Source organism: Gluconacetobacter sp., from assembly GCF_047721585.1.
GTDB classification, from domain to species: Bacteria; Pseudomonadota; Alphaproteobacteria; order Acetobacterales; family Acetobacteraceae; genus Gluconacetobacter; species Gluconacetobacter dulcium.
On sequence record NZ_JBDNXE010000003.1, the window covers coordinates 1 to 57,671 of the forward strand.

Below are 57,671 nucleotides of genomic sequence, written 5' to 3' on the forward strand. Positions count from 1 at the left end.
CGGCTGGGGTGGCATGGGCGGTACCGTCTATACCAGCACCTGCCAGACGACGTTCGAGATTATCGCCGGCCGCGTATCGGGCTGGACGATGCGCGGAGATGGATGCTGATCGCCGCCCGCTGAGGCGGCATGACGACGGGGTGGCGCTGGTTCGCCCCGCGAGGGGGTGGGAATGCGTGTGCCGCGCAGTGTGACGGTCTGCCTGATGGCGTGCTCGGTCGTGGCGTGTGCGCCGGCTTCGCGCCAGGACGCCTTTCTGGTGCGCGGCGACAGCCGGGCGGCGGCCATCCCCACCATTTCGGTCGAACATAGTTACACGCCGGCGCTGGATCAGGGGCGGCCGGACAGTCGGGTGGCCTATGGCGCGCCCGATACGCCGATCTATCGCGACCGGCCCCTGAACGAGAGCCTGCGCGGCAGTATCGAATTGGCTGATTATACGCGGGCGTTGGACCTCGCCGGGATGATGGCGCCATTGCGCGAGGCCGGGCCGTTTACCGTGTTTGCCGTGCCTAACCTGCCGATGGAGCAGTTCGCGCATGGGACCGCGCCCTCGGGCGGGATACCGGCCCCGGCGGTGCTGCGGCAGGCGCTCGCCTACAGCATCGTGCGCGGTGCTTATCCGGCGGCGCGTCTGCGCCAGTTGGTCGCCGAGGCGCCCGGCAACCGGGTCAGCCTGCCGACGGTTGCCGGCGGGACGGTGCTGGTTGGGCGGGATGCGGCGGGGCGGCTGGTGTTGTCGGACGGGGTCGGGCGGGTGGCGCCGATCTGGATTGACGGTGTGCCGCAATCCAACGGCGTGCTGTATCTGACCAGTTCGCTGCTGGCGCCTGCCTGAGCGCCAGCGGCTTCTGTTTCTGGCCTCGACCGGCTTTCAGGCGGCGTTTATCGCCGCGTTCATGGCACGCACGCCGGCTGCGGGGCCTTCGGGATGCGACCACACGGCGCTGATCACCGCCAGGAAATCGGCGCCGGCCCGTACCAGGGGCGCACAGTTATCGGCCGTGATGCCGCCGATGGCCACGACCGGCAGTTCCATCATCGTGCTCCACCATGTCAGCAGTTCCACGGAGGCGCGGATGTCGGTTTCCTTCGAGACCGAGGGGAAGAACGCGCCGAACGCCACGTAATCCGCCCCGGCTTCGCCCGCGCGCATCGCTAGGTCGCGGCTGTCGTAGCAGGACACGCCCAGTTGCAATCGGTCGCCCAGCAGGGTGCGGGCGGCGGCGGCATCCATGTCCTCACCGCCGACATGCGCGCCGTCGCAGCCGCTGCGGCAGGCCAGGTCGGGCCGGTCGTTCAGGATGAACGCGACGTCGCGTTCCTGCGCCACCGGGCGCAGGATGTCGATCGCGCGCAGGATCGTATCGTCGGGTACGTCCTTCAGGCGCAACTGCACGGCGGCGACCGGGCCGGCATCGAGCGCGCGCGCCAGATCCGGCGCGAACGCGACCGGGTCGAGGGTCGGGGGAGTGACGAGATAAAGCTGGCAATCATACATCGTGCGCCGATCATACGGTGCCGTGCGGTGTGATGACAGGGGGGCAGGCGCGTATTGGCGGGTGATCTATGCCGGAGAGATAGGCCCGCAGGCGTTCCGGTGACGGGGCGGGCCCCACCACATGGTGAGGCGGACGGTGCGGAAGGCAGCGCGCGCCCAGTGATTGGGCGAGCAGGTGGATCGTGTCCGCCTGGCGCCCGGTGCCGTGCAGCACGATGTGGCGCAGGCCCAGCCCCAGTGCTTCCGCGGCGCGGCCGGCGGCGGTGCCGCAATCGAGGAAGGCGGGAAAAGTGACGCCAGTTTCGGCCAGTAATGCGCGCCACCAGGCGGGCCCCATGAAACAGCCTGCATCGGCCGGCGACAGGAGGGTGCAGCCCGTTATGTCGGGCGTTTCTTGTGCGGGCAGCACGGCCAGAACGGCGCGGATCTCCACCGCCGAGGCGACGACGAAGACGCGCGGTGGGGGCGGGGGATGGATCATTGCTTGACGTTGAACCGCGTGCGGGCGATCAGTTCAAGAGTGAGTGTCTGTCCGGAAAAGTGGATCGGCATGCGCGTCATGCGGGTTATGCATGACGGAACGCTGCCGATATGCGGAGCCGGGCGGGGATTGAGACGTCGAGTGACGGGAATGACGACCTTGGGGCATGTTGAAGGATCGGACAGCCCGGCTGCCTGGGGAGCGAGTGATCCCGCAGACCGGCTGGAGCAGGCATTGAACCGTATCGCCTTTGCCCTGGATCGCCGGCATGAGGCGGTGGCTGCGGCGCCTGATCTCCAGACGCTGGCGGCGAATATCGATGCGTTGATCGCGCGGGTTCGCGACGTGCTGGGCCCCGACGAGGATATCGACGCGATGGGGGAGGGCTGAGCCATGGCGCAGGTTACGGTCCGAATCAACGGCTATGCCTATGTCGTCGGCTGCAAGGACGGCCAGGAGCGGCATCTTCAGGCCATGGCGCTGGAGGTCGAGCGTCGGATCGAGCATATCCGCGCCATCGGCGGCCAGAGCGGCGAGGCCCGGATCCTGGCGCTCGCGGCCCTGCTGATGGCTGACGAGATCCATGATCTGTCGGTCGAGAAGATGCCGGCGGATACCGCGCGCCAGCTTGCCGAGGGCCGGCAGGCGCGGGTGGAGAACGATCGGCGGCGCGAGCAGCTTGCCCTGCTGGTCGAACGCGCCGAGAGCATTGCGGCGACGCTCGAACATCCCTAGATAGGATGAGCGGGGCTGCCGGGTTCGTCAGGCAACTCAACCCCTGGGCCGATAAGCACTTCCTTAGGGAGCTGGCTCTGGCGTGATCCTGGTCATGTTATCTGGCGCCCACCTGCGTGAGCAGGTCCGGGAGGGCTGAAAGACCAACGGCCATGGTGGCTCCGCACATTCCTGTCTCCGATCTTCCCCCCTCTGATCCGCCCGCGCTGGTGGCGGCGAAAGCCGAGCTGCGCCGGTATTTGCGTGGTGTTCGCATGGCAGGCCCGGAGGCCGGCGCCGCGTTGTGCCGCCGGATGCGGGAACATGTCCGCGCCGTGCTGACGCCGGGGAGGTGTGTCGCCGCCGTCTGGCCGTTGCCTGGCGAGGTGGATCTGCGCGGCCTGTGCGCCAGCCTGCATGGGGATGGTTACGGTGTGCTGCTGCCCCGGACGCCGCCGCGCGGACAGCCCCTGAGCTTCCATCGCTGGAGCCCGGAGGCGACGATGTGCTCCGGTCGTTTTGGTACGCTGCACCCTGATGGTGAGGTTGCGCGGCCGGATCTGGTGTTCGTTCCGCTGCTGGGTTTTGACAGGCGGGGGTTCCGGCTGGGATATGGGGGCGGGTATTACGACCGCACGCTGGCGGAACTGCCCGGCGTGCCGGCGGTGGGCTTCGGCCTGTCGGCGCAGGAAGTGCCGGCGGTGCCGGTGGGGCCGTATGATGTTCCGTTGCCGGTGATCGTGACGGAACGGGATGTGATTCGGGTGTGAGGGGTTTCCGTTCTTTTTTGGAAAAAAGAACCAAAAAACTTTTGATCTGTTTGGGAGCCTTTTGCGTGCGGCTTGCGATTTCCCAAAACGGATAAAAGTCTTTTTGCTTCTTTTTCTTCAGAAAAAGAAGGAGAGACGGCACAAAGAGGAAGAAGGAAAGACGGGTGCGGATCTTGTTTCTGGGCGACATTGTCGGCCGTACGGGGCGCGAAGCGGTAACAGAGGTGGTGCCCAATCTGCGGCGGGACCTGCGCCTGGACCTGGTGGTGGTAAACGGTGAGAATGCCAGCCATGGGTTCGGTCTTTCACTGGCCATTGCCCGCGATCTGTTCGCGGCCGGCGTCGATGTGGTGACGCTGGGGAACCATGCGTGGGATCGCAAGGATCTCGTTGGCCAGATCGATGCGGAGCCGCGCATTATTCGCCCGGCCAATTATCCGCCCGGTACGCCGGGGCAGGGCAGCGTGGTGGTTGAACTGGTGGATGGACGCAAGGCGTTGGTGATCAACGTCATGGGGCGTCAGTTCATGGAGGCGCTAGACGATCCGTTTCGCGCTGTGACCGACATCATGGCGCGGCACCGCCTGGGGGTGACGGTGCATGCGGTGGTGGTGGATATCCACGCCGAGGCATCGAGCGAGAAATGGGCGATGGGGCATGTGCTGGATGGCCGGGCCTCGCTGGTGGTGGGCACCCATACCCATACGCCGACGGCCGACCATCGCATTCTGCCCGCCGGCACGGCCTATCAGACCGATGCGGGCATGTGCGGCGATTATGACAGCGTGATCGGCATGGGCAAGGATGCGGCGATCGCGCGCTTTCTGCGGCGGATGCCCGGCGAGCGGTTGCAACCGGCTGAAGGGGTGGCGACGGTGGCGGGCATGATGGTGGAAACCGATGATGCTACCGGGTTGGCTCGTCGGATGGCGCCGCTGCGGATTGGCGGGTTGCTGGCGTCGACGATGCCGGATTTCTGAGTTGGGGGTGGAAATGGGCACGGATGGTCGGTGCCCATTTTCCGTGGTGTGATGATCGGGCTACTTGATCGCTTGGGGACGCGAAAGCGACGGGCGGCTTTTGGACGATTGCAATAGGATGGCTGCCGTCAGGGCACGCGCTTGAGCATGTGGATTGCCACGCCGCCGTTTCGCGCCTCTTCGCGTTCGATTTCGTAACCTAGCGATGCATATAGGCGAAGATTTTCTTTGAACAGAGAGTTCGTATATAGGCGGACAACACCTACACCGGCTTGGACTGCTAGTTGCTCGGCATACGCAACCATTTTTCTTCCGTAGCCACGTTTCTGGAAGCGGGGTTCAACGGCGACATTTTCGATCAGAATGTCGTTCTCGCGCTGAATTGTTTCGAGGAGCGCTGCCAAATCTGGACCAGCGAACAGGAGGTCTACTCGGTGGTCACGAATGAACGCGGCGTGGTCTACGTTCATCGGGAGCGGCTTTCGCCCAATCACTGGTACCCACTTGGCGTAAGCTGCGCTAGTAAGTGCCGTAACTGCTTCGGTATCGCTGATCGTCGCCACGCGAATCGTCTCGGTCATACCTTCTATATGGCAAGTTTTAAGAGGAAGTGAAAGCGCTCGAAACGGCAAAAAGGGGGGAGGCGGGCTGTCGGCTTTAGATTTTACACTCGCGTGAAATACCATAAACCATCAAACAAGACGCAATATCTTGCCTCTCATTTTTAACGAATATAAGAATGGTAAATACAAAATGTTCGTGGTATTGACGAATAAATAATATTATCAATAGCCGACCTTAAAACATAAAAAGAATAATTTATTTCCCATAAAAAGTATAGATTCGATAGCGATGTTTCTATGTATTTAATTGATGCCGGATTATTAATTATCGAATCAATTGTTATATCTGTTACCCATCCAGAACATCCGTAATTAACATTTAACTCCAGAACAAGATCAGAAAAACATGGATAGTAAGAAAAAGGTATAAGTGTTGCTACGCTTGCAGTGGGCAGCATGTAATAAATGCGGTTATGGTTTCTTTGTGTCTCCCAATATGCAGATAGTAGAATTTGTTCTGCTATTGTGGTTGTAGTCCGCCCAAACATAATCTGTGCCATATAAACCTCGAGAATATAAAATTTTAATATTATTAATTAATTTTATGCACTAGTCAAATACGAACCCGACCTACTTGTTAGAGTATCCAATACGAAGGCGGCTTGAGCGGGGGGGGGCGCGCATGATTCCCGTGTACTGCGCCAGAGGGATAAACACGCATACTTGACAGTTCAGGCCATCCGGATGGCTACGGGCACACCGTCCTGGACCTTGATGTCAACAGACAGCACTTCTGTTTGTTGTGATATTTCTTTGGCTGCATCATTCAGCCCTTTGATTATATTTGCACTTTCGACTGTGATTTTTTCAAAAAGGACGTTCTCATGAGCAAGGACGGAGGCCTTGATTTCATATGATGATATACCTTGGATTTTATCCCGAAACGCCTTGTCTATTGATAAACCAACCTCGCCCATAGGGGATAGAACGGCCAATGCATTGGTAATATCCTGTAGGCGCACCTTTTTTCCCGTATCGCGGCCAGGAAATGCACACAGGAGTTGATAGCCGCAAGCCCGTGCCCGAATACACAGGAGGATTTCATCGCACATCCTCCCAATGCTGGTCTGAGCTTCCTTGATCGCAGTTGCATACTTGCTTGATCCCCAGCCTTCTTTCTTGATGACGCTGAAGGCCTCAACCTGAGCACTGATGTCGCTGGTCAGGTGCTCCTGCACCCTGACAAGATCAACTTCATGGCGTTCGATTTCCTGCAAGACTTCGTTGGCCAGTTCCCCTGTCAAAACAGAAGGGGCAACCTGCTGAAAGTAACGGATGGACGCAGTGATTATGGAGCGACGTTCATTCTGCTGGAATTTCGAGACATCTTTGATCGAAGCTTTGATTTCGTCGAGGCTTTTTTCAATAGCTTCCAGTTTTTTCTGCTCCGCCATGGCGGCAGCCAATGTCAGTAACGCGGCGGGAGTAGCTAGACTGACCAGGGACGCTGGATCGAGGCGGACCATACCCTGGTGACCCTTGGCAGTACCTACATAGTGGCCCAGCTTTTCGCTGTATGAAAGCGTCATTTCTGCGCGATAGTAGTTCCCATTTTTTAATATTTGTTCGGTCGAAATAAATGGTTGGGCGCCCTTCAGTATCGGCGTCAGAACATTCAGCAAGTTGCGACTGTATTCCATGTCCCGCCACCCAGTTGTGTCGGCATCGGGAATCGTCGCAAGAGATAGAACCCGGTCGCCATTCTCGGTCTGGATGATAACAGAGTCCGATGCGCTATCGATGCTAGCAGAACTATTACTGATTTCTGTTCCGGTGATTGAGGCGGGTTGGATCCGTCCTTCCTCAATCAGTTTACGGCGCAGATATATTATCTGCAGCATAATTGCCGCAAATGGCGGCCAGGCATCCGAACTCAATATGCCCCGCACGGCAGCCGACACGGCCGTGGCTGCCTCATTGACCAAAGCCTGCTGGTCGATGGTAGATGGACGGAGAGATAGATATTGCTTTGAAAACAAATTCAACAGGGTCGCTTCGTCTTCGCCCGTTAATGTTGAGGGAAACCCGACCTGTTTACACAGGCCACCAATGATCGCGGAGTAAGAGGGACGCTTTCCATCGTTGCGGCCAAGGGCCACCAGGCCAAGCCTGTAAATCTCGTCGCCAATCCGGTCTGCATAATTCGTGTGGTCAGGGAAGTAACGTTCGAATACACGACTGATTTTAAGAACGCTCTGCTGTGATTGCCCGAGGACATCTACAATGGGATCAAGCTCCTCATTTGTGCAATTCTCAAGAACATCATAAAGATCACTACACAGATTAACGTCTTGTAATTGCGTCATGTATGGTCCTCGTTTTGCTGTCCGTAAGCAGGCGTTTCCCTTTCCTAACTGATTGTCGGGTCCGGGCCTAGTATCCGTGAAGCAATGCCTGTTAGGACGTGTAGGAAATGCCGACCGCAAAAGCGTCTGCTTTCAGCCATTCCATGACACTCAAAAAGCGTCCGACTTGAGGCGAAAGACGACATGTCCCCTGTGCACTCTCTCTCAGCCTTGCCGGAGATACAAGCGCCTGGCCCCGACGTGAAACTCCCTTCCTTTCACGCTAGGCATGACGATGCCTCGGCAACGTGTTTAGTCCCGGGGTTTAAGGGCGCAGCACTCTTTCCTTACGTATTCACAACACTCCGATTGTCGGAAACGGTGCTGCATTCTCCAGCATGATCCGCCGTTCATGCGCGGTGACAGTCCGGTTCCCGTCGTCGACAAGGACGTCATCACGCTCGACAATGATCTCGTCGCTGAGGACGATGCCAGCTTTAATGATCGTTACACCGCGCCATGAGGTATGACCCGGCCGTAGATGAAACTCCTTCTGATGACCATCTTTCAGAAGGGTAATGGTTGTCGGATCGTTCTCGGAGTAGAAACCCTCTGCCGATCCGGCTCTTGATAAGGTGATTGCGCCTGTGGTGACGTCATAGCCGGTCACAATGACGTCCTGCGAGCCGCCCGCCCCGCCGAATTCCCAGGTAGACAGATGGCTCTCGTGCCAATAACTTCCGCTTTTCAGAGCGCCAAGCGGTTTGCCCCATACAGCTTGGTTGAACAATAACCCACTGGCATCGCGATCGGACTCGCATGCGACCTTGGCCGCATTAAAGATGCAGAAGCGATCGCCACTCGGTGTCATCGAGATATGGTGCCGGGCGATCGGGCGCCCATCGTACCGCGCCTGCATATCGAACTCGATGCCGTGGGTGGTCGCCTTGGTCACCCGGTAATCGGCAGTGCCGCCATTGCGCCAAACGAACTCTTGATAACCAGGGGCCGTTACGGAACGCTGGATCGAGAAAGCGTTGCTGAATACGTCTCCCGATTTCAGGCTCGGTTCGAATGAAGGGTTCGGGGTCGCAAGAGCGCCGCTACACCAGAGGACGGCGCTGCATAAGCAGGCGAGGCTTCCTGATGAAAGTTGCAACAGCCGATAATGCGCATGCGTCGGCAAAAGGCACCTCTCCATGCGCTTTTGCCTCGTGGGGTTGACGCCTTGCGCGCCTTTGGCGAGATCCCGCTTCATCATGGATGACTGCACACACCGCCGATTGGCCGGTGCGTCGCAACGAATGCGCCGATCGAAACCTTATAGGGCCGCAGGAGTCCGTTGGCATAATTGGCCTGTTCCACGCGGAAAGCCACGCTGTTGGCTGGTTTTGTGCGGGGTGTCGTGACACTCGAGCGGGCAGTGGAGAAATACAATGTCTGCCCATCCGGCGATAGACCGGTCGCGACCTCGTTGCCGGTACTGTTGATCGGGGCATCAAAATGCAACGGCGTACACCAGCCGGTTGTGGTGCGGAACGCGATAAACAGATCCTTCGCTCCCAGCGTGCCCGCACGGTTGCTGGCGAAGACGATGAAGCTCTCATCCGGCGCGATGGTCGGATCCATGTCATGGGTCGTTTTATCCGCGCCAGGGATGACGATGGGCGACGGGGTCGCAAACCCCTGACCTGCTGGCGCGGCGCGATAGATCGCCGTGCCGGTTGTACCCATCTTCATGAAATACAGGACGCCGGTTCTGGTGAAACTCGGGTAAAGGTCATTGTCGGTCGCCGAAGTCGGTTCGGGCAGGGCCGGCGTGGTCAGGCCGGTCCTGGAATCGTAGCGATACAAGCGATAGACCACCCCGCTGGCGGGGCGGATCGAGGCGAACACGATCGACGTGCCGTCAGGGGACACGGCCGGGTCGGTGTCCTTGTCCACGCCGGAGAACGGCGCGACTTGAGGGGCGGACCATAGGCCGTGCCGTTGCGTCGCCGCGAAAATGGTCAAGCCATCCCAGGTCGGCTGGCTTTTGGAAAAGTAGACGGTGTTGCCGTCCGGCGTGAATGCGGCGTTCAGGGTAAAGCCCGGGTCGCTGGAGAACGGCTGAAAGACGCCGAACCCGGCGGGCGAAACCGGAGGAATCTCCTTGGCGAGCGCAGCCTGCGTCATGCCTGCGAGAAGAGTCAGTCCGATGCTCCATCGTGTGGACAAAGAAGGGCGTGCCATTGACGTTGCCAGTCTCCTTGGAGGGCGTTGACGCGATGTCGCCGCCGCCGTAACGTTTCAGGAGGCAACGGTAACCACGAACTGTCCGCTCTCAAATATGAATTATAATAAAATTGCAGAAAGTAATGTGCGGTAACTCCTGAATGGCAATTGCCGCAATATGCCTGATGTAGATGGGAGACTCTCGTTGAGGCGGTATTTTATGGTTCCTGCACATCGAATCTTTCTGGCAATTACCTGCGCGACCGTGCCGGTTTTCCTCTGTGCCGCTGCGCCGCCGCCCGATGGGACACCCGTCACTTCAGCGCATGAAGCACCAGGCTGCGCCGGCCTTTCGCCCCACGCGTGCATTGGCATGGCGCTCGAGGCCATGGGCGGCGCAAGTCGCCTTACCGGCATGCGAACGGCGCGATACGATATCATCGGTCATCGTGTGGAAGCGGAACAATCTTATCGCCAAGCGCCATTCCAGATCGAATATGGTCGAGAAACCCGGATCGTCGACTATCAGCATGGCGCTGTCGATCGCGTGCATGAGTCCATTTTTCCCTCGACCGCACCGGACGAAAATATCAACAAGACCCATGTCGTGGCGTCGGCAGTCGGCGCGGTCATGAAAACGCCAGGCGGCGACAGACCGGCCGCTAAACAAATCCGTGAACAAGATGACGATATCCTGCATGATGAGCCCCTGACGGTACTGCAGGCGGCAGAAAGGGCGCCTGATCTGCATTACGCCGTGCCCGAATGGCTGCACGCGGCACCGCATACGGTCGTGACGTTCACGGATCACGGGCGGCCGATTCGTCTCGTCCTGAATGCCGGAAATCATCTGCCTGACGCGATCGAGCGAACCCGGACATTCGAGGATTTCTGGAACGTCTGGGGTGACGTCAATCAGCGCATCTATCTCGACAGTTGGCAGGATGTCGGCGGCCTTCTTTTCCCCGCGAGCCGGGTCGATCAGCGCAACGGCCTGGAAACGGCTCATGAGCAATATCTGGACGTGCGCTTCGATCCGGCTCTGACAAACGATGCTTTCTCCGTCGATTCAGCGGCGGCCGCCAAAAGCCTGCTGTCGCCGGGATGGGACCGGCCGTTTCCACCACAGGCGCAAACGATCGTTCCCGGAGTCTGGCTGTTCCAGGGGGCATGGAATGTCAGCGTGATCGAACAGGATGATGGCCTGATTCTGCTCGAAGCACCGATTTCCGCGTCTTATACGGCACAGGCGCTGGATGCTGCCGCGCACCTCGTGCCGGGCAAGCCCATCAAGGCAGTGATCTCGACGACGGACTCCTGGCCGCATGTCGCGGGACTGCGGGAAGCGGTGGCGCGGGGAATCCCGGTCTATCAACTCGATCTGAACCGACCGCTGCTGGACCGATTGATCGCTGCTCCTCATACCCTGCGACCCGACGACCTTGCCCGTCATCCCCGGCCGCCGCAATGGCACATGGTGAATCAGGTGCTTGCGATCCCCAGCCGTCACAATCCGATCATGCTGATCCCGATCTGCGGACCGTCGACCGAGCGACAATACATGGTTTACTGGCCCGATGCGAAACTCCTTTACGCGAGCGACACGCTGGTACTGAACCCCGACAATTCGTTGTATAATCCCGAACTGATGCATGAAGTGGCAAACGCGGTTGCGCGAGCGCATATCTCTCCGCAGACTGTTTACGCGATGCATCAGGCACCCATACCGTGGGGTAGAGCGATAGGAATGGTGCCGTAAGATTGGGCGTCCGCTGTCGGGAAGGCATGTGCTTGCATCTGTCGTCTGGAAATGGGCGGAAGCCGATATTTCTCCAGACGATATAGCGTCCCTTATTGAATAGGGTGGTAGCGGCCGTATAGGCGGGCGTTGAGCAGGATCAGGGTCAGGACGACGAGGGCGGCAGTGCCGACCGTTAGCATCATCGCGGGGGCGAGGCCGGTGCCGAACCAGGAGGCGAGGCCGGTTTGCAGGAGGGCGTTGCTGGCGGCGATGAGGTTGCCGCACTGGTAGGCAAGACCAGGGAAGGTGGCGCGGACCGAGGCGGGGGAGAGTTCGCTGAGATAGGCAGGGACGACGCCCCAGGCGCCCTGGATGCAGAACTGGACGCAGACGGCCCCGAAGGCGAGCCAGTAGGGGGAGTGGGACAAGGCCCACAAGGGCAGGCAGGGCAGGGTGAGGAGGGCGGCCAGGGCAATGCTGTATTGGCGGCTGATCTTCTGCGACAGCACGCCGAAGAACAGGCCGCCGGCGATGGCGGCGATGTTGTAAAGCACCACGATCAGCGTGATGGACGGGTGGGACAGGTGGCGTTCCAGGCCGAGGAAAACCTTGGGATAGAGATCCTGCGAACCATGGCTCATGAAATTGAAGGCGGCCATCAGGGTGATCGCGAAGACGCACAGGGCCGCATTGTTGCGGATGATGAACCACATGCCTGGGGCTTTGGTGGTGCTGGTGCCCGCGATTGCTCCTGCGCTCTGGTCGTGCTGGCGGCTCAGCCATTCGGGGCTTTCGGGGACGCGCAGCCAGATATAGACCGCCGCCAGCAAGGCGCTGCCGCCGAGGATGAACAGGCCGCGCCAGCCGATGAAGGGCAGCAGCAGGAAGACCAGCGATGCCAGCAGGTAGCCGCCGGGGTAGCCGGCCTGAAGGAGGCCCGAGGCGGTGCCGCGCCATGAGGGGGGAATGCTCTCCATGATCAGCGATGTGCCCACGCCCCATTCTCCGCCCAGCGCGATGCCGAAAAGGGTGCGCAGCAGCAGGAAGATGGCGAGGTTGGGGGCGAAGGCGGACAGGATCTCGATCGCGGAATAAACGACGATGGTGGTGATCATGACCGGCTTGCGCCCGTACCGATCCGCCGCGTGGCCGCACAGGAAGGCGCCGATCGGGCGTGTGAGGAGCGTGAGCGTGGGCGCAAGCAGGAGGCTTTGCAGGGAGACGTGGAAACTGCGGGCGACATCGTCGAGCGTGAACAGCACGATGAAGAAATCGCAGGCATCCAGCAGCCAGGCCAGCAGCGAGGCCAGGACGACATGCCGGGCCGTCGCCACGTCGTAGGTCCGGGATTGCTCCGTTATCGTCGCTGGTGTCGCCCGTGTCGTTGGTGCGGCGGTCATGTCATTCATGCCTGTTTCCATCCCTTGCGCGCTTGTCTGTTCCGGATCGTTATGCCCGCCCGTCCGTAGTGAGCACCGGTGGGGCGAAGATGCGCTTAATTTTAATTTTATCTGCACCGATGATCATATTTTGGCGATTGCCGTCGGCGTGGCGGGGTCAAAGATTGGCGATCAGCTTGATGCCGACCAGTGTTGCGTTGGGAATGACCGAGGTTTCGCCCGGACGCATCATGTATTCGAATTCGGGATAGAGGATCAGGCCCGGCAGCACGGGCATGCTGTAATAGGCCTCCAGCACCGCCGAATGGGTCTGCGGGCCCGTGATGTACGGGCCGAGCGGCAGGCCCGCCGCCTGCCGCAGTCGCTGGCCGTACGCCAGGCGGGGGCTCATCTGGTAATAGGAATACATCACGCCGAGCCGGTCGAAGGGGCGGCCGGGCAGGAGCCCGAGCAGCGAGGTGCCGAAATAGAATTCGTCGGCGAAGGTGGAGATGCTCGGCGTGTTGTGGATGTAGCCCGCCATCAGGTAGCCGCCGGACATCTGGCTCGTGCCGTGCGTGCGGTAGATCATCTGGTCCGCTTCGATATAGAATGTGTCGCGCGGCTTTTCGGCGTGCGGGTGGATCGCGTCCCGATACGCTGCCGGTACTGTGCCGATCATGTCCGGGTAGGGCGAGGTATCGTGTCCGTAGCCGAATTTGTAGTGGCCGACGAGTTTGCGCGGGCCGAAGAACGGCTCCCAGGTTAGTTCCACCGGGGTCTGGATGCCGGTCGTGGTTTCGCTGGCCCAGGCCCAGCCGGTATTGTCCTGGGGTTTTGGCCCGATCTTGTAGATGCCGGTGCGCAAGGTCAGGTCGCGCAGCGGGCGGAAGCGCAGCGTGCCGCCCCAGGATGTCTTGGGATAGACGCTCCAGCCCGGTGGTTCGCGGATCGCCATCGGGGCGGAGCATTGCATCATGAACGTACACAGCAGCGCCGAGGTGCCGTAGGTGTGGGTCAGCGCGATGCGGCCGATATTGATGTTGAGCCGGTCGCCAAGAAACGATTTCTCGGCGTACAGATCGGCCAGGCGTGCGGCGGCGGGGCCGTGGATGCTCCAGAGTTCGGTGAGCAGTACGTTGCGCTCGCCGACATGGTCCCAGCCGACCTGGCGGCCTTCGCGATTCATGACCAGTCCGTGGACGTACCATCCGGTCAGCCCCAGCAGCCGGCCCAGGTCGAACAGCATCGTCACGCGCAGGTCGTGGACATAATCCATGCCCCGCGACAGGCCGCCGTCGATGTTGGCCATGCCTTCAGCCTTGTAGATCATGTCGAAGGTGAAGCCGCGCCGGCTCAGCCATTGGCGCCAGGGGCGGGCCTGTGGAATCAGATTGCCCGATGACCGGTCGATTGCGAAATAATCGGCGCTTGGGTCGCCGGCGCGCAGGGCATCGGCATGTGGCGGCAGGAGGCCGGAGAGACTTTCTCCGTCGAAGAGAGGATTCAGCTTGTCCTCGGCGAGTGGGCGCTTCTGTTTCACCGTTGCGGTTGGCGCCGCCGGCTTGCCGGTGGCCGCGAGGCTGGTGTGTGCGGTGATGCAGGCCATGGCGATGAACAGCGCCAGGGCGATGATCGTCCAGTCATCGATCGGGACCCATGTGTCATACGGCCTGTTTCGGAAGGCGCGGGAAACCGGATGTCCCGCGCGCCGTTTTTCTGCCGGGCGAGGGGGCATGTGACATGAGAAAGCCACCGCGAGAAGCATGGTATCGTTAGCCGATTCTTTGTTATTATTTCTGGGATACGTTGAAGCATTGCCTCTGGCGTCATTCTCAGCATTCTCGTGCGGAGAGAACAATATGTTCCGCTATGAATATATATTATAGTTTATTTGTATATATTTCTGGAAATTCAGAAAATATTTGATGAGCCATTGGTTTAGAAGGCCGGGCCTGGCATGGTCCATCTGTTCGTGACGGGGGGCTTCACCAAGAGGTGACTTCAGTCTCTGGTGTTGTAACGAAAATTGGCGGTTTGCTCAGGCATGTTCGCCAGATCGGTCAGTGCGTGATCGAGCGTGTCGGCGACCAGCCGGGCGGCGGCGGAGAGATGCCGGCCGCGATCATGGACCAGTGACAGGGCCAGGGGAGGAACGGACGCATGGGCCAGCGGTGTGAAGCACAGCAGGCCGTGGGCGACTTCCTCCATCACATCCAGCGCGCTCAGTAGGCTGATGCCGGTGCCGGCGGCGACCAGCGATTTGATCAGTTGGACATTGTTGCTGGTCGTCGCCATGCGTGCGGTGACCGCGCAATCGGCTTCGAGGCGGGTGAAGATCGCCGCTATGGCGAGGGGGGCGGCCGGTACGATCGTCGGTTCGTCGGCGCAGGCGGAAAAGCGTACGGAGGCCAGGTGCGACAGCCCGTGTCCGGGCGGTGAGACGAACCCCAGCGGAAACGGCGCCGTGTTCCTGACATGCAGGCTGCGGATACCTGTGGGATCGAGCATCAGGGCCAGGTCGGCGCTACCGTCATCCAGCAGGCTCGCGATTTCCGCATTGTCGTGAATGCGGAGATTCAGGACGATGGCGGGGTGGGTCTGCCGCAGCCGGGCAATGAGGCCGGTCAGGAAGGAGCGCGTCAGCGCCTCCGGCGCCGCCAGGGTGACCTGGCCACGACGCAAGCCTTTGAGATCGTCGATCTGCCGGGCGACATCCGCGAAATCGCGGTGCCAGCGGCGGGCGTGGGCGTGCAGGATCTCGCCCGCCGCCGTCAGGCGCATGCCGGTGGGCAGACGTTCGAACAGGGGCGCGCCGAGTGCCTTCTCGCCTTGCAGGAGTTGCCGGTCGATCGCCGAGGCGGCGATGCGCAATTCCTCGGACGCGCGGCGGATCGAGCCGTGCCGGGCGACCGCCAGAAAATAGAGCAGAAAGCGCGAGAAAGCCGGCATGGCAAGGGTGCTCTGATTTTGCGAACGGGGAAGATGAAATTCTGATATATACGCGAACGAACCGGCCATGAAACCATGGGGACCGACCCGCATGTCAGGAGGCCCCCATGTCCGCCGTTTCCCAGAGCCCTGCCCCGGCCCCGGCCGGGAGAGCGTTGCCGCGTAACTGCACCTTCCTGCCCGAAGATTGGCGGCTGCTGGCACGCAACTGGTATCCGGTGGCGCTGGGGCGGGAACTGGGGAACGGGCCGCTGGGGGTGACGCTGCTGGATGCGCCGCTGGTTTTGTATCGGGCGGGCGAGGCCATCGTGGTGGCGGATAATCTGTGCCCGCATCGCGGGGTGCCGCTGAGCATGGGCAAGGGCGACGGCCGGACCATCGCCTGTGCCTATCATGGCTTCGTTTTCGGCGCCGAGGGACGGTGCAGGCATGTTCCGGCCAATCCGGACAATAATATCCCGCCCCGGCTGCATCTGCGGACCTATCCGGCGGTCGAGCGCTACGGGTTGATCTGGACCTGTCTGGACCCCGAAGGCGAGCCCGCCATTCCGCCGATGCCGCATTGGGACGAGGCGGCTTTCCAGCGGATCACCTGCCCCTGGATCGACATCGCGGGGTTTGCCGGACGGCAGGTGGAGGGGTTTATCGACGTGGCGCATTTCGCCTTCGTTCACACCGAAACCTTCGCCGATCCGAATAATGCGGTGGTGCCGCCTTATATGCCGACCCCGACGCCGACCGGTTTTGAGGCCGAGTATCGGAGCAGTGTCGGCAATTATCCGATCGGGGTGTCGGATCGGGGGCGGCCGGGGTTTGAGTGGCTGCGCCATTTCCGCGTGCATGTGCCCTTTACCGCCACGCTGGAGATTCATTTCCCCGATGAGGGGCGGCTGGTGATCATGAATGCGGCTTCGCCGGTTTCGGCGCGGAAGACGCGGATGTTCGCGCCGATCTGCCGCAATTTCGAACGGGATCTGCCGGTCGAGGATGTGTATGCGTTCAATCGCCGGGTCTTTGAGGAGGATCGTGCCATCGTTGAGGCCCAGAAGCCGGAGAACCTGCCGCGGGACCCCGCGCTGGAGGCACATGTGATGGCCGATCGCAGTTCCATCGCCTATCGGCGGGCGTTGCGGGCGCGGGGGTTCAGCCGTTTCTTTTCGGCATGAGGGCGGCGGGGCTTGTCGGCGCCTGAGTCTTCGGCAAGGAGAACAGGCGGTTCCGTAACGTGAAGGAAGGGCGTCTTGTTCCTCCGGCAGTTGACCTATCTCGTGGCGCTCGATCGGTTTCGCCATTTCTCGCGCGCGGCGGAACATTGCGGCGTGTCGCAGCCCGCGCTTTCGGCGGCGATCCGGCAGTTGGAGCATGAACTGGGTGTGACCATCGTCCGCCGCCGGCAGCGGGTGCTGGGGCTGACGCCGGAGGGCGAGCGGGTGCTGGCCTGGGCGCGGCAGAGCCTCGCCGCGCTGGACGGGTTGCGGCAGGACGCCGGGTTTGCCCATGAAGAGGCCGGCGGCAGTCTGGCCATCGGCATCATGCCGCCAGCCCAGCAACTGGCGCCGCTGCTGATGGAAAGCCTGCGGGCCGCGATACCGGCGCTGCATCTGGAACTGACCGTCGCCGCGCATGGCGACATCCTGCGGGGCCTGTCCGAACAGCGGTTTGGACTGGGGATCGTCTATCTCGACCAGTTGCCGGCCGGGGGGCCGTTCGAGGCGCATGAGCTTTACGTGGAGCAGCATGTGCTGGTGGGCGGACCGGGCATTGTGATGCCGGGGCGTGTGCGCTGTTCGTGGGGTGATGCGGCCGGGTTGCCGCTGTGCCTGCTGGATCGGTCGATGCGCAGCCGGCAGATCGTCGATCGCGGCTTCGCGGAGGCGGGTGTCGTGCCCGATGTGCGCTTCGAGACGAATGCGCTGGACCTTCTGCATGCGGAACTTCGGGCGGGGCGCCTGGCCTCGATCCTGCCGGTGGCGGCTTTGCCGCCGCGCACGGATGGTACCCCGCTTCAGATCCGGCGGCTCGATCCGTCGTTGACGCCGGCGGTCGGGCTGGTGCGGGTGCGGCAGCCGATGACCAGCGCATTGATGGCGCGGTGCTGGCATGTCGCGTCCGGTCTGGTGCTGACGGATGTGCTGACGATGGAGGAAAGGCGTTCTTTTTTGAAAAAAAGAACCAAAAAACTTTGATTCGTTTGGGAGTTTTTTTGCTGGGGCGCGCGATGGCCCTGAACGGAGAGAAGTCTTTTTGCTTCTTTTTCTTCAGAAAAAGAAGAGAGAACTTGGCTTCATAAGCGCGCTTTATGATTTGATCATGAAAATCACTTGGACGCCGCCTGTGCCCACGCTCACTGTCCGCCGCCGAAAGCGGGGGAGTGAAGACGGCTGTGAGCGCGGAGCGGTGGAACTGGCTGTTCGCGCCTGCGCGGGCCGATCTGGGGTTCGCGGTCCGGACCGCGTGCGCCGCCATCCTGTCGTTGCTGATTGCGATGTGGATGGAACTGGGCAGCCCGCAATGGGCGCCGCTGACCGTCTGGACCGTGGCGACGGCCTCGCGCGGGGAGTCGTTTTCCAAGGCACGCTGGCGTCTGGCCGGGACGGTCGTGGGGTGCGGCGTGGGGGTGGCGCTGATTGCCGCCTTTCCGCAGGAGGCGGGGCTGTTCTTTCTCTGCCTCGCCCTGTGGACCGGGGTGTGCTGCGGGCTGGCCACGGCTTTTGACGGCTACCGGAGCTACGGCTTTCTGGTCGCCAGCTTTACGGCCGCCATCGTGGCCACGGATGGGATCGCCTCGCCTGGCGATGCGTTCTTCATCGCGATGGCGCGGGGGACGTATATCGCGCTCGGTATTCTCTGCGAGGCGGCGCTGGCCATGCTGTTTTCGCCCGGCATGCGCGAGCGGGCGCGGGGGGCATTGCTGGCGCGGTTGCGCGGCATGTCCGCCATGGTCCGGCAGAGGCTGGAGAACTGGCATGCGGCCGAGCCCGGCCCGGCGACCGAAAGCGCCCTGCTGGCAGATATCATGACGGCATCGGCGCGGATCGAATTCGATGTGCTGGAGATGGGGCCGGCGGCCGGGCGGGTGGCCGACCATGCCCGTGCGGCGGTGGCCGACCTGCTGGCGGCCATGGCGCGGGTCCGCGCGGGGGCGCCCTGGGCCTCCGTGCTGCGGAGGCTGGATGGCGGGGAGCGGCATATCGAGGCCATCGCCGCGCCGCGCCGCGGGGACCGCTTTCGGTTTCGCAGCCGTTCGGTACGGCAGGCGACGCAGGGGCTGAGGAATGGCGCGCGGGTGGCGGCGGGCGTGCTGGCGGCGTCGGTGATCTGGTATGTGACGGCGTGGCCATCGGGGATCGGGTTCATTGCGTATGTCGTGCTGGTCTATGGGCTGCTGGCGACGCGGGAGGTGCCGGTACTGGCTTCGGCGGCCTTCGCCCGGGGGGCGGTGTGGTGTGCGGTCGTCGCCGCTGTCTATGTGCTGCTGATCGTGCCGATGGTGACGGCGCCGGAAATGCTGGCCTTCTGCCTGCTAGTGCCGATGGTGGTCGGTGGGCTGGCCGCCCGGACGCCGCGACTGGCGAACCATGCCTTTTCCTTCAACATGTTTCTGCCGGTCCTGATCGGGCCGTCCAACGCCGGCCGGTATGACGAAAGCGCCTTCCTGAACGGGACGATGGCTTTTCTGGCGGCGGTGTTTTTTGCCGGCGCGATCTTCCGCCTCGTGCTGCCCTTTCGGCCCGACGAGCATCTGCGGCGCACCATCGGCTGGGCGGAACGGCGGTTGCCCGGCCTGGCGACGGGGCGGAGCGTGCCTTCGGCGCACGCCTGGCTGATGACGAACGCCGAGAGCATGGTGCGCGCCGTCCGCACCGGGCGGGGTGTGGGTCAGGAACTGCTTTTCGCCTATTTCGCCGCGCATATGGCCGTCATGGTGCAGGGCCTGTGTGTGATCGAGATTCGCGAGGCCATGGCGGGCGGCGCGCTTCCGGTGCCTGCTGCCCGGCGGCTGGCGGCGTTTCTGCGCGTCTGGACCCGCAACCCGGCGCGGGCGGCGGCCCTTGTGCCCGCGCTGCTGCGCCGGGCCGAAATGCGGGCTCCGGCCGGGGAAGACCTGGCGGCCGCGCTCAGGGCCATCATGCTGCATGACCGAAGCGGGGGCGTCAGCGGCCGGTGAGGGCGCCCTTCGGACGTTTTGCGGGCGCGCCTCGATGCGGGGGCGCGTGCCGAACGGTCGTCCGTAACCGGGGGGTCGGGTCCTGATTGCGAGTGCGTGGCATCATGACCGGCGGTGGTTGGGATATGCGCGAATTCAGTATCAGTGGAGCTGGATAAGGACTTGAAGAATATTTCTTCGGTGATATTAGGCAGAAAAATCGCGCTTTTTTTCATTGAAGAAAGACATGTTTCGGTGAGTTCTTTATTCGCCTGCATCCTTCTTGAGCATGACCTTCGGATCGTGCTGGTCGCAGCGTTTCTCTGCGGCGTGGGGGCGTGGGTGACGGCGCGCCTGTTCCGCCGCGCCATGCAGACGAACGGGTCGCAGCGGATCGGGTGGTACGTGTTGACCGCCCTGGCGACCGGTGTGGCCATCTGGTGCACGCACTTCATCGCGATGATGGGCTTCCGGTCGGGGGCGGTCGTGACGTTCGATCCGTTTCTGACCCTGCTGTCGCTGTTCATCTGCATCGTCGGGAGTGTCCTGGGGTTCATCGCCGCCGGCAGCAAGGCCATCAGATGGCCCTCCGTGGTGGGCGGCGGCCTGCTGGGGTTTTCGATCGCGGCCATGCATTACGTCGGCATGATGGCCTTTCATGTCCAAGGGCAGGTCCATTGGGATCTGCTCTATGTGGTCGAGTCGGGCATACTTGGTCCCGTTCTGGCCATGGCGGCCCTGTATATGGCGCTGAAGGGCACGGCGCGGGGCACCAATGCCATGGCCGCTCTGTTCGCCGCCGCCATCCTGTCGGTGCATTTTCTGGGCATGACGGCCCTTCATGTCGTTTCGGGCGGCGAGAGCGTGGTGTCCGTTCATTCCGAAGCCCTGAGAACCATGACCATGGCGGTGATCGGCATGAGCCTGATCATCCTGGTGATGGGTATGGTCAGCTACCTGATCGACGACAGCACGCGGGCCGAGACCGTCGAACGATTGCGGCGCATGGCGTTGAACGATGCGCTGACCGGTTTGCCGAACCGGGCGCATTTCAATGATCGGCTGGATTTTGAAATCGCGCTGGCGGCGCAGCGCGGGGGCCGGCTGGCCCTGATCGGCATTGATTTGGATCGTTTCAAGGACATCAACGATCTGCGTGGGCATTCGGTTGGCGATGAGGTGCTGCGCGTGCTTGGCCAGCGCATGAAGGCCATGCAGCAGGTGGAGCAGGGCCGGTTTATCGCCCGGACCGGCGGAGACGAATTCACGGCGCTGTACCGTATCGGCATTTCCGGCGATGTCACCGGGTTTGTCTCCCGGATTGAACAGGCCCTTTCGGACCCGATCGCGTTTGAAAATCTTGAAATCACGCCCGGGGGCAGCCTGGGGGTTGCGATCTTTCCCGATGATGCCGTCGACAGGGAAAATCTGGTCAATTGCGCGGATCTGGCGATGTATCGCGCCAAATCGAACCCGTTGCAGCGGATTTGTTTCTACGAAGCCGGCATGGACGAACGGATTCGCGAACGTCGTGCGCTGGCCGCGGATCTGCGCGATGCGATCAGCCATAACCAGCTTACGCTGCATTATCAGGTCCAGACGATCGTCTCCACCGGCCGCATTCGCGGCTACGAGGCCCTGCTGCGCTGGAATCATCCCAGATTGGGCCAGATTCCCCCCAGTGAGTTTATTCCGCTGGCCGAGGAGAGCGGGCTGATCCTGTCGATCGGGGAATGGGTGCTGTACACGGCGTGCCGCGAAGCCGTGACGTGGGAGCCGCCTTATACGATCGCCGTCAATCTCTCCGCCGTGCAGTTCATCAACGCCGATCTGCCGGAGATTGTCCGGAAAGTTCTGGCCGAGACGGGGCTGGCCCCCGAACGGCTGGAACTGGAACTGACGGAATCGACTATTTTCGCCGATCGCGAGCGGTCGCTGGATCTGCTGCGCCAGATCCGGGCGTTGAAGGTGAGCATTGCGCTGGATGATTTCGGCACCGGCTATTCGTCGCTGGATACCCTGCGATCGTTCACCTTCGACCGGATCAAGATCGACCGGTCCTTCTTCAGCGCCTCGGAGGCGACGACCCAGACGACGGCCATCATCCGGGCCGTCCTGGCGTTGGGAAAGAGCTTCGGCATTCCGGTGATGGCGGAGGGCATCGAAACCTACGACCAGCTTTCGATGCTGAATGTCGAAGGCTGCGAGGAAGCGCAGGGATTTCTCCTCGGACATCCCGTCACGGTGGATGACATCATCCGCAAAGGGCAGATCGCGCGGCTGAATGGTGGCCCGGATGGCGCAGGTGCGGTGGATATGAGGCGGGCGGAGAGCGGGGCATGAAGACTCTCAACTGGCCTTTCGGCCGCGAAGGCTGGTTTGGCACCGGCGAGGCCGAAAGCTCTGAACTGGCGGTGGCCCGGTACTATCGCTGCGCCCAGACCCTGCCGATCATGCATGTCATCCTGATTGCCAATGCGTGGCTGCTTGGCGCCTTGTTCGTTCGACAGGCACCCGGCTGGCTTTCGCTCTTGTGCCCCGCATTGTGCACCGTGTTCTGCGTCGTGAGGATGCGGGCCTGGCTACGGGCCAGAAAGGCCGATCCGACGCTCGACCAGGTTCTGGCGGCGCTGGCCAATACCAGCCGTCTTTCGGTCGGGTTGATCATCCTCCAGGCAGGATGGGTGTTCGCCCTGCATTCCTACGGTGACGCGGCGACACGGTCCTTTCTCTTCTTCTTTGTCGCCACCACCACGCTGGCCGTCATATACTGCCTTGCGCATCTGCGGGTCGCGGCGATCCGGCTCGCGATCATCGCCAATGTGACGCTGTTCATTCTCTGTCTGGTCAGCGGGACGGCGATCCATCTGGCGGCAACCATGAGCCTGCTTGTCGATTCGATCGGTGGCCTTGTCGTGCTGACCAGCACCTATCGCGATTTTTCAAAGACCGTGAATGCGCGGGCGGAGGAGCAGCGGCGGGCGAAGGAACAGGAACTGCTGCTGCGGATGATCGACAACATGCCCGTGGCGGTGATGACGGTCGAGCCGCAGACCTATATCATCAACTATGCCAACCAGATGTCCAAGGTGCTGATCCGCAGCATCGAACATCTGCTGCCGATCCGCGCCGATGACCTGATCGGCACCTCCATCGACGTGTTCCACCGTTCGCCGGCCCATCAGCGCGGGATTCTCGCCGACCCGAACAACCTGCCGCACAATGCGCGCATCCGTCTGGGCGACGAGGTTCTGGACCTCAAGATTTCCGCCATCACCGCCATGGACGGTCATTATATGGCGCCCATGCTGACCTGGGCGCTGGTGACCAAGGAAGTGGAGGCGGAAAATCGCATCCGCCATCTGGCGCATTACGATGCGCTGACCGAATTGCCCAACCGGGTCACGTTCCGCAGGGAACTCGAGGATCGTCTGGCCACGCCCGGCAATCGGGTGGGCTTGCTCTACATCGACCTGGATGGCTTCAAGCTGGTCAACGACACGCGCGGGCACCAGATCGGCGATGCCCTGCTTCAGCAGGTGGCGGCCAGGCTGAAAATGGTCTGCAATGGTCCTGCCGTCACGCTGACCCGTCTCGGGGGGGACGAGTTTGCCGTGCTGCTGCCCCATGATTCCCGCCAGCAGGCGCTTTTGCTGGCCGACCTGATTGTTACGGCGCTCGGCGCGCCCTTCGATCTGGATTACGATCGGACGATCCGGATCGGGGCCTCGGTCGGCATTGCGCTGGCGCCGGAACATGGCGGGGAACCCGATATCCTGCTGTCGCGCGCCGACATGGCGCTGTATGCCGCCAAGGAAGCCGGGAGGGGGACCGCCAGGCTGTTTTCGCCCGATCTTGAGAAGCAGGTGCAGGAGCGCGTGCGCCTGGAAGAGGAACTGCGATCGGCCCTGGCGAGCGGGGATGGGGTGTTCGTGTTCTACCAACCGATCGTCGATCTTCCGTCCGGGCGTGTGACGTCGCGCGAGGCCCTGGCGCGCTGGCATCATCCTGAGCAGGGCTGGGTTTCTCCCGGCCGGTTCGTGCCGGTGGCCGAGCAGTGCGGTCTGATCGACCAACTGGGCGCGTTCATCCTGGACCGGGCCTGCCGGAGTGCCGCGCAATGGGCGGACGAGGCGCATGTGGCCGTCAACGTGTCTGCCATGCAGTTGGGCAAGGGAACGCTGGTCGATCTCGTCTCGGCGACTCTTGCCGCTTCGGGCCTGCCGGCGGAACGGCTGGAGATCGAGGTGACCGAGACGGCGCTGCTGGGCGACGAGCATCGCGGCATCCAGGAGTTGCTGTCGCTGCGTGAAATGGGGGTGCGGATTTCGCTGGACGATTTCGGGACCGGCTATTCGTCGCTGGCCCATTTGCGGACATTCGCGTTCGACAAGATCAAGATCGATGGCTCCTTCGTGAGGGATGCGCTGGAACGCCCGGAATGCGCCGCCGTGGTACGGGCCATTGCCGATCTGGGCCAGCGCCTGGGGGTGCGGATCGTCGCCGAAGGGGTCGAGACCGAGGACCAGCTTGCGCTGGTGCGCGCGGAAGGATGCCGGGAAGTGCAGGGCTATCTTTACGGACGGCCGGCTCCGGGAGAGGCGGATGCGTTGTTGATCGCCGGGCTCGACAGTCGGCGGTGAACGGTGAGAAACGCTATTCCTGCGGGGTGGCGTGACGCGCCCACGGTGGCAGCGCGAAGGCCTCGACGAAATAATCCAGCAAGGCGTTGACGCGCGCCGGGCGCAGCGGGCTGGGAGGCGTGACCAGATAGAGCGCGATCGGCGGGGCCTGCCAGTCCGGCAGGATGATTTCCAGGCGTCCGGCCTGGAGGCTGTCCCAGATCATGAATTCGGGAAACAGACCGAATCCCAGTCCGGCCTCGAGCGCCGGCAGGAACCCTTCCGCATTGTTCGCGCGCAGGCGCGAGGCCTGAGAGAGCACGTAATCCTTGCCGGAAGGCGCATGGTGCAGTCGCATCGTCCCCGGTGCCGAGGTGTTGGTGTAGACGAAGCTCTTGTACGCTTCCAGATCGCGCGGATGGGTGGGGCGGCCGGTTACATCCAGCCAGGCCGGGGTGGCGACCAGCAGGAGCCTGACCGTGCAGAGCCGGCGGGCCCGCAGCGATGAATCCGCCAGCGAGGAGATCCGCAGCGCGATGTCGTAGCCCTCGGCCACCAGATCGACGATCGAATCGCTGAAATCGAGCGTAAGGTCGATATCGGGGTAGCGGTGCAGGAAGGCGGGCAGGATCGGTGAGATATGCTTGACGCCGAACGTCATGGGGGCGGCGATGCGGATCAGGCCCGAGGGTTTCAGCGTGCCGTCCCTGGCCCCCGCCTCGGCGGCCTCGGCTTCGGCGATGATCCGGCTGGCATGGCCCAGGGCGTGGCGGCCCATCTCGGTGAGGGATAATTGCCGCGAATTGCGGTTGAACAGGCTGGCGCCCAGGGCCTGCTCCAGCCGGGAGACGGCCTTCGAGACGGTTGGCTTGGAGAGCTGGATATCCTCGGCCGTGCGTGCGAACGAGCCCCATTCGGCCACTTTCGCGAAAATCGCCCAGGCTTCGAAATCGGGCAATCGCATGCGGAGCAGCCTCTTTTGAAACGGTCAGGTCGGACTCTTTCCATATATTTTCCGGGAGGGACCGTCCAGATGCGGGGCTGACGGCGCTGGGGCGTGGAAATTCCGGAAACGAAGGGTTTCGCTTCCTGCCGTATCGCCGGGCGTCGGCGGAGGCGTAGGGTCCGTCCGGACATTCAACGCATTGGAGGCGATCACGATGATCGACGTTCGGCCGTTCGCGGAGCTGGGTCATGCCGACCATGGCTGGCTCGATGCGAAACATCATTTTTCCTTCGCGGATTATTACGATCCGCGCCGGATGCACTGGGGTGCGTTGCGCGTATGGAACGATGATGCCATCGCGCCGGGAACCGGGTTCGGCACCCATCCGCACCGCGACATGGAAATCATCACCTATGTGCGCCAAGGGGCCATTACGCATCGGGATAATCTGGGCAATTCGGGGCGCACCGAGGCGGGCGACGTGCAGGTGATGTCGGCCGGGACCGGCATCATGCACAGCGAGTATAACCGCGAGCCCGGCACGACGCGCATCTTCCAGATCTGGATCATGCCCGATCGTACGGGGCATGCGCCATCGTGGGGCACGCGGAGCTTTCCCCGGGGCGAGCGTGGCGGCGGATTCGTGGCGCTGGCCTCGGGTTACGATGCCGACGCGGGTGGCGATGCCTTGCCGATCCATGCCGATGCGCGGGTACTGGGCGCGACCCTGAAGAAGGGGGAAAGCGCGGAATATCGGTTGGGCGTGGAACGGATGGGTTATCTCGTCCCCGCCAAGGGCAGCGTGGAGATCGAGGGAAAGACCGTGGGCACACGGGACGGCGCGGCGATATCGGAGACCGACACGCTGGTCGTGCGCGCGCTCGACGATGCCGAGATCGTGCTGGTGGATGTTGCGGCCTGAGCCTGTTCCGCCCCCGCCCTGAACGGCGGGGGCGGGCGGTGCGGCTTGATTTTTGCGGCGTGGCGTCGCTTGATGCCGTCATGACGATCAGACTGGATGAGAGCTGGAAGACGGCTCTGGCCCCCGAATTCGACGCGCCCTACATGCAGGCGCTGAAGGCATTCCTTCAGGCGGAGAAGGCACGGGGCAAGGTGATCTTCCCCAAGGGAGCGGAATATTTCCGGGCGCTGGACCTGACCCCGCTGAACGACGTCAAGGTCGTGATTCTGGGCCAGGACCCGTATCATGGGGATGGGCAGGCCCATGGGTTGTGCTTCAGCGTGCGGCCCGGCGTGCGCATTCCACCGTCTCTGGTCAATATCTACAAGGAACTCCAGAGCGATCTGGGGATTCCGCCGGCCCGTCATGGCTATCTGGAATCCTGGGCGAAGCAGGGCGTGCTGCTGCTGAACTCTGTGCTGACAGTGGAACGCGGCAATGCGGCCTCGCACCAGAAGCAGGGGTGGGAGCAGTTTACCGACGCCGTGATCGCCCGCGTCAATGAGCAGCGCACGCCGGCTGTCTTCATGCTGTGGGGCGCGTATGCCCAGCGAAAGGCGGCCTTTGTCGACCAGTCGCGGCATCTGGTGCTGAAGGCGGCGCATCCGTCACCCCTCTCGGCGCATAATGGCTTCTTCGGCTGTCGTCATTTTTCCAAGGCCAATGAATTTCTGGTCAGCCATGGGGTGACGCCGATCGATTGGCGGCTGCCGGTGGAGCCGCCGAAGGATGTTTGAAGGGGGCGTTCTTTTTTGAAAAAAAGAACCAAAAAACTTTTATTTTTTCTGGAGTTTTTTTAGGGCGTGCGAGGTCCCTGAATGAATGGTCGTCTTTTTTACTCGGCCGCCCGTGCGGGATTGTTCGGATGATGAGGCCAGGTCAGCACACCCTCCACCGGCTGCGGTACCATGGTGATGCAGTCATCGACCGGGCAGACATGGGCGCAGAGATTGCAGCCCACGCATTCCTCGTCGATCACTTCGTAACGGCGTGCGCTGTCGATGTGCAGTTTCGCGATGGCCTGGTGCGATGTGTCCTCGCAGGCGATGTGGCACAGGCCGCATTTGATGCAGGCATCCTGGTCGATTTTCGCGAGGGTCCTGAATTTCAGGTTGAGCTGGTTCCAGTTGACGAAATTCGGAATCGCGCGGCCGGTGACGTCGTCGATGGTGGCGAAGCCTTTCTGGTCCATCCAGTTGGACAGGCCGGTGATCATGTCTTCGACGATGCGGAAGCCGTAATGCATCGCCGCCGTGCAGACTTGCAGCGTGCTGGCGCCCATGACGAGAAATTCTGCCGCGTCGCGCCAGGTTGAAATGCCGCCGATGCCTGAAATCGGCAGGCCGCGCGTCACGGCGTTGCGTGCGATCTCGCCCACCATGCGCAGTGCGATCGGCTTGACGGCCGGGCCGCAATAGCCGCCATGGGTGCCCAGGCCGCCGACCACCGGCATCGGCGCCATGGCGTCGAGATCGACCGCGACGACCGACTGGATGGTGTTGATCAGCGAGACGGCATCGGCACCGCCGCGCAGGGCGGCGCCAGCCGGTTGCATGATGTCGGTGATGTTCGGTGTGAGCTTCACGATGGTCGGCATGCGGGTGTTCTGCTTTACCCAGCGCGTGACCATCTCGACATATTCGGGCACCTGGCCGACGGCCGAGCCCATGTTGCGTTCGGACATGCCATGCGGACAGCCGAAATTGAGTTCGATGCCATCAGCCCCGGTTTCTTCCACCAGCGGCAGGATGCGTTTCCAGCTTTCCTCGACGCAGGGCACCATCAGGCTGACCACGATGGCGCGGTCGGGGTAGTCGCGTTTGACCGACTTGATTTCGGCCAGGTTGACGGCCAGCGGGCGGTCGGTGATCAGCTCGATATTGTTGAGCCCGACCAGCCGGTCGCCATTGTAATTGAAGGCGCCGTACCGGCTGCTGACATTGACCACCGGCGGGTCTTCGCCCAGCGTTTTCCACACCACGCCGCCCCAGCCGGCCGCCAGCGCGCGGCGGACGTTATAGTCCTTGTCGGTCGGCGGGGCGGAAGCCAGCCAGAACGGGTTGGGCGAGCGGATGCCGGCGAAGAGGCTGCGCAGATCGGCCATGGCTCAGGCTCCCGTTGCTTCTGTGAGATCGGCGTGGATGGCCTCGGCGGCGTTGCGGCCGTCGCGGACCGCCACCACCGTCAGGTCGTCGCCGGGCGTGCAGTCGCCGCCGGCATAGACGAGGCGGCGCGTGGTGCGCCCCTGGGCGTCGACCGCGATGCGGCCGTTTTCGATGGCGAGTACGCCGCGATCCAGCGGGTCCGGCAGGAAAAGCTGGCCCACCGCCTTCAGCACCATATCGGCCTCCAGCGTGAATGTGCCCTGGTCGTGGACCGGTCGACCCTCCAGCAGCCGGCCCCGGGTGAAGGTGATCGAGCGGACCGCGCCGTTGGTGCCGTCGAGGCGCTGCGGTGCGGCCCAGGTGCGGATGGCGACGCCGTTGGTCTGCGCCCAGGCCTGCTCGACGCTGGTGGCCGACATGGTTTCGGCCCCGCGCCGATAGACCAGCGTGACCTCCTCGGCGCCCAGGCGGCGGGCCTGCACGGCGGCGTCGATGGCGGTGTTGCCGCCGCCGATCACGACCACGCGCCGCCCGACCGGGACATCGGCCCCGGTGGTGGAAGCGCGCAGGCCGGCGATGAAGTCCACGGCGTTGAGGACGCCGTCCAGATCCTCGCCCGCGATGCCCAGCGCGCGTACCCCGGCCTGGCCGATGGCGAGGAAGACGGCATCATATGCCGCTTCGAGATCGGCCAATGTGACGTCGCGGCCCAGCGTCCGGCCGGTTTCGATGGTGATGCCGCCGATGGCGGTGATGAAGTCGATTTCGTGCTGTGCGAAATCGTCCGGCAGCTTGTAGGCGGCGATGCCGTATTCGTTCAGGCCGCCGGCCCTGGGCCGGGCATCGAGGATGGTGACCGTGTGGCCGTACATGGCCAGGCGATGGGCGCAGGCCAGGCCGGCCGGCCCGGCGCCGACGATGGCGATGCGTCGGCCGGTTTCGGCGGCGCGGGGGAAGGGTTGGGTCCCCGCATGCATCTGCCAGTCGGTGGCATGGCGCTGCAATGCGCCGATGACGACCGGCTTTTCCTCCTGCGCCGTGCGCACGCATGCGCCTTCGCACAGGATTTCGGTCGGGCAGACGCGGGCGCAGGAGGCGCCGAGGATGTTGGACGCCAGGATGGTGCGCGCCGCGCCGGCCAGGTTGCCGGTGGCGATGCCACGGATGAAGCCGGGGATGTCGATGCCGGTGGGGCAGGCCTCCACGCACGGTGCGTCGTAGCAGAAATAGCAGCGATCAGCCTCGATCGACGCCTGGCCGCGTGTCAGCGGCGGGTGGGCGTCGGCGAAATTGATGGCCAGGCATTCGGATGACAGGCGGTTGGCGGCAATGTCCGGGCGCGAATCCACGATAGACGGTCTCCGTCATGAAGCATGACCTGTGACATTATCTATCGCAGAGTTTGTATTTATTTCGCAATGAAAAATTTGACTGTTTGGTCAGAAAATTGTGGTGGGGCGCAGAGTCCCCGCCGGGCAGAGTGTCGCGCCCCCGCAGGCGCCGATCGGCAGGGTCGCTGCGCCGCTGCCCGCAAGGTCCGGCCGCCGGGCTGCCCGAAGCTGTTCGAGCCCCTGATGGAGGATGACCGCGCGCACCACGCGGCTGCCATCCTTCAGGCGCCAGCGCTCGAAGGCCAGGGTCGTGTCCGGCGCCGTGTAATCGGGCTGGTCGGTGAAGGTCCAGTCGAGGCCGAAGATCGCCGCCAGCGTGTCGAGCGTCGTGTCATGGCCGGCGAACAGGATGACCCGCGTGTTTGGCCCGATTGCGCTGTGGTCGGGCAGGGTGACCGGGAGATCGGCCATCAGGTCGATGATGGCGCGGGACAGGACCGCACCGCGCGGGACGGCAAAGGCGGGCTGGCGACGGGTCAGTGCCGCCGCATATCCGTGCGCGGGCAGGACCGTGGCCAGCAGCGCGGCGGCGTTCGGCGTGCCCCAGGCCACCTGCTCCGGCGCCATGCCCTGCGCATAGGCCAGCATCATGTTCTCGGCGATGGTGGCGGCCAGGAGCGGGCCGCCCGTGAGGTGCGGCGTGCCGTGAGGATTGGAAAGGGTCAGAGGCTCCGTCAGGCACGGGCCGGCCGGTCTTGCGCAGCCGTCGGGCGCGACGAGCGCCTGGAGGCGTGTCAGCGCGGCCTGGACCGGTGGCGGCCGGTGGTCGAGGTCACGGGCGACGCCCTGCTCCAGAGCCTTGGTTGCGCGCGTTTCGTCCCGTTTCGCGGCGCCGGTGCCGACGGCATTGAAGATTGGGTCGGCGTGGCCTGCGGGCAGGGCGCGGGACTGGAGGCCGCAACGTGGAGCGAGATGGTCGGCCATGATCGCGCCGCTCTGGCGCGTGCGGTCGTCGGCGGCGTCCGCCCAGATCGCGACCGCTTCGGGGGCGGGACAGCCGGTGGCGGGGATGAGGCCGAACTGGCGGTAACGCTGGCCCAGCGCGTCCGTCATGGCGGCCAGGGCCGCGCGGCCGTGCGCGGTCAGTTGCCCCGGTGGGACCGGCCAGGCCGGCCAGTCGCGGCCGGTCTGGGCTTTCAGCTTCGCCGGTGCCCTGGTGGGGCTGCGGATGCCATGCCGCGCGACCAGCACGATTTTCTCCAGCGTTGCGCCGGCCAGGGGATCGTCGGGCCTTTCGGCTGCGCGGGTATTGCAGCCCAGCGTTGCGGCCAGGAGCAGGGTCGCGCCGACGGCGCGGGCGATGGTTTTCATGGGAGCGTTGCCGACAGGTTGAAGAAGATGCTGCGGCCCGACAGGCGCCAGTACAGCGGCGCGCCGTCGGGATAGCCGGCGCTGGCGGCCGACTGGTTGCCGGCGAAATCGCTGATGGCGTGGCTGTCGAACAGGTTGGCGATCTTCAGGCTGGGGGTCAGGTCGCTCATGAAACCAGTCAGGTGGTGGAAATGCCAGCCCAGGGCCAGGTCGGCGGTGGTGATGCTGCCGATACGATACTGGTTGGTGAACGCGGTGTGACCGTCGCTGTTGGTGGTGCTGTCGAGGCCCCAGTGATTGCCGACGAATTTGCCGATCAGCGAGAAATATGGACCCTTTCCGTCGTCGTACAGCAGGCCGAAGGAGGCCAGTATGTTCGGGGTGGACGCGATGCGCGTATGGGTGTGTTTGTACTGGGCGTCGTTCAGGCTGTAATTGCCGTAGAGCGAGAAGCCGGCGCCCAAGGCGTATTGGCCTTCGATCTCAAGACCCTTGTAGATGGCGCCGCCGCTGTTGACCGAGGTGCTCTGGGTGCCGATGCCGGGGACCTTGATCTGGGCCGAGGCGATGTAGTTGGAGAAATCGATGTAATAGGCATCGGCCGAGAGGGTCCAGCGCGTCTTCTGGAGGACAGTGCCGACCTGGTAGTTCAGCGTGGTTTCGGGGCTGACATTGCCGACATTCTGGGTCTGGAACACGCTCATCGGCGGGGCGAGGAAGCCGCGTGCGATCTGGCCGTAGGCGCTCCAGCCCGGCAGGATGATCTGGTTGATCGCGATCGAAGGTTGCCAGGAGGTGAAGGTCTGGCGGTCGTTGAGCGGCACTTTGGTGGATTTGTTGATCGCGGCGTCATAATCGCGGTGGAAATAGGAATATTTGATGCCGGGTTTGACCGTCATGCCCTTGATGGGATGCCAGTCGAATTCGAGATAGGGTTGAACCGTCGTGTTCAGGTCCGAAATATTGTAGCTGTATGCGGAACCTGTCTTGCCGGGTACCGGGATACCGCCCTGGGTGAGGTCGATGGCGTAGCTGTAGCGCCGGTCGTCCTGCACGTCGGCCCAGGCGCCGAACAGGACGTCGCCGACTGGTGTGGCGGCGCGAAAGCGCATCGTATCGCCATAATCGCGGAAGCCGGCGCGGGCGTATTTGCCGGGGATGTCGTGTTTGTAGGTGGCCAGTTTCTTGCCGGCGGCGGAATAGAATGTGACGCCGTTGGCGGAGGGGGCGTCCTGGCTGGCGTCGGTCGATTCGGTGTAATCATGCACGAAGCCGTCGGTGTACAGCTTGTTTTCGAATGTCAGCCAGGGGGTGAGGCGGGTCTTGAGATTGACGTAGCTGAAATCGGACTGGTAGGTGCTGGGATTGTAGCCGTAGTAGCATTGCAGCGCGCGATCGAAACACAGCCCGTAATCATGGCTATATTTCGCATATTCCGCCAGTGTCGCGCCCTGGGTGGTGTATTGCCATTCCCTGTCGTAGGTCGTCAGCAGGGTGACGGTGGTCTGTTCGCCCAGTACGATCACGTCCTTGAACAGCAGGTTGCTGCGCCGTTCGGCCGATCCGGTCAGGTAGCCGTCGGTTTCCTCATGCTGCATGTCCAGCACCATTGAGCCGAAGCGGGTCTTGCCGCTGTCCAGTTCGATGCCGCCGGCGCGGGTGTTGAAACTGCCGTAGGTACCGTAAGGCGTGACGCCGAAATGCTTTGCCGGTTCGCGGGATTCGAAACCCATCGTGCCGCCGAAGGTGGCGTTGCCACTGGTCGAGGCCGTGCCGGGGCCGCGATCGACCCGCACCTGATCGAGAAAATGCGAGATGAAGAGAGAAGACGTGGTGTGGCCCAGGTCGGTGGCATCGCCGAACGGGATGCCGTCGAACGTCATGTTGTACTGACCGTCCTGAAAGCCGCGCAGGCTGATTTTCTCGGCCTTGCCCATGCCCGGGCCGTTCGGGTTCTGCGACCAGACGCTGGGCTGGAACTTGATGATGTCGTCCACGCTGGCCAGCGGGATGATGTTGTTGGTGATGAAGCGTTTCTGGATCACCGAAGTGGGCTCGGTGATCGTCAGCGGCACGGTTGATGGGGCCAGGCGTTCGGCGCGGCGGATGACAGTGATGTCCTCTGCGTCTTTCCTGTCGGTGTGGGTGGGGTGGCCGGGGTGGGGTGGCGTACCTGCCGGGCCTTCGATCAGCAGGCCGCCGTCATGCTGCGGTACGGCGTGCAGGCCGCTGCCGCGCAGCAGGCGAGAGGCCGCGTCTTCCACGCTGAGCGTGCCGTCCACGGCCGGAGCGGAACGGTTGCCGATGTCGCTGCTGGCAAAAAGGATGTCGCGTCCGCTGATGCGCGCCAGGTCTTCCAGCGATTCCGCCAGGGGCTGGGCGCGCAGGTGCACGGTGACGGGGGCGGCGGTACCGGCCCGTGCCGGCTGGAGACCGGCGAGGGTGGTGGACATGATCAGGAGGGCGGCCAGGGTCTGCGGCGAAGGGTGTGGAGATGGCGAGCGTGACATCGGGGGAATCCTGTCTGTGGCGCCGGTTGCGCCGGCTTACAGGCGTGACGAACTCCCGCGATGAGTCCTCAATGCGTCCGCGCGCGTTTCATCAAAGCTTCACAATGCGCAGGGTGTGGGTGCCTTCGATCCGTACGGGAAGGAGATGCGTCAGGGCGCGGGCGAAGCCTGCCATGTTGCCGGTATGGTAGAGCCCGCTGATGCGCAGCGCACCGACGACGGGTGACGTGATTTCCATTTTCTGTTCGCTGTAGCGGTTCATTTCCATGATCGCCACGCTCAGCGGCGTATCGCGGAAGACGACGCGCCCCGTCCGCCAGGCGATCAGGTCGTCCAGTCTGGGGTGGTCGATGCAGGGGGCTTGGCCGGTGCGCAGGATGAGGCGTGTGCCGCTGCCGATCGTGATCGGGGCCGCGCCGGAAGCCGGGAAGGCCGTCAGCAGGCCGGCCAGGACCGTGGCGGTTACCCCGTCAGCGAGGACGCCGATATCGAACTGACCGGCCGGGGAGGTGAGTGTGCCGGTGGGTGTGGCCAAGCGCAGGGGGGCGCCGCCGCCGGGGAGCGACAGGGCGATCCGGCCGCCGGGTAGCCACGCCTGACCGTGCGCGCCCGCGGGGGGGAGGATGAGCATGCTCTGGGTATCGAGCAGCAGGTCGGCGCCGCCCGGCAGGACGCAGCGGCGCCGTTCGCCTGTTGCGGTACGCAGGACCATGGCTTCGGCCGGTGCGCCGGGCAGGCCGAACAGGCTGGCCGCCAGCCCGATTCCGCCCGCCAGGACGGTGCGGCGCGAGGCTGTGACCGGGCGTGACCGGCCATGCGCCAGCGTGGCCGAGGAGGTCCAGACGCCGGACATCAGGGCGAACACCTCGCGGTGGCGGGGGTGTTCGTCCAGCCATGCGGTGAAACGGCACCGATCGTCTTCGGTGCAGTCTTCGGCCCGCAGGCGGGCGGACCAGCGGGCGGCGGTCTGGACAGTGCTGTCGCTCATGGCGGGTCGACGTCCAGCAGGGCCGTCGTGAGGATGCACAGCGCCCTGCTGATCTGTTTTTCGACCGTGCTGACGCTGACGCCGAGCTGGGCGGCGATGGTACGGTAGGGCAGGTGGTCCAGCCGATGCATCAGGAAGATGCGTGCGGTGCGGGCGTCGAGGCCCGTGAAGGCGGTCGAGAGCCGGGCCAGTTGCTGCCGGCCCAGCACCACGGCGTCGGGCAGGGGCATCGGACAGGCGATGGCCTCCGTCTGGTCGGGAGGGAGGCTGACCAGGCCGTCGCGTTGTTCGCGCCGATATTCGTCGATGGCCAGGTTTCGCGCCGTGCGCAGCACGTAAGCTTCGGTGTTGGCGATGCCCGTGTGGCCGCGTTCCAGGATGTGGAGCAGGGCTGTCTGCAACAGGTCTTCGGAATCGTGCCGCCCGGTCAGGCGGCGAATGCGGGCATGCAGCGACGCCCACCCGGTCTGCCGGATCGCCCAATCCGTCATGTCCCTCGCGCCCTCGCCCCATTTCTGCCGGTAGACGGCCTGTCCGGTATCGGGGCGGACCCTAGAGGCGCGGTCTGGCCCTGTCATCGGCGCGGGGTGGGTAACGGATCGGTCTTCTTGAAAACTTCATGATCGCGGAGCGCATTCCTGCCCTGACTTGTTTTTCGGGTTCCAGCAACATTATGTTAAAAAAGAAGTCCCATGACGAAAAGGATGTCTGACATGCGGATTATGGCCTCGTTGGCGGTTGTCGCGGCCCTTGGTAGCGTGCCCTCGTTGTCGCATGCCGCGTCGCTGCATGCGGCGTGGGAGAAGTTCAAGGCCGGTCGCGCCCTGCACCATCTTTCCAAAGATGGAGAGCGTGCGCTGGCCGACATCCTGACCGCCCAGCAGTTCGTGGCGCAGGGTAAGGTGGACCAGGCCGTGCCGCCGCTTTATGACGCGCAGAAGCGGCTGGAAGCCGCCCGCAAGGCGGAGAAGCGCTTCAATGTGGCCGAGAGTGCGCTCCAGCCCGCGCCGCAGCATCCGGTGTCTCCGACGCATCAGCCGGTGACGACACCGACCGACTGGGTGCCGGTGGGCGGCGAATTCGTGGCCAGCGACATCCTGGCGCCCGAGAAGAAGGCGGCGGTCGCAACGGCCAATGCCCAGCTCAAGGCGGGCGATAGCCAGGCGGCGGCCCAGACGATGCAGGTTGTCGGCGAGGATGTGGATTTCATCGTCGCGCTGGCACCGCTGGACCAGATGGAAGGCGCGGTGAACCGGGCGACCGTGTTCGTCGAAGGGCGCCAGCCCAAGCAGGCGGCCGATGCGCTGAACCAGGCGTTGGACGGGATCGTCTTCGTCTCGCAGGATTTCGTTGAAACGCTGCCGTCGGCTTCGGGGCCGGCCGCCGCGCCGGCTGCGACGGCAGCGGTTCCGACGCCCAAGAAATAACGGGGCCATGGGGCGGGGACGGACGAAGTTCGTTTCCGTCCTTTCCTGAGTGAACGCCTCCTGTTGCTCCTTGCCTCGTCCTGCTCCGCGGGGGTAGGGGAGAAGCGGTAGGTTTGTAACGAACGAGGTGGCCGGGCCGTGCAGGGGCAGGACGCGATCAGGATGGAGCGGTCGGGCTTCGGCCGCTGGATGGTCGCCCTGTTCGTGCTGTGCGGCTATCTCGGCCTGCTGGGCATTCAGGCGCAGGCGCTGCCCGGCGAGATGCCGCGTGCCACGCTGGAACGGCTGGCGGGCATCCATCTGGCCGCGCCGTCCCTGTCCGCTGTCTGTGACGACATGCCCGGGATGGCGATGGCCGGCATGCCGTGCCCGCGCGATCGGTCGCATGACCAGGCGCCGGATCATGACGCCTGTCCGCTCTGCCCGCTGTTGCATCTGTCACTGGTCGTGCTGCCGGTTGTGCTGGCGGCGATCTTTGTGTGGCATCGGCTGGCGCGGGTGCGTTACAGCCCGGCCCGGCCCCGCGCGCCGCCTGTACGTCGGGCCCTGTTGCGGCCGCCGGCCATCGGACCACCGCGAACAATCTGAGACTCTGACTGGAGAGGCGTGCCGGTAGCGATTCCGCGCGCGGGTTCCCGGCTTCGTGGCGAATGGCTTCATAAAGCCGTTTCGCTTCGGTGTACGAGAACGCGCACCGGGTGGCCGGGCGGGGCTTTTGTGCCTGCTGCCCGCGCGTTGGCGCACTTCCGGTCAGGCTTCGGGAGAGTCTTCAGGGATGGGGCGCGACGCGCCCGTTCCTGATGGTTCGTCCCGTCGGACGCCTGCGGGCACGCGATCGGGAACCGGTGCGCATGCCCTGTCGGCTGTTGCTTTCTCTCAGATCAGGTTTCTATCATGACAGATCATGTCCGGTCTTCCTGGATCGGCGTCGTGGCGTGCGGCTGGACCGTCGCCTTTGGGTTGGCCGTCGCTCCGGCCTGGGCGGATACGGCGATGTCCGCGCCTCTCTCGCAATCCGCATCCCCATCGTCTGCGCAGGCGGAGGAGTTTATCACCGTCAACGGCGTTCGCCGGCAGACGGGGCATAGTGCGGATACGGTTGCCCTGCTCTCGCACGCCATGGGGTTTAGCAGCTATTCGGCCGGGGGGGTTTCGGCGCTTCCGGTGCTGAACGGCATGGCCGACGACCGGGTGGCGACCTTCGTGGACGGGATGCGCATCGCCTCGGCCTGCCCCAACCACATGAATCCGGCGATGTCCTATATCGACCCGGACAGCGTGGCGTCGGCGGTGGCGACGGCGGGGATTACCTCCGTCAGCGACGGAGGGGACAGTACCGGCGGGACCGTTTCAGTCGAGCGGCGGGACCCGCAATTCGCCAAGGCGGGGAAGATCCTCGTGACCGGGCGCATGCGTGGGGATTACCGCAGCAATGGCGGTGGGTCCGGTGCCTCGGGGTCGGTGACGGTGGCGAACGATCTGCTGAGTCTGCGTTATACCGGGTCCTACAACCATGCCAGCGATTATCATGCCGGTGGGGACGGGCCGCGCGTGCGTTCGACCAGTTATCTCAGCTTCAACCACGCCGTTACGCTGGGGGTGCATAAGGACAATCATCTGCTGACCCTGACGGTGGGGCAGCAGGACATTCCTTATGAAGGTTTTCCCAACCAGTATATGGACATGACCAACAATCGGTCGACCTTCGTGAATGGCAAATACAAGGGCGATTTCGATTGGGGCACGCTGGAGGCGCGCGGCTTCTGGCAGCGGGTCGATCATGTGATGGACATGTTGTCGGACAAGGGCGGGCATACGGCCTCGACCGGCATGCCGATGAACACCGATGCACGGACGGCGGGCTATGCGATCAAGGCGACGATTCCGCTCGGCCTGAAGCATGTGCTCGGGCTGGGCAGTTCGTTCGATCATAACGGGTTGAACGATTGGTGGCCGCCGCTTGTCGGCAGCATGATGATGGGGCCGAATACCTACCACAACATCAACGACGGCCATCGCGACCGGCTGGGCCATTATATCGAGTGGAAGGCGCAATGGCTGCCGCGCCTTTCTACCGAACTGGGGATGCGCAGCGACCTGGTGATGATGAATACCGGACCGGTTGCACCCTATTCCTGGACCGGGATGATGGGCATGGCCGATGCCATGGCGGCGCGAAGGTTCAATGCTTCTGCGCGCGGGCGCACGGACAGCAATTTCGATGTGACCGCGCTGGTGCGCTGGCATCCGGTCGACAGTCTGATGATCGAAGGAGGGTATGCGCGCAAGACGCGCTCGCCCAATCTGTATGAGCGTTATGCCTGGGGCCGGGGGGCGATGACGAGCAGCATGATCGGCTGGTTCGGCGACGGGAACGGTTATGTCGGCAATTTGAACCTGACGCCGGAAATCGCCAATACCGCCAGCATGACGTTGACGTGGCACGATCCGCGCGACCAGGCATGGTTGGTGAAAATCCAGCCGTACTACACCTACACCCACAATTATATCAATGTGATGCGGATCGGTGCCCTGTCGAATGGCCTGTCGCAATTGCAGTTCGTCAACCACAATGCGCAGAGCTACGGCATCAACGGCATGGCCTTCGCGCGCCTGTGGCGGAGTGATGCCTTCGGCACGGGCGAAGTGCGTGCCAACCTCAATTGGGTGCGGGGTGAGGATCTGGTGACGCATTCCGGTCTTTATCACCAGATGCCGACCAACGGCACGATTGCGTTGCACGAGACGTACGGGGCCTGGACCGGGCGGGTCGAGGTTACGCTGGTCAAGGCCAAGGATACGGTCGACTGGCTGCGGCATGAGCCGCGCACGCCGGGTTATGCGCTTCTGGGGTTGGGGGGGAGCTATCGGTGGCGGAACCTGACGCTGGATGCCAGCATCGATAACGTGCTGGATCAGAAATATTATCTTCCGCTCGGGGGACTCTCGCTGGGGGATTACAGGGCGACGGGAGTGCTGGGGCCGCTGCCGGGGTTGGGGCGATCCTATAATCTCAGCCTGACGGCGACATTCTGAGAGCCTGACCGAAATGCGCGCTGGCGGCGTGTCCTTCGCGCGTTTCCTCCGCGCGTTTTCTGGGCTTCGGTGCTCATGGCCATCAAGGCCACTCCGCTCCGATGCTCGGAAACACATGTCGGGCGCGGCCCGGAACGGGCCGCTCTCGCGCGCCAGCCCACATGTTCGGTCAGGCTCCGAGGGCTGGGTCAGCCGAAGCGGAAGCCGGAGAGTGCTTTGCCCATGATGGTGTCGGTGTAATCGCGGCGGCCAATGTCCTGGCCTGCCGCGCCTGCCGCAACCATCAGGGGAAGCAGATGTTCGGGGCGTGGGTGGCATAGCAGGGCGCCGGGTGCCTGGTCCCAATGGCGCAGGGCTTCATCACGCTGCGCCGGGGGGGCCTCCACTGCCTGTGCCAGCCAGTCGTCGAAAGCCTTCGAGGCGGTGTCGGACCCCGGATCGGGCTGCATGAAATGGGCGAGATTGTGGTACGTCATGCCTGTGGTGACGATGAGGACGTTCTGATCGCGCAGGGGGCGCAGCGCGGCGCCGGTCTGTAATTCGGCTTCGGCATTCATGTCGCGGCGCAGGGACAATTCCACGATCGGGATATCGGCGTGCGCGAAAGCGAGCATGAAGGGAACAAACACGCCGTGGTCGAAACCGCGTGTCGGGTCTTCTTCATTCTCGATTCCCGCTGTGCTCAGGAGCGTTCTGACCCTGGCGGCCAGTTCCGGCGATCCGGGAGCGGGGTAGCGCAGCCGGTAGGTATGGGCCGGGAAACCGTAATAATCGTAGATCAGCGGCGGATGTGTCGCGGAGGTGACGGTCGGCACGGTCGTTTCCCAATGGCCCGAGACGGCGAGAATGGCATCGGGGCGCCGTGGGAGGGTCGCGGCGATTCCGCGCAGGTGGGCGGCCATGTGGTCCCAGGTGTCGGGCCAGTCCATGAAGAAGCATGGACCGCCACCGTGCGGCATGAACAGGACCGGCTGACGCTTGGATGCGGCGCTGGACTGCGGAGTGGCCGTTGTCGGCGATTCCATGGGGGGTGCTCCTGATGGGTGAGGGGCCGCCGGGTTTTGTCACAGTTCGGGCGGCGCGATAAACCCCGGAGCGACGGGTTTCCCGCCTGTGCGGATGAATTTTTTACGTCTCTCCCAGGAACAGGGCTCTTTCCTTTTCGACTTCTCGGCGGAGCAGCGCGCAGAGGTGGTGAATGCGCCTCGTGCCGCGTTCGTCGGCGCGGGTGACCAGCCAGTAGATGCGGCGCAGGGTCATCGTTTCGGGCAGGATGCGGACCAGGTGGGGACGGGTGGCGGCGACGAAGGCGGGGAGGACGGCGAGGCAGAGGCCGGAACAGGTGGCCTCCATCTGGGCGAGGATGCTGGAATTCTGAATCCGCACCGCCCGCGCGGGGATGCCCATGGCGCCCTGGTAATCCAGTTCGCGCGTGAACAGGAGTTCGTCGACATAGCCGGCGAACATGTGCTCGGCCAGGTCCTCGCGCGTGCGGATGGGGGCGTGGCGGGCTAGGTAGTCGGGGCTGGCGTAGATGAACAGGTTGTATTCGCCTAGTTCTTCGCCCGCGAAGCGGTTGCTGCTGGGCGGGGTGAGGGTGATGGCGATATCGGCGTGGCGGCGGGCGAGGGAGACGATCTGCTGGATCGTCTCCATCTCCACCGTCAGGCCGGGATTGTTGGCCAGCAGCAGGCCGATGCGCGGCGCGAGGAAGAAATTGGCGAAGCCCTCCAGCGCGCTGATGCGGATGGTGCCGGACAGGCCGCCTTCGCTGGTCTCGGTAATGCGGCCGGCTTCCTTGTCCATGCCCTCGACCGCCGCCAGCAGCCGTTCACCTTGTCGTGTCATCGCGTAGCCGCGCAGGTGCCGCTCGAACAGCGAGGCGTCCATCGCCTGCTCCAGCGACTGGATGTGACGGCCTACCGTGGCATGGTCCACGCCGAGCTGCCGACCGGCCACCGACAGCGATCCGCCGCGGGCGACAGCCAGAAAATATTGCAGGTCCCGCCAGTCCAGCCCGCGTTTCATCTGCCTTGCTCCCTATGATCCCGCACATCGGGCCGCCTGTTGCCGTGCAGATTTGCACAGGCCATGGGCGAAAACGCCTAATTTTCGCGCGAGCGTCTCCGCGTTAGCCCGGAGGCAACATCAACAAGAAGAGGCACCGCCGACAGGGCGGACAAGAGGCTGCTTGAAAACTCGTGTCGGATGGTCCGAGCAGCCTCGAAAGCCTCTCCGGACGGTCAGGAGTTCTGCCCATGACAGCCTTATCCCTGCCTCCCTTCGTCCGTCTCGGTGGCGGGGCGCTCGATGAATTGCCGGCCGCGTTGCGTCAGGCCGGACTTCGGGCGCCCTTTATCATTACCGACCGTTTCATGGCCGCGTCCGGCGTGCTGGAACGGGTTCATGCGCTGTTGAGCGCGGACGACCTCAAGGTGCGGGCTTTCACCGATACGGTGCCGGACCCGACGGTGGCCTGTGTGGGAGCGGCGCTGGGGATGCTGCGCGAGGGCGCGCATGACTGCGTGATCGGGCTTGGGGGCGGCAGTCCCATCGACACGGCGAAAATGGTGGCCGTGCTGGCGGTGCATGACACCACGCCGGCGCGGCTGAAAGCGCCCTTCGTGCAGGATGCGCCGGGGCTGCCGATCATCGCCATTCCGACCACGGCCGGCACCGGATCGGAGGCCACGCGCGTGACCGTCATTACCGACGAGGCCACGGACGAGAAGATGCTGTGCATGGGGGCGGCCTATCAGCCCCGGATCGCCATCGTCGATTATGAACTGACCCTGTCGATGCCGGCCCGCCTGACGGCGGATACCGGGATCGACGCGCTGACCCACGCGCTGGAAGCCTATGTCTCGCGCAGGGCCAGCCCGTTTACCGATGCGCTGGCGCTGACGGCGATGAAGCGCATCTGGACCCATCTGCCCACCTGCTGCGTCGAGCCTGGCAATCGCGAAGCCCGGGCTGCCGTGATGGAAGGCGCGTTCGAGGCCGGGATGGCGTTCTCCAATGCCTCGGTGGCGCTGGTGCATGGCATGAGCCGGCCGATCGGGGCGCATTTCCATGTCGCGCATGGTCTGTCGAACGCGATGCTGCTGCCGGAGATCACGGCGTGGTCGCTGTCGGGGGCGCCTGGACGCTACGCCGAATGTGCGCGGGCCATGGGGGTTGTGGGCGCGGACGTGTCCGACGCGGCGGCAGGGGAGGCGCTGGTGGCGGCGCTGCGGGCGCGCAATGCGGAACTGGGGGTGCCGTCACCGCAATCCTTCGGGCTGGATGCCGCGCGCTGGGACAATCTGCTGCCGCTGATGGCGGATCAGGCGCTGGCTTCCGGCTCGCCCGCGCATAATCCGCGTGTGCCGACCGCAGCCGAAATCGTGGACCTTTATCGTCGCGTCTGGGCCTGAACCGATCAGCACACGGGATTGACCGTCATGCAGAATAAAGATGCTGCCGCCCGTCCGATGTATGGGCTGGTCTTCGCCTCCAGTGTCGGCACCATTATCGAATGGTACGATTTCTTCCTTTACGGAAGCCTGGCCATCTTCTTTGCCAAACTGTTCTATCCGCCGCAGGACGGGGTGGCGGGGACGCTGATCAGCGTCGCGACCTTCGCCACCGGTTTTGCCGTGCGGCCGCTCGGCAGCCTGATCTTCGGCCATATGGGGGACCGGTTCGGGCGCAAGGTCACGTTTCTGGCCACGTTGCTGATCATGGGCTGTTCCACCGCCGCCATCGGGTTTCTGCCGACCTATGCCACGGCGGGTTATCTGGCGCCCGTGCTGCTGATCTCGCTGCGGATCGTCCAGGGGTTGGCGTTGGGCGGGGAATATGGGGGTGCTGCTACCTATGTGGCCGAACATGCGCCGCCGCATGAGCGTGGCAAATGGGCCAGCTATATCCAGGCCATGGCGTCGGGCGGGTTCGTGCTGTCGCTGGCCATGGTGCTTGGCCTGCGGCTGGGGCTGGGGGAGCAGAGTTTCGCTGCCTGGGGATGGCGCCTGCCGTTCCTGGTCTCGATCGTGCTGGTGGGGGTGTCGTTTCGGATTCGCATGCGGCTGCATGAATCGCCCGTCTTTCTGGACATGCAGAAGAACAAGCAGCTCTCGGCCTCGCCGATCCGCGATGCCTTTACCATTCCAGGCAATGCGCGGCGGATCGTGAGTTTTCTGTTCGGCGTGGCCTGCGCGCAGGCCATCACCTTCTATACCGCGCAGTTCTATGCCCTCTATTTCCTGCAAAGCGTCATGCATGTGGATTTCCTCTCCGCCACGCTGGCGGTGGCGCTGGGCGCGGTGTGCGGGCTGCCGTTCTTCATCGTCTTCGGCGCGCTGTCGGACCGGATCGGGCGCAAGCGGCTGTCGCTGTGCGGGATGGCGGCGGCGGTTGTTCTCTACCTGCCGATGTTCATGCTGCTGCGCTCCGCCGTGCATGGCACGACGATCGACTTTCTGCCTGTCGCGGGAACGGTGTTCCTGCTGGTGGTGATTGCCGCCATGATTTACGGGCCTTATGGCGCCTTTATCGTCGAGAGTTTTCCGCCGGCGGTCCGCTATACGTCGATTTCCATTCCCTATCATATCGGCAACGGGATTTTCGGTGGCTTCCTGCCGCTGATCGGCCTCAGCCTGGTCAATCTCACCGGGAATGTCTTCGCGGGGCTGCTTTATCCGATCGCGGTCTGCATTGTCGGCTTTCTCGTCACCCTTTTCTTCGTGCCTGAAACGCTGCCTGTCGGTGGCGACCGGAAACGCCAAGTGGCATCGCTGTCGGCGCTGATTCCGGAATCCGGGCAGGAAATCTGACTATCAACACGCATACGAAGGATCAGGACCATGAAGATCATTCCTCACGTTATCGATGGACGGCATAGCGAGGGTGACGGAACGGGCCGCGCCGATGTGTTCAACCCGGCGACCGGTGCGGTGGCGGCGCAGGTCGTGCTGGGTGGGCAGAGCGACCTGGAGGCCGCGATCGCCGCCGCGCGCCGCGCCTTTCCCGCCTGGGCCGAGACGCCGCCACTGACCCGTGCGCGCATCCTCTTCCGGGCGCGGGACCTGATCGAGGCCCGCATGGGGGAACTGGCGGCCGTCATTACGGCCGAGCATGGCAAGATTCTCTCAGACGCCCAGGGCGAGGTGACGCGCGGGCTGGAGGTGGTGGAATATGCCACCGCCGCGCCGGAACTGCTGAAGGGCGAGTTTACCGAGCAGGTCAGTCGCGGGATCGATGCCCACACCATGCGTCAGCCGCTGGGGGTGGTGGCCGGCATTACGCCGTTCAACTTCCCGGTGATGGTGCCACTGTGGATGGCGCCGATGGCGCTGGCGACCGGGAATTGCTTCATTCTCAAGCCGTCCGAGCGTGATCCGTCGGCCGCCGTTCTGCTGGCCGATATCTTCAAGGAAGCCGGTCTGCCGGACGGGGTGTTCCAAGTGGTGCAGGGCGACAAGGATATGGTCAACGCCATCCTGGCGCATCGTGGCATCGAAGCCGTCAGCTTTGTGGGGTCCACGCCGATCGCGAAGCATGTCTATGCGACCGGGACGGCGGCCGGAAAGCGCGTGCAGGCGCTGGGCGGTGCGAAAAACCATGCCGTCATCATGCCGGATTGCGATCTGGATCGCGCGGTGGATGCGCTGGTGGGGGCGGCCTATGGCTCGGCCGGCGAACGCTGCATGGCGATTTCGGTGGCCGTGGCCGTCGGGCCGGTTGCCGATGCGCTGGTGAGCAAGCTGGCCGAGCGTGCGCGCGCGCTGAAGATCGGCCACGGCATCGACAACAGCAACGAGATGGGGCCGCTGATTACCGGCCAGCATCTGGCCCGCGTGCGGGCGCTGGTGGATGCCGGGGTGGAACAGGGCGCGACCCTGGTGGTCGACGGGCGCGACCATGTGGTGGCCGGACATGAGAAGGGGTTCTTTATCGGTGGCTCGCTGTTCGATCATGTGACGACGGACATGACGATCTATCGGGAGGAAATCTTCGGCCCCGTGCTCTGCGTGGTGCGCGTGCCGGATTTCGACAGTGCGCTGACGCTGGTCAATGAAAGCCCCTATGGCAACGGCACCGCGATCTTTACCCGTGACGGGGATGCCGCACGCGCGTTCACCCATGGGGTGCAGGTGGGCATGATCGGCGTGAATGTGCCGATTCCGGTGCCGATGGCCTTCCATTCCTTCGGCGGCTGGAAGGATTCGCTCTTCGGTGACCATCATATGCACGGGCCGGAAGGTGTGCGCTTCTTTACACGCATGAAGGCCGTGACCACCCGCTGGCCGACTGGAATCCGCTCGGGTGCGGAATTCGCGATGCCGACGCACGGCTGATCGGGTGGACGGGCCGGGTTGCGCGGCGGCGCGCCCGGTCCGGGATCGGCGTGGCAAAAGACTTTTCTATTGGAAATTACTGTCTGTGAATTCTTTACAGAAATACAGCGTGACGATTGGTTTCCGCCTTCCGGCATGAGGCGTGATGGCGTTAAGCCTTGTGACGCCACGCCTTCCAAGAATAATGGAAACCGTCACATGTCATATCAGGAATCGGCAACCGCCAAGCTCAACCAGATCATCCAGGCCAAGCAGGGCACCTGGGGCGGGATCAACCCCGACTATGTCGTGCGCATGCGCCTTCAGAACCGTTTTCAGACCGGGCTGGACATCGCGCGCTATACGGCCGCCATCATGCGCCAGGACATGGCCGCCTATGATGCCGACCCGGCACAGTACACCCAGTCGCTGGGGGCCTGGCACGGTTTCATCGCGCAGCAGCAGATGATCTCGGTGAAGAAGCATTTCGGGTCGCTCAAGGGCCGTTACCTGTATCTTTCCGGCTGGATGGTCGCGGCGATGCGGTCGGAATTCGGCCCGCTGCCCGACCAGTCGATGCACGAGAAGACGGCGGTGCCGGCGCTGATCGAGGAGATCTACACCTTCCTGCGCCAGGCCGACGCCCGCGAACTGGGCATGCTGTTCCGCGACCTCGACGCCGCGCGTGAGGCGGGTGATGCGGCGCGCCAGGCCGAGATCCAGGAGAAGATCGACAACCACCAGACCCATATCGTGCCGATCATCGCCGATATCGACGCGGGTTTCGGTAATGCCGAGGCAACCTACCTGCTGTCGAAGAAGATGATCGAGGCAGGCGCCTGCGCCATCCAGATCGAAAACCAGGTGTCCGACGAAAAGCAGTGCGGGCATCAGGACGGCAAGGTGACGGTGCCGCATGAGGACTTCCTGGCGAAGGTGCGTGCCGTGCGCTACGCTTTCCTGGAACTGGGGGTGGAAGATGGCGTGATCGTCTGCCGCACCGACAGTCTGGGTGCGGGCCTGACCAAGCAGATCGCCTATAGCAGCGAGCCGGGCGATCTGGGCGACCAGTACAACGCCTATCTGGATTGCGAGGAGGTGACCGACGGCACCGTGCGTGACGGCGACGTGATCATTGCCCGCGAAGGCAAGCTGCTGCGCCCGAAGCGCCTGCCCAGCAACCTGTACCAGTTCCGTCCCGGCACCGGTGCGGATCGCTGCGTGCTGGACTGTATCACCGCGCTGGAGAACGGCGCCGACCTGCTGTGGATCGAGACCGAAAAGCCGCATATCGAGCAGATCGCCGGCATGATGGACCGGATCCGCGACGCGGTGCCGAATGCCAAGCTGGTCTACAACAACTCGCCGTCCTTCAACTGGACGCTTAATTTCCGCCAGCAGGTCTATGATGCCTGGAAGGAAGAAGGGCGTGACGTTTCGGCCTATGACCGTGCCAGGCTGATGGCGCAGAGCTACGACGCGAGCGACCTGGCGACGGAGGCGGATCAGCGCATCCGTTCGTTCCAGCGGGATGCGTCGAAGCGGGCGGGCATCTTCCACCACCTGATCACGCTGCCGACCTATCACACAGCGGCGCTGTCGACCGACAATCTCTCCAAGAGATATTTCGGCGAGGAGGGGATGCTGGGTTATGTGCAGAACGTCCAGCGCGAGGAAATCCGCCAGGGGATCGCGTGCGTCAAGCATCAGAACATGGCCGGGTCGGATATCGGCGACGATCACAAGGAGTATTTCGCCGGCGAAGCGGCCCTGAAGGCCGGTGGCGCGCATAACACCATGGGGCAGTTCGGCTGAAGCCGGCGCCTCCTGGCGTGCAGGAATAACAACAAGAAATAACGTCTCTCCTCATCTCCCCTACTGGCCCGGTCTTCCTGGTGAAGACCGGGTTTTTTTTATGGTCACGTAACGGAGTGCGGGATGAGAATAGAAAGTCTGGTCTATAGATAATGTAAAATTATTGAATGGTATTTATTCACTTGTTGCGTCATGTCGATTCGGCAGCATTGACCGGTTCATTAGCGTTCCTTAGCATTCCTGTGGTTGATTACGGGAAACCTGTGCGATCCATTGCGCTCTTGCTGGGGTGGCACGGAGTGTTCGAGCGATAGAGACTATTTTATTGAAAACACGGCATTTGTTTTTTGTGGCAACCATGGTGCCGGTTGTCGGTCTGCCCGGACTTGCCCAAGCGGCGCCCCGAGACGATGAAATTGCGGCGTTGCGGCGCGAAATGCGGGATATGCAGCGTGAGATGCGCGAAGAGATTCGTGTGCTTCAGGCCCGGATCGCCCGGGACGAGGGCCATGTACCGCAGGCGCATGTGGCGCATCCGGCGGCGGCGTCTCCTCGTGTCGTCCATGCGGTGCCGCGCACCTGGAGCGGGCCATTGCCCACGATCGGCGCGCCTCATGGACCCGGCCCCGTGCGGTCCCGGTCGGACGCCGAGAGCCAGATGGTCATGGTGGAAGGGCCGATCCCGTCCTGGGCGGACGTGAAGGCCGCGACGGAGAAGGACGAGAGCGTGCATGTGGGCGGCATGCGGGTCGGCTTTCCGTCCGGCCGGCTCACGATATCGTCGGATGACGGGACATACAGTTTCTCGCTCGGCGGGCTGTTGCAGGAGGATATCGGTGGCTTTCTGAGCACCGGCGCCAGGGCGGGCGAGGCGAAGGGCAATTTCAACAGCTTTACCCAGAACGGGCGACGGCTGCGCATGTATTTCTCGTGGCGCTACAAGGATTGGGTGGCGAAAGTTACCCCCGATTTCGGCTCGCTGAATGCGGATGGGGCGGTCGGCCTGTTCGAGGCGAACCTGAATTATACCGGGTTACGGCATACGACGCTGACGGTCGGCTATTTTCAGCCGCGTATGGATGAGGAAAGTGCCGAGCGTCCGGTGGCGTTCGAATTCCTCGAGCGCCCCACCATTGTCGATCTTGTGCGCAATATCGCGGCGGGCGTTGCCCGATTCAGCATCGGGGGCGAGCATTACGAGGATCGGTGGCTGGCGGCGCTCTACTTTACCGGGCAGAAATTCGGTGACCGCAACAAGAATGCCACGATCACCGACAGCCAGACCGGCGCTGTCGCGCGCATCGCCGGCCGGCCCTATGTGAGCAAGGATGTCGATGTGCATGTTGGGGCCGGTGCCATCAGCGCCTTCAAGGTGAACCAGGGGGAGAAGGGCCGGTCCTATACGTTCACCGACCATGTCGAGGTGCCGCTGGATGAGACGGAACTGCTGACGTCGGGGGCGTTGTCCAATGTGGCGCAGATCTGGGCGGCCGGTCCGCAGATGGGGGTGCGCTGGCGGCGATTCCTGCTGAAGGGCGAGTATTATCATATCGGTGTGGAGCGCAGCCGCGAGGCGGGCGCGGCACCGCTGCCGTCGCTGGATTTCGACGGGTGGTATGTCGCGGCCAATTATACGCTGTTCGGGCGGCCGCGATCTTATAACCCCAAGATCGCCGCGTTCATCACGCCGGGGGTCGAGCATGATTTCGATCCGCTGAATGGCGATTGGGGGGCGATGGAGATCAGTGGCCGCTGGAGCGTCACGAATCTGTCGGATGTCGCGAACCAGGGTGGGGCTGGTGTGAACGGCAACCAGCAGACAGTGTGGCAGGGGGGCGTGAACTGGTACCCAAACCGGCATATCAAGTTCATGCTGGATTTCGACCATTTCATCGTCAGTCGCTCGAAGGGGGTGGCTGATGGGGTCAACCTGTTCGGCCGAAGCGGGAATCTCGTTGTGGGGCGGATCCAGGCCAGTTTCTGAGGACCCGAGTGAAAGAGGTGGGGGAGGACGGCGTGCCTTTTCCCGTGTGTCTGGTGGCTGTGGGCATCGACGCCACATGGCTTCAGAGCCTGACCGAAAATGCGCCCTGGTGGCGATCCGACGCGCGCCTCCTGCGCTTCGGTGCTCACGGCCATCAAGGCCGCTCCGCTTCAAATGCTCAGAAACACACGTCGGACGCGGCCCTGATGAGCCGCTCTCGCTCACCAGACCGCATTTTTGGTCAGGCTCTCAGGGGTGATAAATAACAAATAAAAATAGTGGAAATATTTCTTTCCGGCTTGTAGTCTGTCTAAATTAAACAAATATGACCAGACAATCCAACTTGCACGCTATTGACCTGTAAATTGTAACGTGACATCAATCATTGCGGTTTGTATTAAATACGAAAGATGTCGTGAAACATGTCTATGTGCCGGGTCGAGGTTTCGTAAGAAGATGAAAGAAGGTTTGAAAGTCCGGCGCCTTCTTGCCGTGGCCACGGCCCTGTCCCCTGCTTTTCTGCCGGCTTTGGCGCAGGCTGCTTCGCAGGATGATGAAGTCACGGCGTTGCGTCGTGAAATGCGGGAGATGCAGCGGCAGATGCGCGATGAGATTCGGGTGCTTCAGGCCCGGATCGCCCGCGACGAGGGAAGGGCGACGCCGGTTACGGCCGGCCATGCGGCCGTGGGGGCGCCGCATGTGGTGCACGCGCATCGCTGGGCCGGAGGCCCGCTACCCGCGATCGGCGAGCCGCAGGGACCGGCGGCCACGCGGCGGCCCCGTACCGATGCCGAGACACGGCTGGTCACGCCGGAAGGACCGATTCCGTCCTGGGCGGAAATCCGGGCCGCCAGCGCGCGGGACGAGACCGTGCAGGTGGGCGGTATGCGGATCGGCTTTCCGGCAGGGCGGCCCACGATCTCGTCGCAGGATGGTGCCTACAGTTTTTCGATCGGCCTGACGGCGCAGGGGGATCTGGGCGGGTTTATCGGTGCTGGGCCCAAGCGGGGCGAGGCGACCGGCAATTTCAATAAATTTACCCAGAATGCCCGGCGTCTGCGCATCTATTTCTCCTGGCGCTACAAGGATTGGGTGGCGAACGTCACGCCGGAATTCGGGTCCAGTTCGGTGGATGGGTCGGTCAGCCTGTTCGAGGCCAACATGAACTATACCGGCCTGCATCATACGACGCTGACCGTCGGTTACTTCCAGCCGCGTATGGAAGAGGAAAGCGCCGAGCGGGCATCGTCGTTCGAATTCCTTGAACGCCCGACCATCGTCGATCTGGTGCGCAACCTGGCGGGGGGCGTTGCGCGCTTCAGCGTCGGTGGCGAGCATTATGAAAATCGCTGGCAGGCGGCGGCCTATTTCACCGGGCAGAAATTCGGCGACCGGAACAAGGATACGACGATTACCGACAGCCAGACCGGCGCGGTGGCCCGTATCGTCGGCCGGCCTTATGTCAGCAAGGATATCGACGTCCATGTCGGCGCGGGTGCGACCAGTGCCTTCAAGGTCAATCAGAATGCGAATGGCCGCAATTATACCTTCAGCGACAATATGGAGGTGCCGCTGGGCGAGACTTCGCTGCTGACATCGGGCGCGTTGACCAATGTGTCCCAGATATGGGCGGCGGGACCGCAACTGGCCTTTCGCTGGCGGAATTTCCTGCTGAAGGGCGAGTATTACCATGTAGGCGTGGAACGGGGGCATAATACCGGCGCGACGCCCCTGCCGTCGCTGAATTTCGACGGATGGTATGTCGCCGCCAACTATACGCTGCTGGGTCGGGGGCGTGCATACAACGTCAGGAGCGGTGCGTTTACCACGCCCGGCGTCGAGCATGATTTCGACCCGGCGCGGGGGGATTGGGGGGCGCTGGAACTCAGCGGCCGCTGGAGCGTGACGGATCTGTCCGATGTGGCCAGCCAAGGCGGCAGGGGCGTCAACGGCGACCAGCAGACGGTGTGGGCTGGCGGCCTGAACTGGTATCCGAACCAGCATTTCAAGTTCATGCTGGATTTCGACCATTTCATCGTGACCCGGTCGAAGGGTGTCTCGGGTGGCGTGGATCTGCTGGGGCGGACGGGCAATGCCGTCGCCGGGCGCGTGCAGGCCACGTTCTGAACCGGTCTTCCCTGCATATCTCGATATTTCATCGGCAACTGCCATCAGAACGAGAAACGATATGAAAAACGGTTTCACGGTGTCGTCGCGGCGCGGGTTTCTGGCCGGAACGGCCGCTGCCGCAACAGTCTTCGCCATCGGGGCGCGGCCGCGTCCGGCGGCTGCGGCGACCCGGCTGCTGAATGTGTCGTATGATCCGACGCGCGAGCTTTATGCCGATGCCGGGCGGGCCTTCGCCGCCTTCTGGGCGAAGGCCCATGGGGGCGATCAGGTGGTGGTGACCTCCTCGCACGGCGGGTCGGGCGCGCAGGCGCGCTCGGTGCTGGAAGGGGCGCCGGCTGATGTGGTGACGCTGGGGCTGGCTTATGACATCGACATTCTGGCCCAGCATGGCCTGCTGGCGGCGGACTGGCAGACGCGGCTGCCGCATAACGCCACGCCGTACACCAGCACGATCGTGTTCCTGGTGCGCAAGGGCAACCCCAAGGGCATCCATGACTGGCCCGATCTGCTGCGGGACGGCGTGCAGGTGATTACCCCCAATCCCAAGACCTCGGGCGGCGCGCGCTGGAACTACCTGGCCGCCTGGGGGTGGGCGCTGCGCCAGCCGGGCGGGTCAGAGGCTACCGCGACCGCTTATCTGAAATCGCTGTTCGCTCATGTGCCGGTGCTGGATACCGGGGCACGCGGCGCCACCAACAGTTTCGTGCAGCGCGGGCTGGGCGACGTGCTGATCGCCTGGGAGGATGAGGCGCTGCTGGCGGCGCGTGACCTGGGACCGGACAAGTTCGATATCGTGGTGCCGCCGGTGACGATCCTGGCAGAGCCACCTGTGGCGGTGGTGGACAAGAACGTGCAGGCGCATGGTACGGCGGAGGTCGCGAAGGGTTTTCTCGATTTCCTGTTCACGCCCGAGGGGCAGCGGATCGGGGCGAAGCATTATTTCCGGCCGGTCGACCCGGCGATCGTGGCGGAAACGGCATCGGTCTTCCCGAAGACGACAACATTCGATGTCGCGAGTCTGGGGGGATGGACTAAGCTCCAGAGGACGCATTTCGCCGATGGCGGTGTGTTCGACCAGATTTACAGCCGATAACGGACTCTTTCATGGTGTTTTGCCTGCGGCGGCGCGATGGGCTGCCGGGCCTTTCCATTTCCATTGCCTTTACGCTGGTTTGGACCGGCCTGATTGTCGTGCTGCCGTTGACGGCCCTGGTATTGCGCCCCTGGCAGGATGGCGGGGCGGTGATGCTGCGGGTACTGCATGACGGGCGCATGTATGCGGCGCTGCGCGTCAGTTTCAGTTGTGCCGCGCTGGCGGCGTTGATCGACGTGCCCTTGGGCCTGCTGCTGGCGTGGGCTCTGGTGCGGGCGCGCCTGCCGGGCCGGCGGGCGGTCGATGCGCTGATCGACCTGCCTTTTGCCCTGCCGACCGCGGTGACGGGTATTACGCTGGCGACACTCTATGGACCCACTGGGTGGATCGGTGCGCTGCTGGCCCGTGCCGGCATCCGCGTGGCCTACACGCCTGCCGGGATCGTGGTGGCGCTGATGTTCGTCGGCCTGCCCTTTATCGTGCGGGCGGTGGAGCCGGTGCTGCGGGGGCTGCCGCCGGAGTTGGAGGAAGCGGGGCTGCTGCTGGGGGCGAGCCCGTGGCAGAATTTCCGTCGGGTGATCCTGCCGCCCTTGCTGCCGCCGCTGGTGGCGGGGTTCAGCCTGGCGTTCGCGCGCTGTATCGGCGAGTACGGGTCGGTGATCTTCATTGCCGGCAACCAGCCGTTCCATAGCGAGATCGCGCCGCTGCTGATCGTGGTGCGGTTGCAGGAATATGATTATGAGGGCGCCACCGCCATTGCGCTGATCCTGCTGCTGAGTGCGCTGATGTGCATGACCGGGGTTGCCGCGCTGCGCCGCCGCGTGTCGCGCGGGCTGGTGGCGCGGGGGGCGGCGTGATGGGCGGACCCTCGCGTGGTGGCAATGCGGTGCTGGTCGCCGGTACCTATCTGACGGTGCTGGCCGTGCTGGTGCTGCCGGTGCTGCTGGTGATGGTGGAGGCCCTGCGCGCGGGGCTGGGGGCTGCGTGGCGCAGCCTGCTGGACCCGGATGCACTGTCCGCGATCCGCCTGACGCTGGAGGTGACGCTCGTCGCTGTGATCGTCAACACCTTCGGCGGGGTCATGGCGGCGTGGCTGGTGACGAAATATCGGTTTCGCGGGCGGGCGGCCCTGGTCGCGCTGATCGAACTGCCGATCAGTGTTTCGCCGGTGATCGCGGGCCTGGTCTGGCTGCTGCTGTTCGGACGGCAGGGCTGGTGGGGTGACTGGCTGGACCGACACCATATCCAGATCGCGTTTGCCACGCCGGGTATTCTGCTGGCGACGCTCTTCGTCACCTTTCCATATGTCGCGCGGACGCTGATGCCGTTGATGGAACAGCAGGGGCGTGAGGCGGAGGAAGCGGCATTTTTGCTCGGAGCCGGGTTCTGGCGGACATTATGGCGGGTGACGTTGCCAGATGCGCGCTGGGCGCTGCTGTCGGGCATTCTGCTGACGACGGCGCGGGCGATCGGGGAGTTCGGTGCGGTGTCGGTCGTCTCGGGCCATATTCCGGGGCTGACCGAAACCATGCCGCTGCATATCGAGACACTCTATAATGGCTACCAGACGGTCGCCGCCTTCGCCATGGCGGCGCTGCTGGCGCTGATCGCCATGGCCACCGTTCTGCTGCGGTCGTTTCTCGAGCATGATTTCAGGAAAGCGTCGTCATGAGCGTCCAGATCCAGTCCCTGACGCGCCATGCGCCGAATGCGTCGCGCAAGATGCTCGACGATGTGTCGCTGACCATCGAGGACGGGGCGTTCGTCGCGCTGGTCGGGCCGTCCGGCGCCGGCAAGACCACGCTGCTGCGGACGATCGCGGGGCTGGATGGGCCGTACGAAGGAACGGTGCTGGTCGATGGCCGGACGCTGGCGGGGCGGCCGATGCGGGAGCGGCGGATCGGCTTCGTGTTTCAGAATTACGCGCTGTTCCGGCATATGACGGTGGCGCGCAATATTGCCTTCGGGCTGGATGTGCTGCCGCGCAGGGAACGCCCGGATCGGCGGGCGATTGCCGGTCGGGTGGCCGAACTGCTGGAGTTGATCCAGTTGCCGATGCTGGGGGACGCCTATCCGGACCAGTTGTCCGGCGGCCAGCGGCAGCGGGTGGCCCTGGCGCGTGCATTGGCGACGAAGCCGGGGCTGCTGCTGCTGGACGAGCCGTTCGGTGCGCTGGACCCGATCGTGCGGCGGCAGATCCGCCGCTGGCTGCGTGGGCTGCATGACCAGCTTGGACTGACGACGGTGCTGGTGACCCATGACCATGACGAGGCGCTGGAAGTGGCCGACCGGCTGGTGGTGATGCAGAATGGCCGTATCGTGCAGGATGCGCCGGCCGAGATGCTGGATGCCGCGCCCGCCACGCCGTTCGTGATGGAGTTTCTGGGCGAAGCATTGGCGTTTCAGGGGAGGGTCGTCCAAGGCAGCTTTTTGCCGGACGATGCGAATGTGCTGCGTTTTCCGGTTGCCGCGACCGACGGTCCGGCGACGGCGTATCTGCGACCGCATGAAATATGTCTGGTTGCGGAGGGAAGCGGCCAGGCCACGGTGTTCGGGGGCTGGCTGGGAGCCATGCGGCGCCTGGAGGTGGCGTTGGGTAAGCGGACGGTCGAGATTCTCGTTCTGCCGGAGCAGATCCATCATGCGGGGATCGAGGGCGTGTCGCTGGATATCACACGGGCCCGCTTGTTTCGTGATGGGGCACTGCTGGTCTGGAAAGGTGGGTAGCGCAGGGGTGGCACGGGGGGCAGGGAGGAGGATTTCGGTGCCTGCCATGGGGGTGACAGGCACCGGTATCGCGGGGTGGCGGAGCGGGATCAGAACTCGGCCTTGACCGTGCCGAAGAACTGTCGCGGCGCGCCGAGTTCGAAGCCCTGATAGCTCAGGGCGCCCGATGCCACGTTCATGGGGTTGCCGGCTTCTCCCATTGTGGAGATGTATTTCGTGTTTGTCAGATTGTTGATGTTGAAGGACACGACGAGGTTGCGCAGGAAGGCGAGGTGCCGGTTGTATTTCCCCATTTCGCCGAACCGGTACTGGGCGCCGAGATTGGTGATCCAGTAAGATGGCATCTTGACGTCGCCGGTGTAGGTGAAATTACGACGCCCGATATAGCTGGCGTCGATATAGGCCATGGCGCCATGCCATTCGTAGGACAGGCGGCTTTTATACATCAGGCGCGGATAATTGACGATCTGTACGCCGGTCGTCGGATAGAGCGTCGTGCCGTTGCGCAGGTCGTTATCGTAGGTCGCATGATCGTAGCTGATCGAGTTGTAGATCGACAGGTGACGGATCGGGGTCAGGGTCACGCTGGCATCGACGCCGTCCATGGTCACGCTGCCGACGTTGGCGACCTCGGAGACCGGATTGATAAGTGAGCCGGACGTGATCTGTTGCAGGCGGTTCTGGAAGTTGGTCCGGTATGCATAAAGCGAACCGGCGACGATCGGCGACGAATACCGATAGCCGACAGCGTATGTCCATGCGGTCTCCGGTCGGATCTGGGAGCGTGACGCATTGAAGGCCGATTGTAGGACAGCAAAGGGAGAATTGGAGAGCTTGTAGCCGGACTCGGCGTATGTATGGACGCTTTCGGAAATATCGAAGAACAACTCGTGATTCTTCAGGAACTTCCAGTTCGCGCTGATATGCGGCAGGAAGGGTTTTGCGACCGTCAGACCTTCGCTGCCGGTCAGGGCGCCGATATTGGCACCGTAATAGGCCGGGTTGATATAGGCATTGCCGACACGGGTGGTGTCGAGAATGGATTTGAAGCCGAAGTGAAGGTAGAGATTCTTGACCGGCCGGTAGGTATCCTGAACGAAGGCGGTAAAGACGTTGGTACTGTAATCCTGATTGAATATCTGGGCGAAGGGGTCGCTCCATTTCGATACGCCGCTGCGCAGCGGCCCTTGGATGACCCCATCGACGATGGCCGGCTGCTCGTAGGCGTTCATGGGGGACTGGTAGGAATTGTTTTCGTACCAGACGCCCATGCCTAACTGATTATGGGCGATATTGTAATGCAACGCTGAAAGAATGCCGAATCGCTCGATCGCGGGTTCCTTTACGACTTCCGACATCGGTGCGCCGTTGGGGGAGGGAAAGAAGGGCGATGTCCAGGTGGTCTGCGAATCTTCACCATGGCCATAGGCCGTCGTCGTCCAGCGTAGATGGGGGGCCAGTGAAAGGTCTGCCTTGATGCCGCCGAAATAGTCGACCACGTTGGTTCCGGCATCGTAGACCGAGGCGTCTGCCGGGTCGCTCAGTTTTTGGTACGCGCTGCCGTAATGGCCCTCGGCCGCGGCGTAGGCGGTACGGTAGCCGCTGGTCCGGCCATTGTAATAGTTGTTGCTGTCATAGCCGAGCGTATCGAGCATTTCGAGCGAGTAGTCCTGCCGACTGTATTCATGCAGGTCGGACCAGTCGAAATAGGCGGAGATGCTGCTATCGTTGCCGATCGGCTGGATCAGCTTGGCGTTGACCTGCTGTGTGAACAGGTTGGCGCGCGAACCGCCCCAGAATCCGGCATCGTTGCGGGAGTAGGAAACGAAGAACTTGGTCCCGGACGGGTTCAGGACGCCGCTGTCGAAGCGAATGAATGTATGGAAGGTGCGATTGCTGCCGAATGTCTGTGCGACCGTGCCGCCGCGTCGGTCTTTCGGGTCGAGAGAGACGTATTCGAACGAACCGCCCAGATTGTTGGTGGCGGCGATCGCTTCCGCGCCGGCGGACTGGGAAACGTCGATCCGGGCGACGTTTTCCGACGAGATCGCCTGGAGGGGGTTGAGGCCATTATAGTTGCGATAGGTCATTTCGCCCATGGGCATGCCGTCCAGCGTCATGCCGATTTCCTGTTGCTGGAAACCATGGACGTAGATTTGGGCGGCATAGTTATCGATGCCCTGCGCATCGTTGGTCTGGAACATGATGCCCGGCATCTGCCCCAGGATCTTCATCGGGTTGGTGCCGGGAACCGCCTGCGAGATCAATTGCTGCGAGATGCTGGTCTGCGTGCCATTGGCGACACGTCTGACCGTTACGGCGATAGTCTCGGATTCCGTCTTCGAGGGGCTGGCGGGGGGAAGGATAGGGGTGTGCTTCCTGCCCGGCGGCGGAGTGGGGGAAGCTGTCGGGCCTGTCGCGGCATGCGCGGCTGTACCCAGATAGCTGCACAGCATTGTCGTGCTCAGAAAAACGTACAGCTTTCTCGTGCAAGGCTTCATACCTTATGCCCTCTCGTGCG

General features: G+C 63.3%; 45 protein-coding genes and 1 other RNA gene. 27 read left to right on the forward strand and 19 right to left on the reverse strand.

What is annotated here, in order from left to right; all coding sequences use genetic code 11:
• Window positions 1–172: 172 nt before the first annotated feature.
• Window positions 173–838 (forward strand): fasciclin domain-containing protein, encoded by a 666-nt coding sequence (locus ABF821_RS01200; RefSeq protein WP_415528795.1) that lies wholly within the window; start codon window positions 173–175, stop codon window positions 836–838.
• Between the two features lie 36 nt (window positions 839–874).
• Here the strand turns inward: ABF821_RS01200 and thiE are convergent, their stop codons facing one another.
• Together thiE and ABF821_RS01210 are read right to left on the reverse strand one after the other, a co-directional pair.
• Window positions 875–1,501: a thiamine phosphate synthase gene (thiE, locus tag ABF821_RS01205; RefSeq protein WP_182974892.1), complete on the reverse strand. Its 627-nt coding sequence runs from the start codon at window positions 1,499–1,501 to the stop codon at window positions 875–877.
• 10 nt (window positions 1,502–1,511) lie between these two features.
• On the reverse strand, window positions 1,512–1,982 hold the full coding sequence (locus ABF821_RS01210) for a hypothetical protein (RefSeq protein WP_415528796.1): 471 nt from the start codon (window positions 1,980–1,982) through the stop codon (window positions 1,512–1,514).
• 150 nt (window positions 1,983–2,132) lie between these two features.
• Here ABF821_RS01210 and ABF821_RS01215 point away from each other — a divergent pair, with 150 nt between their 5' ends.
• The 5 genes from ABF821_RS01215 to ABF821_RS01235 all read left to right on the forward strand — a co-directional run bounded on the left by ABF821_RS01215 (window position 2,133) and on the right by ABF821_RS01235 (window position 4,446).
• Entirely contained in the window at window positions 2,133–2,372 is a 240-nt protein-coding gene (locus ABF821_RS01215; protein ID WP_182974944.1) for a hypothetical protein, read from the forward strand.
• Window positions 2,373–2,375: 3 nt separating this feature from the next.
• Window positions 2,376–2,717: a cell division protein ZapA gene (locus tag ABF821_RS01220; protein ID WP_114726291.1), complete on the forward strand. Its 342-nt coding sequence runs from the start codon at window positions 2,376–2,378 to the stop codon at window positions 2,715–2,717.
• Between the two features lie 9 nt (window positions 2,718–2,726).
• Window positions 2,727–2,883: non-coding RNA, 6S RNA (gene ssrS / locus ABF821_RS01225), on the forward strand.
• A complete protein-coding gene (locus ABF821_RS01230; RefSeq protein ID WP_415528797.1) occupies window positions 2,870–3,466 on the forward strand; it encodes a 5-formyltetrahydrofolate cyclo-ligase in 597 nt (198 codons plus the stop codon). The genes ssrS and ABF821_RS01230 overlap by 14 nt, the downstream gene beginning before the upstream one ends.
• A gap of 164 nt (window positions 3,467–3,630) precedes the next feature.
• Window positions 3,631–4,446 carry a TIGR00282 family metallophosphoesterase gene (locus tag ABF821_RS01235; RefSeq protein ID WP_415528798.1) on the forward strand — a complete coding sequence of 272 codons (816 nt, stop codon included), beginning with the start codon at window positions 3,631–3,633 and terminating at the stop codon, window positions 4,444–4,446.
• A gap of 128 nt (window positions 4,447–4,574) precedes the next feature.
• On the opposite strand, the gene ABF821_RS01240 is transcribed toward ABF821_RS01235, so the two are convergent.
• The 4 genes from ABF821_RS01240 to ABF821_RS01255 all read right to left on the reverse strand — a co-directional run bounded on the left by ABF821_RS01240 (window position 4,575) and on the right by ABF821_RS01255 (window position 9,586).
• Window positions 4,575–5,027: a GNAT family N-acetyltransferase gene (locus ABF821_RS01240; RefSeq protein ID WP_183008627.1), complete on the reverse strand. Its 453-nt coding sequence runs from the start codon at window positions 5,025–5,027 to the stop codon at window positions 4,575–4,577.
• A 713-nt stretch (window positions 5,028–5,740) separates the two neighbouring features.
• On the reverse strand, window positions 5,741–7,375 hold the full coding sequence (locus tag ABF821_RS01245) for a hypothetical protein (RefSeq protein WP_415528799.1): 1,635 nt from the start codon (window positions 7,373–7,375) through the stop codon (window positions 5,741–5,743).
• A 334-nt stretch (window positions 7,376–7,709) separates the two neighbouring features.
• A complete protein-coding gene (locus ABF821_RS01250) occupies window positions 7,710–8,615 on the reverse strand; it encodes a hypothetical protein (protein WP_415528800.1) in 906 nt (301 codons plus the stop codon).
• On the reverse strand, window positions 8,612–9,586 hold the full coding sequence (locus tag ABF821_RS01255) for a TolB family protein (RefSeq protein WP_415528801.1): 975 nt from the start codon (window positions 9,584–9,586) through the stop codon (window positions 8,612–8,614). The genes ABF821_RS01250 and ABF821_RS01255 overlap by 4 nt, the downstream gene beginning before the upstream one ends.
• 355 nt (window positions 9,587–9,941) lie before the next feature.
• On the opposite strand from ABF821_RS01255, the gene ABF821_RS01260 reads away from it, so the two are divergent.
• Complete coding sequence (locus ABF821_RS01260; protein ID WP_415528802.1) at window positions 9,942–11,327, forward strand: hypothetical protein; 1,386 nt, start codon at window positions 9,942–9,944, stop codon at window positions 11,325–11,327.
• 92 nt (window positions 11,328–11,419) lie between these two features.
• On the opposite strand, the gene ABF821_RS01265 is transcribed toward ABF821_RS01260, so the two are convergent.
• The 3 genes from ABF821_RS01265 to ABF821_RS01275 form a co-directional block, all read right to left on the reverse strand.
• A complete protein-coding gene (locus ABF821_RS01265; RefSeq protein ID WP_415528837.1) occupies window positions 11,420–12,709 on the reverse strand; it encodes an MFS transporter in 1,290 nt (429 codons plus the stop codon).
• Between the two features lie 157 nt (window positions 12,710–12,866).
• On the reverse strand, window positions 12,867–14,297 hold the full coding sequence (locus ABF821_RS01270) for a carbohydrate porin (protein ID WP_415528838.1): 1,431 nt from the start codon (window positions 14,295–14,297) through the stop codon (window positions 12,867–12,869).
• 395 nt (window positions 14,298–14,692) lie between these two features.
• On the reverse strand, window positions 14,693–15,640 hold the full coding sequence (locus ABF821_RS01275) for a LysR family transcriptional regulator (RefSeq protein ID WP_415528803.1): 948 nt from the start codon (window positions 15,638–15,640) through the stop codon (window positions 14,693–14,695).
• A 107-nt stretch (window positions 15,641–15,747) separates the two neighbouring features.
• On the opposite strand from ABF821_RS01275, the gene ABF821_RS01280 reads away from it, so the two are divergent.
• The 5 genes from ABF821_RS01280 (at window position 15,748) to ABF821_RS01300 (ending at window position 24,430) form a co-directional block, all read left to right on the forward strand.
• Entirely contained in the window at window positions 15,748–16,806 is a 1,059-nt protein-coding gene (locus ABF821_RS01280; protein ID WP_415528804.1) for a Rieske 2Fe-2S domain-containing protein, read from the forward strand.
• Between the two features lie 75 nt (window positions 16,807–16,881).
• A complete protein-coding gene (locus ABF821_RS01285; protein WP_415528805.1) occupies window positions 16,882–17,826 on the forward strand; it encodes a LysR substrate-binding domain-containing protein in 945 nt (314 codons plus the stop codon).
• Window positions 17,827–18,011: 185 nt separating this feature from the next.
• Window positions 18,012–19,808 (forward strand): FUSC family protein, encoded by a 1,797-nt coding sequence (locus ABF821_RS01290; RefSeq protein WP_415528806.1) that lies wholly within the window; start codon window positions 18,012–18,014, stop codon window positions 19,806–19,808.
• A gap of 234 nt (window positions 19,809–20,042) precedes the next feature.
• A complete protein-coding gene (locus tag ABF821_RS01295; protein ID WP_415528807.1) occupies window positions 20,043–22,130 on the forward strand; it encodes a putative bifunctional diguanylate cyclase/phosphodiesterase in 2,088 nt (695 codons plus the stop codon).
• On the forward strand, window positions 22,127–24,430 hold the full coding sequence (locus tag ABF821_RS01300; RefSeq protein ID WP_415528808.1) for a putative bifunctional diguanylate cyclase/phosphodiesterase: 2,304 nt from the start codon (window positions 22,127–22,129) through the stop codon (window positions 24,428–24,430). The genes ABF821_RS01295 and ABF821_RS01300 overlap by 4 nt, the downstream gene beginning before the upstream one ends.
• Before the next feature lie 13 nt (window positions 24,431–24,443).
• Here the strand turns inward: ABF821_RS01300 and ABF821_RS01305 are convergent, their stop codons facing one another.
• Window positions 24,444–25,373 carry a LysR family transcriptional regulator gene (locus ABF821_RS01305; protein ID WP_415528809.1) on the reverse strand — a complete coding sequence of 310 codons (930 nt, stop codon included), beginning with the start codon at window positions 25,371–25,373 and terminating at the stop codon, window positions 24,444–24,446.
• Between the two features lie 196 nt (window positions 25,374–25,569).
• On the opposite strand from ABF821_RS01305, the gene ABF821_RS01310 reads away from it, so the two are divergent.
• Together ABF821_RS01310 and ung are read left to right on the forward strand one after the other, a co-directional pair.
• Window positions 25,570–26,277, forward strand: a complete 708-nt coding sequence (locus ABF821_RS01310; protein ID WP_182975086.1) for a pirin family protein — start codon at window positions 25,570–25,572, stop codon at window positions 26,275–26,277.
• A gap of 80 nt (window positions 26,278–26,357) precedes the next feature.
• Window positions 26,358–27,053 carry a uracil-DNA glycosylase gene (gene ung, locus ABF821_RS01315; protein WP_182975087.1) on the forward strand — a complete coding sequence of 232 codons (696 nt, stop codon included), beginning with the start codon at window positions 26,358–26,360 and terminating at the stop codon, window positions 27,051–27,053.
• Between the two features lie 98 nt (window positions 27,054–27,151).
• On the opposite strand, the gene preA is transcribed toward ung, so the two are convergent.
• The 6 genes from preA to ABF821_RS01345 all read right to left on the reverse strand — a co-directional run bounded on the left by preA (window position 27,152) and on the right by ABF821_RS01345 (window position 35,112).
• Window positions 27,152–28,420 carry an NAD-dependent dihydropyrimidine dehydrogenase subunit PreA gene (gene preA, locus ABF821_RS01320; protein WP_415528810.1) on the reverse strand — a complete coding sequence of 423 codons (1,269 nt, stop codon included), beginning with the start codon at window positions 28,418–28,420 and terminating at the stop codon, window positions 27,152–27,154.
• Between the two features lie 3 nt (window positions 28,421–28,423).
• Window positions 28,424–29,770, reverse strand: coding sequence for an NAD(P)-dependent oxidoreductase (locus tag ABF821_RS01325; protein WP_415528811.1), 1,347 nt, complete (start codon window positions 29,768–29,770; stop codon window positions 28,424–28,426).
• A gap of 90 nt (window positions 29,771–29,860) precedes the next feature.
• Window positions 29,861–31,123, reverse strand: coding sequence for a histidine-type phosphatase (locus ABF821_RS01330; RefSeq protein WP_415528812.1), 1,263 nt, complete (start codon window positions 31,121–31,123; stop codon window positions 29,861–29,863).
• Window positions 31,120–33,633, reverse strand: a complete 2,514-nt coding sequence (locus ABF821_RS01335; RefSeq protein WP_415528813.1) for a TonB-dependent receptor domain-containing protein — start codon at window positions 33,631–33,633, stop codon at window positions 31,120–31,122. The genes ABF821_RS01330 and ABF821_RS01335 overlap by 4 nt, the downstream gene beginning before the upstream one ends.
• A 91-nt stretch (window positions 33,634–33,724) precedes the next feature.
• Window positions 33,725–34,621 carry a FecR family protein gene (locus ABF821_RS01340; protein WP_415528814.1) on the reverse strand — a complete coding sequence of 299 codons (897 nt, stop codon included), beginning with the start codon at window positions 34,619–34,621 and terminating at the stop codon, window positions 33,725–33,727.
• Window positions 34,618–35,112 carry an RNA polymerase sigma factor gene (locus ABF821_RS01345; RefSeq protein WP_183008612.1) on the reverse strand — a complete coding sequence of 165 codons (495 nt, stop codon included), beginning with the start codon at window positions 35,110–35,112 and terminating at the stop codon, window positions 34,618–34,620. Before ABF821_RS01345 ends, ABF821_RS01340 begins: the two co-directional genes overlap by 4 nt.
• A gap of 222 nt (window positions 35,113–35,334) precedes the next feature.
• On the opposite strand from ABF821_RS01345, the gene ABF821_RS01350 reads away from it, so the two are divergent.
• From ABF821_RS01350 to ABF821_RS01360, 3 genes are all read left to right on the forward strand, one after another.
• Window positions 35,335–36,048: a YfdX family protein gene (locus ABF821_RS01350; RefSeq protein ID WP_182975093.1), complete on the forward strand. Its 714-nt coding sequence runs from the start codon at window positions 35,335–35,337 to the stop codon at window positions 36,046–36,048.
• Window positions 36,049–36,186: 138 nt separating this feature from the next.
• Window positions 36,187–36,636, forward strand: a complete 450-nt coding sequence (locus ABF821_RS01355) for a hypothetical protein (protein ID WP_415528815.1) — start codon at window positions 36,187–36,189, stop codon at window positions 36,634–36,636.
• Between the two features lie 306 nt (window positions 36,637–36,942).
• Window positions 36,943–39,084: a TonB-dependent receptor gene (locus ABF821_RS01360; protein WP_415528816.1), complete on the forward strand. Its 2,142-nt coding sequence runs from the start codon at window positions 36,943–36,945 to the stop codon at window positions 39,082–39,084.
• Window positions 39,085–39,272: 188 nt separating this feature from the next.
• Here the strand turns inward: ABF821_RS01360 and ABF821_RS01365 are convergent, their stop codons facing one another.
• Both ABF821_RS01365 and ABF821_RS01370 read right to left on the reverse strand, forming a co-directional pair.
• Complete coding sequence (locus ABF821_RS01365) at window positions 39,273–40,109, reverse strand: DODA-type extradiol aromatic ring-opening family dioxygenase (protein WP_415528817.1); 837 nt, start codon at window positions 40,107–40,109, stop codon at window positions 39,273–39,275.
• 103 nt (window positions 40,110–40,212) lie between these two features.
• Complete coding sequence (locus ABF821_RS01370) at window positions 40,213–41,112, reverse strand: LysR family transcriptional regulator (protein ID WP_415528818.1); 900 nt, start codon at window positions 41,110–41,112, stop codon at window positions 40,213–40,215.
• A gap of 230 nt (window positions 41,113–41,342) precedes the next feature.
• Between ABF821_RS01370 and ABF821_RS01375 the strand changes: the two genes are divergently transcribed.
• From ABF821_RS01375 to ABF821_RS01420, 10 genes are all read left to right on the forward strand, one after another.
• A complete protein-coding gene (locus ABF821_RS01375; protein ID WP_415528819.1) occupies window positions 41,343–42,500 on the forward strand; it encodes an iron-containing alcohol dehydrogenase in 1,158 nt (385 codons plus the stop codon).
• A 27-nt stretch (window positions 42,501–42,527) separates the two neighbouring features.
• The gene (locus ABF821_RS01380) at window positions 42,528–43,898 is read left to right on the forward strand and encodes an MFS transporter (RefSeq protein ID WP_183008606.1); all 1,371 of its coding nucleotides are present in this window, start codon (window positions 42,528–42,530) and stop codon (window positions 43,896–43,898) included.
• Between the two features lie 30 nt (window positions 43,899–43,928).
• Window positions 43,929–45,422 (forward strand): CoA-acylating methylmalonate-semialdehyde dehydrogenase, encoded by a 1,494-nt coding sequence (locus tag ABF821_RS01385; RefSeq protein WP_415528820.1) that lies wholly within the window; start codon window positions 43,929–43,931, stop codon window positions 45,420–45,422.
• 198 nt (window positions 45,423–45,620) lie between these two features.
• Complete coding sequence (locus ABF821_RS01390; RefSeq protein ID WP_415528821.1) at window positions 45,621–47,216, forward strand: isocitrate lyase; 1,596 nt, start codon at window positions 45,621–45,623, stop codon at window positions 47,214–47,216.
• Between the two features lie 358 nt (window positions 47,217–47,574).
• A complete protein-coding gene (locus ABF821_RS01395) occupies window positions 47,575–49,200 on the forward strand; it encodes an OprO/OprP family phosphate-selective porin (protein WP_415528839.1) in 1,626 nt (541 codons plus the stop codon).
• A 456-nt stretch (window positions 49,201–49,656) separates the two neighbouring features.
• A complete protein-coding gene (locus ABF821_RS01400) occupies window positions 49,657–51,327 on the forward strand; it encodes an OprO/OprP family phosphate-selective porin (RefSeq protein ID WP_415528822.1) in 1,671 nt (556 codons plus the stop codon).
• A gap of 61 nt (window positions 51,328–51,388) precedes the next feature.
• On the forward strand, window positions 51,389–52,423 hold the full coding sequence (locus tag ABF821_RS01405; RefSeq protein WP_182975102.1) for a sulfate ABC transporter substrate-binding protein: 1,035 nt from the start codon (window positions 51,389–51,391) through the stop codon (window positions 52,421–52,423).
• 11 nt (window positions 52,424–52,434) lie between these two features.
• Complete coding sequence (gene cysT, locus ABF821_RS01410; protein ID WP_415528823.1) at window positions 52,435–53,280, forward strand: sulfate ABC transporter permease subunit CysT; 846 nt, start codon at window positions 52,435–52,437, stop codon at window positions 53,278–53,280.
• Window positions 53,280–54,095, forward strand: a complete 816-nt coding sequence (cysW, locus tag ABF821_RS01415; RefSeq protein ID WP_415528824.1) for a sulfate ABC transporter permease subunit CysW — start codon at window positions 53,280–53,282, stop codon at window positions 54,093–54,095. The genes cysT and cysW overlap by 1 nt, the downstream gene beginning before the upstream one ends.
• Window positions 54,092–55,150, forward strand: coding sequence for a sulfate/molybdate ABC transporter ATP-binding protein (locus ABF821_RS01420; protein ID WP_415528825.1), 1,059 nt, complete (start codon window positions 54,092–54,094; stop codon window positions 55,148–55,150). Before cysW ends, ABF821_RS01420 begins: the two co-directional genes overlap by 4 nt.
• 89 nt (window positions 55,151–55,239) lie before the next feature.
• Here ABF821_RS01420 and ABF821_RS01425 read toward each other — a convergent pair whose 3' ends face one another.
• A complete protein-coding gene (locus tag ABF821_RS01425; protein WP_415528826.1) occupies window positions 55,240–57,651 on the reverse strand; it encodes a TonB-dependent receptor in 2,412 nt (803 codons plus the stop codon).
• Window positions 57,652–57,671 lie beyond the last annotated feature (20 nt).

Coding starts and splice junctions, on each gene's coding strand:
- ABF821_RS01200 (WP_415528795.1), top strand. CDS start 173: ATGCGTGTGCCGCGCAGTGTGACGGTCTGCCTGATGGCGTGCTCGGTC.
- thiE (WP_182974892.1), bottom strand. CDS start 1,501: ATGTATGATTGCCAGCTTTATCTCGTCACTCCCCCGACCCTCGACCCG.
- ABF821_RS01210 (WP_415528796.1), bottom strand. CDS start 1,982: ATGATCCATCCCCCGCCCCCACCGCGCGTCTTCGTCGTCGCCTCGGCG.
- ABF821_RS01215 (WP_182974944.1), top strand. CDS start 2,133: ATGACGACCTTGGGGCATGTTGAAGGATCGGACAGCCCGGCTGCCTGG.
- ABF821_RS01220 (WP_114726291.1), top strand. CDS start 2,376: ATGGCGCAGGTTACGGTCCGAATCAACGGCTATGCCTATGTCGTCGGC.
- ABF821_RS01230 (WP_415528797.1), top strand. CDS start 2,870: ATGGTGGCTCCGCACATTCCTGTCTCCGATCTTCCCCCCTCTGATCCG.
- ABF821_RS01240 (WP_183008627.1), bottom strand. CDS start 5,027: ATGACCGAGACGATTCGCGTGGCGACGATCAGCGATACCGAAGCAGTT.
- ABF821_RS01245 (WP_415528799.1), bottom strand. CDS start 7,375: ATGACGCAATTACAAGACGTTAATCTGTGTAGTGATCTTTATGATGTT.
- ABF821_RS01250 (WP_415528800.1), bottom strand. CDS start 8,615: ATGATGAAGCGGGATCTCGCCAAAGGCGCGCAAGGCGTCAACCCCACG.
- ABF821_RS01255 (WP_415528801.1), bottom strand. CDS start 9,586: ATGGCACGCCCTTCTTTGTCCACACGATGGAGCATCGGACTGACTCTT.
- ABF821_RS01260 (WP_415528802.1), top strand. CDS start 9,942: ATGGCGCTCGAGGCCATGGGCGGCGCAAGTCGCCTTACCGGCATGCGA.
- ABF821_RS01265 (WP_415528837.1), bottom strand. CDS start 12,709: ATGACCGCCGCACCAACGACACGGGCGACACCAGCGACGATAACGGAG.
- ABF821_RS01270 (WP_415528838.1), bottom strand. CDS start 14,297: ATGGCCTGCATCACCGCACACACCAGCCTCGCGGCCACCGGCAAGCCG.
- ABF821_RS01275 (WP_415528803.1), bottom strand. CDS start 15,640: ATGCCGGCTTTCTCGCGCTTTCTGCTCTATTTTCTGGCGGTCGCCCGG.
- ABF821_RS01280 (WP_415528804.1), top strand. CDS start 15,748: ATGTCCGCCGTTTCCCAGAGCCCTGCCCCGGCCCCGGCCGGGAGAGCG.
- ABF821_RS01300 (WP_415528808.1), top strand. CDS start 22,127: ATGAAGACTCTCAACTGGCCTTTCGGCCGCGAAGGCTGGTTTGGCACC.
- ABF821_RS01305 (WP_415528809.1), bottom strand. CDS start 25,373: ATGCGATTGCCCGATTTCGAAGCCTGGGCGATTTTCGCGAAAGTGGCC.
- ABF821_RS01310 (WP_182975086.1), top strand. CDS start 25,570: ATGATCGACGTTCGGCCGTTCGCGGAGCTGGGTCATGCCGACCATGGC.
- ung (WP_182975087.1), top strand. CDS start 26,358: ATGACGATCAGACTGGATGAGAGCTGGAAGACGGCTCTGGCCCCCGAA.
- preA (WP_415528810.1), bottom strand. CDS start 28,420: ATGGCCGATCTGCGCAGCCTCTTCGCCGGCATCCGCTCGCCCAACCCG.
- ABF821_RS01330 (WP_415528812.1), bottom strand. CDS start 31,123: ATGAAAACCATCGCCCGCGCCGTCGGCGCGACCCTGCTCCTGGCCGCA.
- ABF821_RS01335 (WP_415528813.1), bottom strand. CDS start 33,633: ATGTCACGCTCGCCATCTCCACACCCTTCGCCGCAGACCCTGGCCGCC.
- ABF821_RS01340 (WP_415528814.1), bottom strand. CDS start 34,621: ATGAGCGACAGCACTGTCCAGACCGCCGCCCGCTGGTCCGCCCGCCTG.
- ABF821_RS01345 (WP_183008612.1), bottom strand. CDS start 35,112: ATGACGGATTGGGCGATCCGGCAGACCGGGTGGGCGTCGCTGCATGCC.
- ABF821_RS01350 (WP_182975093.1), top strand. CDS start 35,335: ATGCGGATTATGGCCTCGTTGGCGGTTGTCGCGGCCCTTGGTAGCGTG.
- ABF821_RS01360 (WP_415528816.1), top strand. CDS start 36,943: ATGACAGATCATGTCCGGTCTTCCTGGATCGGCGTCGTGGCGTGCGGC.
- ABF821_RS01365 (WP_415528817.1), bottom strand. CDS start 40,109: ATGGAATCGCCGACAACGGCCACTCCGCAGTCCAGCGCCGCATCCAAG.
- ABF821_RS01370 (WP_415528818.1), bottom strand. CDS start 41,112: ATGAAACGCGGGCTGGACTGGCGGGACCTGCAATATTTTCTGGCTGTC.
- ABF821_RS01375 (WP_415528819.1), top strand. CDS start 41,343: ATGACAGCCTTATCCCTGCCTCCCTTCGTCCGTCTCGGTGGCGGGGCG.
- ABF821_RS01380 (WP_183008606.1), top strand. CDS start 42,528: ATGCAGAATAAAGATGCTGCCGCCCGTCCGATGTATGGGCTGGTCTTC.
- ABF821_RS01385 (WP_415528820.1), top strand. CDS start 43,929: ATGAAGATCATTCCTCACGTTATCGATGGACGGCATAGCGAGGGTGAC.
- ABF821_RS01390 (WP_415528821.1), top strand. CDS start 45,621: ATGTCATATCAGGAATCGGCAACCGCCAAGCTCAACCAGATCATCCAG.
- ABF821_RS01395 (WP_415528839.1), top strand. CDS start 47,575: ATGGTGCCGGTTGTCGGTCTGCCCGGACTTGCCCAAGCGGCGCCCCGA.
- ABF821_RS01400 (WP_415528822.1), top strand. CDS start 49,657: ATGAAAGAAGGTTTGAAAGTCCGGCGCCTTCTTGCCGTGGCCACGGCC.
- ABF821_RS01405 (WP_182975102.1), top strand. CDS start 51,389: ATGAAAAACGGTTTCACGGTGTCGTCGCGGCGCGGGTTTCTGGCCGGA.
- cysT (WP_415528823.1), top strand. CDS start 52,435: ATGGTGTTTTGCCTGCGGCGGCGCGATGGGCTGCCGGGCCTTTCCATT.
- cysW (WP_415528824.1), top strand. CDS start 53,280: ATGGGCGGACCCTCGCGTGGTGGCAATGCGGTGCTGGTCGCCGGTACC.
- ABF821_RS01420 (WP_415528825.1), top strand. CDS start 54,092: ATGAGCGTCCAGATCCAGTCCCTGACGCGCCATGCGCCGAATGCGTCG.
- ABF821_RS01425 (WP_415528826.1), bottom strand. CDS start 57,651: ATGAAGCCTTGCACGAGAAAGCTGTACGTTTTTCTGAGCACGACAATG.